Origin of the sequence: Flavobacterium sp. CG_9.1, from assembly GCF_015751645.1 — a bacterium.
In the GTDB taxonomy this organism is placed as follows: domain Bacteria; phylum Bacteroidota; class Bacteroidia; order Flavobacteriales; family Flavobacteriaceae; genus Flavobacterium; species Flavobacterium xanthum.
Genome location: NZ_JADOVC010000020.1, coordinates 1 through 57,671 on the forward strand (window position 1 = coordinate 1; position 57,671 = coordinate 57,671).

Here is a 57,671-nt window from a genome sequence, read left to right on the forward strand (position 1 = left end):
GACGAGGACTTGTAGCGAATAGCCCGACCCTCTATAAAAAAGAGGCTACTACCCATTTAGATAATAGCCTCTTTTTTATAGAGGGAAACGCCCAAGTTATAATCGAAACTTCTTTTTCAACTATTTCTAGCTACTTTTTAGCACCACAATTTAAATCCAGTATTTAACTACCTTAAAGTTATTTAAAAAAGATTCCGTGTTAAACGCCAAAACAAACCCTATTTTTGCTCCGTGAAAAAATCAGTTTCAATTATTGGAGGAGGTCCCGCAGCACTTATACTCGCTGCATCGCTCGATTGCAAAAAATTTAAGGTCACTTTATATGAGAAAAACAAAACAGTAGGAAGAAAATTTCTGGTGGCTGGAAAAGGAGGTTTTAATCTGACTCATTCAGAATCCATCAAGGAACTTATAGCACGATATACTCCCACGCATTTTTTACGTGAAGCGCTAAATGAATTTGACAATCACGATTTTCGAAATTGGCTCGATTCCATTGGCGTTCCAACATACGTGGGCAGTAGCAAACGCGTGTATCCTGAAATCGGGATTAAACCCATAACGGTATTGAACGCAATAGTAACTGTTCTTGAAAAACAGGCTGTTGACATCCGTTATAATCACATTTGGACAGGCTGGACCTCGAAAGGCGCTCTCGTTTTCAATACTGCTACTGAAATAGAATCTGATTATACTATTTTTGCCCTTGGTGGAGGCAGTTGGAAAATAACCGGCTCTGATGGGTCATGGCTTGATCTATTTAAAAAGCAAAATATTCCTGTAGCACCGTTTCAATCCTCTAATTGCGGTTACCTTGTAAATTGGCCGAAAGATTTTATTACTGAACACGAAGGCAGTCCGCTTAAAAATATTGCCATGAGCTGTTTGAATAAAAGACAAAAAGGCGAAGCGGTCATTACACATTTTGGATTAGAAGGAAATGCCATATATGCGTTGAGTCCACAAATCCGTGAAGAACTTCAAAAATACCAAAAAGCCATTATTTGTATCGATCTAAAGCCTTCTTTAAATTACACTGCTGTACTTCAAAAGATCCAAGAATCAACCTTCAAGAAGACAAGCGAAACACTGCAAAAAGAGGTTAAATTAAGTCCTGTGCAAATTGGACTCTTGAAAAAGTACCTTTCAAAAGAAACCTACCTTAATCCAACATTATTAGCACAAAACATTAAAGAGCTACCTATCGAAATTATAGGTTCAGGACTATTAAATGAGGCAATATCTACTATAGGCGGTATCCAACTTAATGCTGTGGATGAACATTTTGAATTAAAAAAACTGAAACGGTATTATTGTATTGGTGAAATGTTAGACTGGGACGCCCCTACTGGAGGCTACCTTCTTCAAGCAAGCTTTAGCATGGGCAAGTATCTCGCAAAGCATTTAAACAGCCTTCATTAATAAATTTTTTATTTTATTGTTAGCTGTAAAAGTCTTGTGTTAGATCAAAACGGCTTTTAAAAAATTTATTTTCCTTTATTTATAACACCATTTCCTCAAATAAGCGTTGGGTTGTTTGTTCTAAATCAGCGCTCAACCCTGGATGTGGTCTTGAGGTTTGAATAGATGAACTTCGAAGCGCCGTTAACCAACGAAAACGGGATGGAATATCAAATTGCGCGATAGGCCCACCAGTTATAGCTCCATTACCAATTTTTTGAAACGCTTCTAAATTTAATTGCAGTTGTTCCAAGTCTAATTCACTTGCAAAAATTTTGAGTTTTGACTCGTCTAGAGCATAAATCACCTTTATATATTTTGCTTTTTTACAAAAAAGAACAATACCCACATTAAGGAATTCTTCGCGTTCTACCCTTGGTACAACTCGGATTACGGAGTACTCATATAAGTGTTTCTCTTGCATTTTGGGCTTCATTTATAAAAATTTCAGAATGGTTCAATCGAATTAATAAAAACCGTAGATAGATCGCTCGAAGCGCTTCGGGAGCATCCTCGCTATCTTCCCACTTGAGCCATTCCTCAGGAATAAGGTTAACAATAGACTGCAAAACTTCTTTTGTTAAAATATTTTTGAATAAAACATCGGTTTCCTTCAACAAAGAAGCTTGTGGCAGCAATACATGATCTTTGATCAATGCAAAAGGACTTTGAGCCTGTTTTTCCCAATTGGTCCACGAATGATGAAAATACAAACATGCACCATGATCAATTAGCCACAATTCCTTATGCCACATCAGCATATTAGTATTTCTAAACGTACGATCCACATTAGTAATATATGCATCCAACCACACCACCTGAGAGGCTAATTTTGAATCGACAACAGTGACAACGGGATCATAATTTATGGCCCCTGATAAAAAATGTAATGCTAAATTAAGTCCTTGGCTACCTTGTAATAAATCTTGAATTTCTTCATCCGCTTCAGTGCGTCCAAATGCTTCATCCAGATTAGCATACACCAATTCTGGAATTTTTAATTTTAAAACACGAGCAATTTCTCCGCCAATCAATTCGGCAATTAAAGCTTTTACACCATGACCGGCTCCTTTAAATTTTAAAACGTATTTAAAATCATCATCGGCTTCAGCCAATGCAGGCAAAGAACCGCCTTCTCGCAAAGGAGTAATATATCGGGTAACATTTACAGTTCTTAGATGGGGGTTATTTTCCATAATCTAATTTTAATTACGCTTTTTGCGTTGCTACAAACTTACAAATAAGTGGGATAGATTTTATAGCTACTATTGCTATTTCTGAGCATTTTCTAAAGTCAAATAGGCTTTTCCAATATTCTCGATGACATTTGAAGCTATAAAAGACTGATAACCTGTATCTGGCAAAGCAATATCAGCCGTTAATCCGTGAAGGTATACACCTAGAATAGCCGCATTCAGGGGTTCATAGGATTGGGCCAATAAACTGGTAATCATCCCAGTTAAAACATCCCCACTTCCTGCCGTTGCTAGCGCAGCATTTCCAGTTGAATTTTCATAAATTGTTTCGCCATCAATAGTATGCGTTGGTGCTCCTTTCATGACTACAATCAAATTATATTGCTTCGAAAAGAGTTTTGTTTTTTCAAATTTTTCTTCCTCCGACTTCCATGTCCCTATCAATCGCTCCAATTCTTTGGGATGTGGCGTGATAATGGTTTTTGGAGCCAATAAAGAAAGCCATGATTTATTTAGGGATAAAATATTCAATGCATCGGCATCCATGACTAACGGAAATGTATTGATTTTCAGGAAATCATGAAGTGCTTTTTGTGTGTAGAGTTCCTGTCCTATTCCTGGCCCGATTCCAATGGCTTGCGGTACAATTTCAAACGTAATATTTGAGATGAATTTTTCTTGAACATCTGTCAAAACCATCACTTCAGGAATACTGATTTGAACAATTTCATACCCACATTTGGGAACAAAAGCAGTCACCAAACCACAACCTGTTTTTAGTGCAGCTTTGGAAGAAAGACAAACGGAACCTATTTTTCCATAGCTTCCACCAATTAATAGAGCATGACCTTGAATGCCTTTATGCGTCTGTTTATCAATGTATTTATAACGTTTTAGAATTTCTTTTTGGTCGATATAAATGGTATTCATGGTAGGATTTGTTTGTCTAAAATTACACATTTTAAATGAAAATTCTTTATCCTACAATAAAATTTCGGAATTTAGATATTCAAAAATTCACTTGCATACTTTCAAAGATAGATTTTAAATTGTCTTTATTTATCGTAAATATGTTCTGACGGTATTTGCCATTGTTTTAAAAAACAATACATTAGTATTTTTAAACTTTGTTCCTAAAACTAAATCCTATTAACCATCTCATGAAAAAAACACTGTTTTTATTAGTATTCTCTGCATTTATAAATCATTCTTACGCACAACAAACTGGTTCTGAATCAAAAGAAACAAAAGGGCTTGCCAAAGATGAAAAATCTTCTCCCGCAAATCTTGTGTTCAATCCCGATCAAAATGTGGTTACAGAACACACTACAACAATCAAAGGACAAAAAATTTCTTACAAAGCAACCACAGGAACCATGCCCGTTTGGGACGAAGAAGGAAAAGCAATTGCAGGATTGTTTTACACCTATTATGAACGCTCCGATGTTAAAGATCGTGCTTCCCGCCCACTAGTGATTTCCTTTAACGGTGGTCCAGGTTCAGCTTCCGTTTGGATGCAAATCGCTTACACCGGCCCTAGTTTATTAAATATTGATGAGGAAGGTTATCCTTTGCAGCCTTATGGAATCAAAGAAAATCCCTATTCTATTTTGGATGTTGCCGATATTGTTTTTGTAAATCCGGTCAATACCGCGTATTCAAGAGCAACGAGTAAAGAAATACCAACTACAAAATTCTTTGGTGTAAATGCCGACATTAAATACCTTGCCGACTGGATTAATGGATTTGTATCCCGAACCAATCGCTGGGCTTCGCCAAAATACCTAATTGGCGAAAGCTATGGTACTACACGCGTTTCAGGATTGGCGCTAGAATTACAAAACAGCGAATGGATGTATTTAAACGGTGTGATATTGGTTTCGCCAACAGAATTAGGAATTGCGCGCGGAGTCGCTTCTGAAGCGGCACTGAAACTACCCTATTTTGCAGCGACAGCTTGGTATCACAAAATGCTGCCACCCGATTTACAGAATAAAGATTTGACTGATATGCTTCCAGAAGTAGAAGATTTTACCATTAATGAACTGCTTCCTTCTTTAAGCAAAGGTGGCTCACTTGACGAGCAAAAAAGAAAAGAAATTGCCGCTAAAATAGCGCGTTATTCCGGTATTTCGGAAAAAGTGGTTATGCAAAATAATCTGGATGTTCCTTATGATTACTTTTGGAAAGAATTGTTACGTGATAAAGGATTTACTGTGGGAAGACTGGACTCTCGATATAAAGGAATTGATCGCAAAGATTCTGGAGACAGTCCAGATTTTAATGCAGAACTTACTTCTTGGCTCCACTCTTTTACACCTGCCATCAACATGTATTTGCGCAATAATTTGAATTACAAAACGGATTTCAAGTACAATATGTTTGGATCTGTGAGACCTTGGGATGATTCCAATGATAAAACCGGAGAAAATCTGCGTCAAGCCATGGCACAAAATCCGTATTTGCATGTAATGGTTCAGTCCGGATATTATGACGGCGCCTGTGATTATTTCAACTCGAAATACAATTTATGGCAAATGGATCCAAGCGGAAGACTAAAAGACAGAATGAGTTGGAAAGGCTACCGAAGCGGACACATGATGTATTTAAGAAAAAAAGATTTGGAAACGGCAAATGAAGACATTAGAGAATTCATTAAACAATCATTACCAAAAACTGGAGTATCGGCTAAGTACTAAGATGGTTTGGTTTTAGAAAAAAAAGACACTTCAAACCCATTTTGATTTGTCTTTTTTGGTTTAGTCAACGGGAATAAGTTTTTAAAGAAGAATGGAATTAAATAGACAAATACCCTAGCCCAGATAGAAATGGAAAGCCCACAGTCGAGCCTTTTTTGGCGAGACGAGGACTTGCAATGGATAGCTGGAAAAAGCTCCTAAAACCAATTATCTAATAAAGTGATTTGTGATTTTCGAAATCGTTTGAATCAATTTCTCTTTGACTTTGCCACTCCATAAAAAATCAATAAATTAGCGACTTCAAATTTTATACAAAAACACAATGAAAAATACTGCGCTTACGCACATACATGAGAGTTTGGGAGCAAAAATGCTTCCGTTTGCGGGATACAATATGCCAATTTTATATGAAGGAGTGAATGCGGAACATGAAACGGTTAGAAATGCTGTAGGTGTTTTTGACGTTTCACACATGGGTGAATTTTTACTTACAGGTCCAAATGCATTGGCTTTGATTCAAAAAGTAACTTCGAATGATGCTTCAACACTAACGGTTGGAAAAGCGCAATATTCTTGTTTACCTAACAATGACGGTGGAATTGTAGATGATTTGATTGTCTATAAAATGAAAGAAGAGCAGTATTTATTGGTAGTAAATGCATCGAATATTGACAAGGATTGGAATTGGATTTCAAGTAATAATGATTTGGGTGTGGAGATGAAAAATCTTTCGGATGATTATTCTTTATTGGCAATTCAAGGACCAAAAGCCGTTGAAGCAATGCAATCATTGACATCCAAAGATTTATCAGCGATTCCTTATTATCATTTTGAAGTGGGTGATTTTGCTGGAATTGAAAACGTAATTATTTCGGCTACAGGTTACACCGGTTCTGGAGGATTTGAGATTTATTGCAAAAACTCAGAAGTGGAACAAGTTTGGAATAAAGTTTTTGAAGCGGGTGCTGCTTTTGGTATTAAACCAATTGGATTGGCTGCTCGTGATACGTTGCGTTTAGAAATGGGTTTCTGTTTGTACGGAAATGATATTAATGATACTACATCTCCTCTTGAAGCTGGATTGGGTTGGATCACGAAATTCAACAAAGAATTCACGAATTCAGAAAATCTGAAAAAACAAAAAGAAGCAGGTGTCACTAAAAAACTGGTTGCTTTTGAAATGCAAGAACGCGCTGTGCCAAGACATGACTATGAAATTGTGAATGCTGCAGGAAATGTAATTGGAATTGTAACATCAGGAACGATGTCTCCTTCAATGAATAAAGGAATTGGTTTAGGTTACGTGACAGTTGAAAATAGCGCTTTAGATAGTGATATCTTTATCAGAATTCGTAAAAATGATGTTCCTGCCAAAGTGGTGAAATTGCCTTTTTACAAGAAATAAAAGTAAATGAAAAAGATTTCACTCGCATTTTTATTGACTACATTTTCATTATTTGGTCAAAATGATGCAAAAACCTGTGAAATAGTTTCTAAAATAAACACGCTACTTCAGCGGGAACATTACCAACCAAAACCGGTAGACGACAGTTTATCGGTTTTTGTTTTTGATAGTTTTATGGATGCTTTGGACTCCAATAGAAATTTATTTACCCAAATTGAATATCAAAAACTACGTCAACATAGGCTACAATTAGACAATTATATTTTACAGAATAATTGTTCTTTTATGAATGAATTTGTTTCTGTTTATAAATTGGCTTTAATCCGAAAAAAGAAAGTACTTGAAAAAATACAACAAGACCCTTTTGATTATACGACTAAAGACTCTGTTAGATTCTCCAAGAAAAACTTTCCGTTTGACCTAGTTGCGACTGACCTAGAACGTATTTGGAAAAAGAGAATTAAATATGATATTCTGGAAGATATTTCGAAATTGAGCACCAATTTAGATTCGCTGACTCAAAACTTTGTTACACTTGAAAGAACAACTAAAGCAAGATTATTCGATGCTAATTTATGCCAAGTCAATAGCATTTTAGAAACTAAAAACCGAATTGATGATGATCTTCAAAATACTTTTTTAAATCTTTTTTGCACTTATTTTGACCCTCACTCCAATTATTTTTCACTAGCTGCTAAATCCAGTTTCATGTCGGGATTATCAACAAGTACCCTTTCTTTAGGTTTGAATGTTAGCTTTAATGAGAAGGAAGAAATCATCATAGCTGAAATTGTACCTGGTGGACCCGCCGCAAAGACCAATAAGTTTGACAAAGAAGATGTCATTCTGAAAGTTTCAAATACTAAAGGAATCGAATATACTGTTTCCTGTTCTTCGATTGAAAGGATTGGAGAATTGATCTTTTCTGATTCCCAAACTGAAATTGAATTGACGATACAGAAAAAAAACGGGGCATTCCTGAAGGTTTTTCTCCAAAAACAATTAATGAAAGCGGATGATAATGCCGTTTATAGCTTTATTGCCGAAAAGGAAACTAAAATTGGCTATATAAACATCCCAAGTTTTTACTCCAATTTTGAAGGCAATACCGTTCAAGGTTGTGCCGATGATGTTGCCAAAGAAATTGTGAAACTTCAAAAAGACAACATTAAGGGACTCGTAATTGATCTTCAAAACAACGGCGGTGGTTCGATAGAAGAAGCGATAAAATTAGCTGGAATGTTCATAGATATAGGGCCTGTGTCTGTTTTAGTAGACAGCAAAGCCAATCAAACTATTCTTAAAGATTACAATCGTGGAAGTGTTTACACGGGTCCAATAGTGCTGTTAATCAATGGAAACTCTGCATCAGCGAGTGAATTTTTTGCAGCAGCAATCCAAGATTACAATAGAGGAATTATTATTGGAAGCACGTCATTAGGGAAAGCTACGATGCAGTCAATTTTACCTTTAGACGAGCAAAATCAGCAGGATTTCGTTAAAATAACCATTGAAAAATTCTATAGAATTACAGGTGAAAGCCATCAAATAAAAGGCATTATTCCTGACATTTCGCTTCCAGTATTATTTGATAGCATTATTCCTCGCGAAATCAATTACAAAACAGCTTTCAAAAATGATGTAATTATAACCAAAGCCCGCTTTAATCCATTGCCAAAAACCCATTTTTCAGAATTAATTCAACTAAGTAATTCAAGAATAAAAACTGCAACTCTTTTTAATGAAATAAGTGTCGCCAATGACCAAATAAATGCACTTTACAACAATCCTAAAAAACCAACACGATTGGTTTTTAAAGATGTATTTAATGATGTTCACCAGATTGATTCACTCTGGAAAAAGGTTAAAAAAATAGTCGATAGTCAGCGTAACTTCACTATTTCAAACACTTCTTATGATTTAGAAAAATTAAAATTCGATGCTTTTCAGCAAGATATTAATACGTACAAAATTCAAAATCTTAAAAACAGTCCCTATTTAGAGGAAGCTGTCGCTATACTGAACGATTACATTACAATAACCAAATAAACTAAACCATACACTATGAAATCAACCTTTACCTCACTTCTATTTTTGTTTACAGTAACTTTAGCTACTGCTCAAGAGTTTAAAACACCTGTGGACTATCTAAATTATATTGGTAAAGAAACGGATGTTATTGCAAGAACTACTTGGAAATATACATCCGCAGTGGCGCACAGTAAAAATGCAAGAAAAATTGATGTTACTAGAAAAACGTTAGTTAGAAGTATACAAACTGCCGCCAAAAAAATTGAAGCACTAAAAGAGGGTTACAAAGGAGATGTGGAATATAAAAACCAATTGTTAGCCTTTTTATCCATTTCCGAAAAACAAATTAATCAGGAATATGAAAAAATCATAGACATGCAAGAAGTGGCGGAACAGTCGTATGATTTTATGGAAGCTTTTATTTTAGCGAGAGATTTAGTTAATGCAAAAATTAATGAAGAAGTTGATAAATTGAATGCCAACCAAAAAATATTTGCAACCAAATATGGTATCCAAATTGGCGAGGATAACAGTGAACTGGGGAAAAAGATGAAAATCTCTAACGAAGTTTTTGAAAATCATACGCAATTGTACTTAATCTTTTTTAAAGTGAATTTTACAGAATCTGTCTTAATGAAAGCAATAGCCGAAAACAATTTGAACGCCATACAACAAAACAGCAATGCGCTAGAACAATATTCAAACGAAGGGTTAGATAAACTGAAAACATTCAAACCGTATAAAAACGATTTACTTTTAGTTAATGCAACGAAAAAAGTATTGGAATTCAGTAAAAAAGAAGCTGTAGAATTCGCTCCAGGAGTTATTGGTTTTATGATGTTGAACCAAAAATTTCAGGAAAGTAAGAAAACAATGGATGATAAAGCTACGAAGAGCCGAACAAAAGCAGAGGTAGATAATTTCAATTTGCTAGTAAATGAGTTGAATAAAGAAGTAGGGACTTATAACAAACTCAACACGAAGTTCAATACAGAGCGGTCAAACGCAATCAATTCTTGGAATACAGCGGGAACTACTTTTATTTCAAAACACGTACCAATTGATTAATAAAAACATTTGAAAAAATAACTAATAGCTGTATTTTTGCAGTTCAAAATAATAAATTAGTAATGGGAAGAGCATTTGAATTTAGAAAAGGAAGAAAAATGAAACGTTGGTCAGCAATGGCCAAAGCATTTACCAGAATTGGAAAAGATATTGTAATGGCTGTAAAGGAAGGCGGACCAAATCCTGATGCCAACTCTAGATTAAGAGCCGTTATCCAGAACTCTAAGGCAGTAAATATGCCGAAAGAAAATGTGGAACGCGCCATAAAAAAAGCAACTGATAAAGACACAGCCAATTATAAAGAAGTTTTATTTGAAGGATATGCACCGCATGGAATTGCAATCCTAGTGGAAACTGCAACGGATAATAACAACAGAACGGTAGCTAATGTTAGAAGTTATTTCAACAAATGCAACGGAACTATGGGAACGCAAGGTTCTGTAGAATTTATGTTTGATCATACCTGCAACTTCAGAATTCCAGCAAACGGAATGGATCCTGAAGAACTAGAGTTAGAATTAATCGATTTTGGTGCTGAAGAAGTTTTCGAAGATGAAGACGGTATCTTGATTTATGCTCCTTTTGGTAGTTTTGGAACCATCCAGAAAGAATTAGAAAACAGAGGCCTAGAAATACTTTCTTCTGGATTTGAAAGGATTCCGCAAATCACAAAAAAATTGACAGAAGCTGAAATGGCCGATGTGGAGAAACTTATTGAAAAATTAGAGGAAGATGATGACGTTATGAACGTGTATCATACTATGGAAGAGGCATAGACTTCATTACCATTAAACTTAAAACTCTAGCTTAGGCTGGAGTTTTTTTTTCGTAGTTTATGCACAAAGATGATCGCCTCTGTAATTCCTTTTTTAAAGAGTTCTCTACGTTCGTTTGTAAATCGGTTGAAAACATTATTTGAACACAAACCAAATAATGGCTAAAAATGAGGTAATCGCCCGTTTACTTTTTACTTTTATGAAAGTTCTAGTACTAATTATTAATGCGCCATACTTTTTTTAATAAGTGTTTACATTAAAATCATGTCGTCAATATCTTTTAAATAACAGACCTTAATTAAAAACAGAAAATTTAGCAAATGAGTATTTGTTAATATTTTTTACTGCTACCAAGTTTCTTATATTTGCTGACTTTTGCGAAATGCAACGCCCTCATAAAAGCGAAACATAAAACTAGTGAGAGCACCATCATTTTTTGTGAGGATATTTTACAAAAGATAATCCCCGATTGAAAGACTTTAGTTAATAAGCTAAATTTCCAAATACAGAATATCGTTCTAAGGAACGCTTAAATAATAACATATATGACAAACAATATTCTAATTGAAAATCAATATAAAAGAAGCAGTTTATTTGAAAAAGAAAATGTAAACTATTTAGTTCGCATATTGAAAAGATTTAATACCGTTCCAAAGATAAATAACATCAATATTATCACATCCAATAGTGAGCCCTCCATTTTCAAAATTGTACCCAACAAATCAATTATAATTGGTTCCTCCTTTTTGGACAAACCCATTTTAGCTTTAGTCTATTTAAGATATGGAATCGAATGGCAGCTATGGTATAAAGCATTGAACGCCGAGAAAAAAGATGTTGGTTTATGTGATATTGCAGCGCTTGAAGTAATCAGAATATTTTATAATTTATTACCAAAAGATGATAAAGAAAAATTAGAAAATCTTGATTATGTTCTCATTAATTTAATTAAAAATGACATCGATCTAAATGCTGAATCCTCCATAATAAATGAAGAAATTCAATCGTTTCATGGTTTAAAAAATGCTAACACTGAAATCAAAGAATCTTGGAAACCAATTATCGAAAATCTAGCAAAACCCACAGAATACATGTTGATGTCTGGTGGAGATCTTAGATTGAATATCGACGAGATTCATTTACTTAACAAATACGGATGTCGCCCATTTCCAAGACCTGATGCTTTTACTTTTGCTTCTTCTACGGCTTCGAGCGTTTCTAATTTTGCTTTTGGTAAAACAGATAAAGTGAGAAGTATATTGATTAGAAATAGCTTGAAAAAAGGTTTTCAAGATACTACGATCGAATTTTCAGAATTGCTAAAAAATAACCTGCGACATATCTTTAAATTAAATGAGGAATGTGAAATAATTTTTTCTCCATCAGGCACTGATTCTTCACTTCAAATAGCAGCCATCACGCAAATTATTTCCGATAAAGAGATCACACATATCCTGGTTGCCTCTGATGAAACTGGCAGCGGTGTAGCGGCGGCCTTAAAGGGATGTCATTTTGAAAACACTACTGCTTTAAATTATCCAATTAAAAAAGACACTAAAATTGAAGGTTTTAGAGAGGTTGATTTAATACAGATTCCTTTTAGAGATCAAAATGGTACTTTAAAAACTGCTGCTCAATTAGATCAGGAGGTATTAAATGCCGTTATTAAGACCAAAAATCAAGGCAGGCACATTGTATTACATACCATGGACCAATCAAAATTAGGATATCAATCTCCGAGCGACGAATTTATTAAAAAACTAAATTCTCTTGAAAATTTATCTATTCAAATAATTGTCGATGGATCACAGCTAAGATTAGATCCAAAAGACATACAAAATTATTTAAATAAAGGATATATTGTCACCATTACGGGAAGTAAATTCTTCACTGGTCCACCTTACTGTGGTGCATTAATTTTACCTAAAAGTGTCAATAAATTAATTCATTCTGTAAAAAACACTTTACCCAGAGGCTTAACCCAATATTATAATCGTTCTGATTGGCCGACTTCCTGGTTTTGTTCCAATGAATTATCTGACGGCTATAACTATGGTTCTTACATGCGCTGGAATGCCGCTGTAGTTGAAATGGACAGGTATTACAAAACACCTATTCTATATCGAAATATGGGTATTGAGATGTTTTGCAATTTTGTGGATGACTCCATAAAAGAGGCTACTTTTTTGCAGCCTATTTATGGTGATGAAACAAAAACCAAGAGTTACAGCAGTAAAGAATTTGGAATAAGAAATATCCGTACCATTTTTCCTTTCTTTATTTTTAAAGACAATGAAGTCTTATCTGTTGATAAAGTAAAAAAATTATATACTTTATTAAATTCTGATTTATCGGATCAGTTTGAAGGTTCTTCTTTAGAAATCATTCGTCTTGCGGCTCAAAAATGTCATATTGGTCAAGCAGTTAATGTAAAATATACTACTGAAATTGAAAGTGCTATTTTAAGAATTAGTTTGGGCGCTAGAGTAATTTCTGAAAGCTGGGTCAATAGAGATATTAGTCTCTTTTTTAGAAATATAGAATCACAAATGAGTCAGATCACAATTACTATTAAAAAAATTGAATTGATACTGAATAATCCTGAACTTTTAGATTAAATAAAAAAGAGTTCTTACTTAAAGTTCAAAAAAAAGTCCCATTTGCAAAAAATGGGACTTTTTCATTTATAATTTTCAACTTATTTTATCATTTCAATTTTTTGAACTTCTTCTTCGTTGATGCTGTCAAAGAAACCTTGTTCATTCATCCAATCATCGCTAAATACTTTACTCATATACCGAGAACCGTGATCCGGGAAAATTGCGATTACATTACTGTTTTCGTCAAATTCACCTTCTTCTGCATATTGTCTTATCGCTTGCATCACTGCTCCTGAAGTATATCCAACAAATAAACCTTCTTTTCTGGTGATTTCCCGGGCTGCATGAGCGCTTTCCTCATCCGTTACTTTCATGAACTTATCAATAATATCAAAATCCGTTGCAGATGGAATTAAATTTTTCCCCAGACCTTCTATTCTGTATGGATAAATTTCATCATTATCGAATTCTCTGGTTTCATGGTATTTTTTCAATACAGAACCAAAAGCATCCACGCCAAGAATTCTAATATTTGGATTTTGTTCTTTTAGGTATTTTGCCGTACCTGAAATAGTTCCGCCTGTACCACTACAAGCAATCAAGTGTGTAATCGCACCATTAGTTTGTTTCCAAATTTCCGGTCCGGTAGACTTATAATGCGCATCAACATTTAACTCATTGAAATACTGATTGATATAAACCGAGCCTTTCGTTTCTTCGTGCAGACGTTTGGCTACGTTATAATACGAACGTTCATCATCAGCAGAAACATGTGCCGGACAAACATATACTTTAGCACCTAAGCTTCGAAGCATATCTATTTTATCTTTAGATGATTTAGAACTAACAGCAAGAATGCAGTTGTAGCCTTTTATGATACTGACCATTGCTAAACTAAAACCCGTATTTCCTGAGGTCGTTTCAATTATCGTATCGCCCGGAGATAAAATACCTTTCTTTTCAGCTTCTTCAATGATGTATAATGCTATTCTATCCTTTGAGGAATGTCCTGGATTAAAAGCCTCTACTTTAGCATAAAAATTTCCTACTAAATTTTCAGTAACTTTATTTAGCTTAATAAGTGGAGTATTCCCTATTAATTCTAAGACATTATTATAAGCAGTTATTTCTTTTTTCATAAAAAAATAGTTAGTCGTGGCAATTTTTCATCAAACACGAATGTTGCAAATTTAACAAAAAAAATCTAATTAGTTTTTAATTCCCTCTAAATCTAACAAAAAGCTAAATTCTTTAGCTAATTCCTTGAGCGCTTCAAATCGACCAGAAGCACCACCGTGACCGGCATCCATATTTGTATTAAGATATAAAACGGTATCATTTGTTTTTTGAGTTCGTAGCTTTGCAACCCACTTTGCAGGCTCCCAATACTGCACCTGAGAATCATGAAGTCCAGTAGAAACAAACATATTAGGGTAGTTTTGAGCTTTTACATTATCATAAGGTGAATACGATAACATATAATCATACGATTTTTTCTCGTTTGGATTTCCCCACTCGTCATATTCTCCAGTCGTAAGCGGAATCGTATCATCAAGCATCGTAGTGATTACATCTACAAAAGGAACTTGAGCAATTACTCCATTGTATAATTCAGGCGCCATATTCACTACTGCTCCCATCAATAAACCTCCAGCTGAACCGCCTTCGGCATATAAGTGTTTAGGTGAAGTATATTTCTCCTTGATTAAAAACTTAGAACAGTCGATAAAATCAGTAAATGTATTTTTCTTTTTCAATAATTTGCCGTCCTCATACCACTCTCTTCCTAAATCCTCGCCACCACGTATGTGCGCTATTGCAAATACAAAACCGCGGTCTAATATGGACAATCTTGTAGATGAAAAGTAAGCATCCATAGTCACACCATACGAGCCATAACCATAGAGTAATGTTGGATTATTGCCGTCTTTTTTTAATCCTTTGTGGTAAACCATTGAAATTGGCACTTTGGTTCCATCCGTTGCAGTAACCCAAACCCGTTCTTCTACGTAATTATTTTTATCAAATGTACCGCCAAGAACCTGTTGTTCTTTCTTGATTTCTTTCTCCTTAGTTTTCATATTAAAATCAATAACCGACGATGGCGTTGCCAAAGATTGATAACTGTAACGCAAAATATCAGTGTCAAAATCTACGTTAGTTGTAGTATTTGCGCTGTACGTTTCGCTGCCAAAAGGCAAGTAGTACTCCCCTTCTCCGTTCCAAGGCATGATGCGAATGTGATTCAAGCCATTAGAACGTTCTTCAACCACCAAATAATTTCTAAAAATTTCAATATCTTCTAGTAAAACATCTTTACGATGTGAGATAACGTCTTTCCAATTTTCTTTTGCAGTAGCATTTTCAGGAGTTTTCATCAACTTAAAATTAGTCGCTTTGTCCTTATTTGTAATGATGTAAAAAGAATCTCCAAAATGAGATATACTATATTCTAATCCACGTACTCTAGGCTGAAAAACTTTAAACTCTCCATCTGGCATATCTGAATTTAATGTTCTATACTCCGTCGTTAAGGTGCTTCCTGATGCAATTACAATGTATTTTTTTGATTTTTCTTTCCCAACGGAAACGTTGAACGTATCGTCTTTTTCATTAAAAACCAATACATCATCGGCAGCATCTGTAGCTAATTTATGTTTGAAAACTTTATCAGATCGCAAGGTAACTTCGTCTTGCCTAGTGTAAAAAATAGTTTTATTGTCATTGGCCCATACAGAACTTCCGGTAGCATTTTCAATCTTTTCAGTAAGTAGTTCACCTGTTTCGAGATTTTTTATTTGTATAGTATAGATCCGTCTTCCCATTATGTCCGTGCCAAAACTTACAAATTTATTATCTGGACTTATGCTTAAACCTCCCAATTGAAAATACGAATGCCCTTCAGCCAGCTCATTGCAATTGAACAAAATTTCCTCTGCAGCAGAAAGACTCGCTTTTTTTCGCGAATAAATAGGATAGCCTTTTCCTGTTTCAAAACGCGTGATGTAATAATACCCATTGTACAAATAAGGAACCGATTGATCGTCTTCCTTAATTCGCGATTTCATTTCTTCGTATAATTCTTTCTGAAAACCTTTAGTATCCGAAGTCATGGCGTCATAATACGTGTTCTCTTGATTCAAATAATCAATGACTTCCGGGTCCTCTCTATCGTTTAACCAAAAGTAATTATCTAGCCTTTTTTCACCATGTTTTTCTAATGTTTTGGGAATTATTTTAGCTATTGGAGTTGTATTGCTTTTTGACATTTTTTGTGCTTTAATTTTAGTATTTGATGCTGCAAAAATAACACAAAGACAACTGAGGATGAGTTTATTTTTCATGAATATTTTATTGATTATGACTATGCAATATAGTAATTTTGTAAATCAAATTAATTTAAAAAAATTAAAACATGGATTTAATGGGAATGATGGGCAAACTTAAAGAGACCCAACAAAAGATAGAAGACACAAAAAAACGTTTAGATACTGTTCTAATTGACGAGCAAAGTACCGATAGTTTATTAAAAGTTACGTTGACAGCTAACAGAACTATCAAATCAATTACCATTGACGACACTTTGTTAGAAGACAAAGATCAACTGGAAGATTATTTGATTTTAGTATTGAATAAAGCGATTGAAAAAGCGACAAATGTGAATCAAAGTGAACTGGATGCCGTTACTAAAATGGATATGCCAATGATTCCTGGAATGGAAGATTTGTTTAAATAAAAAAGTTTAACGTTTAAGGTTTAACGTTTTTTGATCGTGATAAAAACTTTAAACCTTAAACGTTAAACAAATTCCCCAAAAAGAATTACACTAACTTTTGCAACGTTTCTAATACATACGTGTGCATTACTTCTTTGTAATCTAGATGTGTGACAATTCGCAGTTTTCCGTGGCCCATTGAACTGATTAAAATATTTTTTTGTTTCAACAATTCGATTAAGTTCTTCTCGATACAATTTGGAACCAGTGAAAAAATCAAAATATTAGTTTCAACCGGTTCTACAGAGGCTACCCAACTCAACTTTTTTAATACTTCGGCAATTTCTTTAGCTCTACGGTGATCTTCAGCAAGGCGTTCTATATTATTATCCAAAGCATAAATTCCGGCTGCCGCCAAATAGCCTACTTGACGCATTCCGCCTCCTAATATTTTACGAATTCGCAAAGCTCTATGAATCGTAGCTTTATCAGCCAATAGCACAGAGCCAATAGGAGCTCCCAAACCCTTAGACAAACAAACTGAAATGGTATCAAAGAGTTTTCCAAACGCTTTCGGATCTTGATTTTTAGCAACCAAAGCATTCCAAATTCGGGCACCATCCATGTGAAATTTCAAATTATTGGCATCACAAACCATCTTTATTTTTTGCAAATCTTCCAGTTCATAACAAGCACCTCCACCTTTATTAGTGGTATTTTCTACGCAAACCAAACTCGTTAATGGACTGTGGTAAAATTCCGGATCATTAATCGCTCCTGCTACTTGCTCCGCAGTAATCATTCCGCGATTTCCATCCAATAAACAACAGGAAACCCCGCTGTTAAAAGAAGCACCACCGCCTTCATAATGGTATACATGTGCATATTTATCCGCTATTAATTGTTCTCCAGGCTGTGTGTGCAATTTTATTGCCGTTTGATTCGCCATCGTTCCTGATGGAAAAAAAAGACCTGCTTCCATACCAAACATTTCAGCAACTTTGGCTTCAAGTTCAATCACGGTGGGATCTTGTTTGTAAACATCATCCCCTACCACAGCGTTTAACATGTATACCAGCATTTCGCGCGAAGGCTTTGTAATTGTATCGCTAACTAAATTTATTTCCATATTATTTTTTTATTTTTGATAAGGAGAAGCCACGACTTGTCCCTGCGTAAAATTTTTCTATTTTTGTGCCACAAATTTACACAATACCGTTTGTTAATTCCAACTAGTTCCGTTAAAACTAAACTAATTGTAGTACACAAAGGGATTTTTGATGAATATTGAAAATAGACCTATTAAATTAATACAATTTTATGACAACTACCGAACAGATTAAAGGTATTGTAGAGCGCCTTGGTGCGTTGAGGAGGTATCTTTGACGTTGATGCCAAATTAATAGAAATTTCAAACGAAGAAGAGAAGACTTTTGCACCCGACTTTTGGAATAACGCAAAAGATGCCGAAATCATTGTAAAGAATCTTCGAAATAAAAAAAAGTGGATTGAAGATTACAATAAAGCCATCGAAATGACGGACGAATTGCAACTCGCCTATGATTTTTACAAAGAAGGAGAACTTACAAGTGAGGAATTAGACGAACATTACAGCGCTACACAGGCGCATATTGAAGCCATCGAATTCAAGAACATGCTTTCTGACGAAGGTGATACTTTGAGTGCAGTGGTTCAAATAACCGCAGGTGCCGGTGGAACTGAAAGTTGTGATTGGGCCGAAATGCTCATGCGCATGTACATGATGTGGGGCGAAAAGTACGGTTATAAAATAAAAGAACTGAATTTCCAGAAAGGAGAAGCTGCGGGAATAAAAACCGTAACACTCGAATTTGAAGGCGATTATTCTTTTGGCTATTTAAAAGGAGAAAACGGAGTGCATCGGTTAGTTCGAATCTCCCCTTTTGACAGTAATGCCAAGCGTCATACATCGTTTGCTTCTGTTTACGTGTATCCGCTTGTGGATGACAGCATCGAAATTGATATAAATCCTGCCGACATTGAAATTACAACTTCGCGATCTAGTGGCGCAGGAGGACAAAATGTAAATAAGGTGGAAACCAAAGTACAATTGTTTCATAAACCAACTGGAATCCAAATACAATGTTCCGAAACGCGCTCGCAACAAGATAACAGACAGCGTGCTATGCAAATGTTACGGTCGCAATTATACGAAATTGAGCTAAAAAAGAAACAGGCTCAACGAGCGGATATCGAAGCGGGAAAAATGAAAATAGAATGGGGATCACAAATCAGAAATTATGTGATGCAACCTTACAAATTAGTCAAAGACGTTAGAACTGGTCATGAAACCAGTAATGTTGATGGTGTCATGAATGGTGAAATTGATGAATTCTTGAAAGCCTATCTAATGATGATGGGACAAAAAGAAGAGTAATCAGCTGGAATAGCTCAAAATACAATCATTACGCTTTAATAAGACCTAAATTATTTAAAAAGGCTCCACTATCTTTTATCAAAATAGTGAAGCCTTTTTTAATTATAGGATAATCTATACATAAATTGTAGCTGCAGTTAAAGATCTAAAGCCATTCAATTAATGAAACACCAAGACCGACGGTAGTTTGCAAATGATTATAATCAATCAATGTTTCCCCGTATCCGTGAGAGATTAATAAATACCCTTTTAAATTATTTTTAATAGGATAAGACCAAGAAAATGTCGAATTACCCCTAGCTTTGGAATTAAAATTAAGATTGTGACTACCAACGAAAGAAAGTATATTTCCGTTTTTAGTATACATTACATTCACATCACCTCGTCCTACAAACTCGGCAATATCTGGATTATCATCTTTCCCTCCTGGCACTCGCAGCCATGGTCGTATATAGATCGTCCAGTTCCTAAGTTCTAGTCCAGCATGAAAAATCACTCTATTCCAACTTCTTGAAAAGGGCTCGCTTTTCCCATTTGACTGGTGATTGAATGCGACTCCTACCATTCGGGTTTTAAAACCCAAGAAATTAAATTTAACAGGCACATTTAAAATTAGTTCTGGCTCATAATTAACTTCTCTAAAGGGTCTAGAAAGCGCATTATTGTAAATTTGCCAGTGCGATATTTGCGTGTAAGCAACCCATAAGTCACCATGTCCCCAAAAGATACCCTGCATTACTTTAGTCTTAAAACTCAATTGAAATTTAGATTCAATATTATTATAATTAACGCCTGGAGGAGCTACATAATCTGGATCTAAGTTCCCAGAAATTGGTTTTTCGTTAGGATTACTTGTCCATCGAACGGGAAGTACATACATTGGTTTATAAGGAGTAACTAAAAAAGTTCCTCTCGTTGAAGTAGTATCCAATTCCCAACGTTCCGTCAAGTCCCTCAATTGTGTCTTACTATTGAAAAGCGCTTGAATTTGTGCATTTGCACTAGTGGAAAAACATAACACCAAAAACAATGCTATTTTAAATTGAAAGAATTTCATAAGGATGACAGAATTTATAATTTGCAAATATACTCTTTGATTTTTAATTTTCATCAGAGAATTGCGTTGATAATTGCTTCTGCTAAAACGGTGTCTTTTCTTAAAGAAAAGGTTAGAATTAGGAATATTAACCCTAAATTCTTTTATTTGAAAATTATTAAATACCAAAACCAAATTTACATCTAATGAAATCCTTCACAGTACAAGAAATAAATGAGATTCTACAGGGAATTATTGTCGGGAATACCTCTGAAAATATTACTGCTCCAGAACAATTAGAAATGGCCAGCGCAACTGAAATTTCATTTATAGGAAATAAAAAATACGAAAAATTTTGGGCAACTTCTAAAGCTTGTGTTGCAGTTGTCAATGAGGATATTGCAATCGAACCAGGAGAAAATAGGGCTTTTATAAAAGTTAAAAATGCTGATTTAGCAATGTCGCAAGTCTTAGCGCTTTTTGCACCTCCGGCACCTTTATTTACTGTTGACATCCATCCAACCGCAGTGATAGATCTCACTGCAACTATTTGCAATGGAGCAAGAATTGGAGCGGGCTGTTATATAGGACCTAATGTGGTTTTGGGCGATAATACAACGATTTATCCCAATGTGACCATTCTTGATGATTCTACAGTGGGAAAAAACACTGTAATTTGGTCCGGAACTGTCATTCGGGAACGATGTCATATTGGGAATGATTGTATCATACATCCTAATGCTACTATCGGTGCCGATGGTTTTGGATTTCGACCGGATCCGCAACGAGGCTTGGTAAAAATTCCACAAATTGGTAATGTTATTATTGGCAACAATGTAGAAATTGGAGCCAATACTTGCGTTGATAGAGGGAAATTTAGTTCTACCATTTTAGGAGATGGTTGCAAAATTGATAATTTAGTCCAAATAGGCCATAACAGTAAATTAGGTAAATTTTGTATTATGGCTGGAAATAGCGGACTTGCTGGTTCAGTAACACTAGGAAACGGTGTAATTATAGGTGGAAGCGCTTCCATAAAAGACCACACTACTATTGGCGATGGAGCCATTGTAGGTGCTGGTTCTGGCGTTACAGGAGATATTCCTGCTGGAAAAACAATGTTAGGTTATCCAGCGGTAGAGGCTCGTGATGCATTAAAACAATGGGCGATTCTCAAAAGACTTGTAAATGAATCCAAGGGCAAATAGTTTGGTTTTTATTAAATTCATAAAAAAACAGGAGGTAACTTCTGTTTTTTTGTTTTAATAGTACATAAATAATCGATTTCATTTCTAAAACCGCAAAATAGTAAAATTTATTTCATTGGATTTTGTATTTTAGCCCAAACTATTTTAACATTATTGCATCATGGATTTGAACTTCAACAAAAACGAAGACCACAATAAACTTTTACTTTCGGCCTTGCGACAAAAACTAAGTGTGGTGAAATTGGGTGGAGGTGAAAAACGCATTCAAAAATTACATAGCGAAGGCAAGATGACCGCACGAGAACGCATCGATTACTTATTAGATCCCAAAGCAAAATGTATTGAAATCGGAGCCTTTGTTGGAGAAGGAATGTATGCTGAACACGGAGGATGTCCTTCAGGCGGAGTTGTAGTCAAAATAGGATACATTAGAGGAAAACAATGTATTGTGGTGGCCAATGATGCTACTGTAAAAGCAGGTGCATGGTTTCCAATCACCGCCAAAAAAAATCTACGTGCGCAAGAAATTGCAATGGAAAATCGTTTACCAATTATCTATCTAGTAGATAGTGCAGGCGTTTATTTGCCTTTGCAAGATGAAATTTTTCCAGATAAAGAACATTTTGGTCGCATCTTCAGAAACAATGCTCAAATGAGTAGCATGGGAATCACCCAAATTGCTGCCGTGATGGGAAGCTGCGTTGCCGGTGGTGCCTATTTACCCATCATGAGTGACGAAGCTTTGATTGTTGAAAAAACAGGAAGTATTTTTCTAGCAGGAAGCTATTTAGTGAAAGCTGCCATTGGTGAAAGCATCGACAATGAAACATTAGGAGGCGCAACTACACACTGTGAAATTTCGGGCGTGACGGACTATAAAGCCAAAGATGATAAAGATGCCTTAGATAAAATAAAGAATATTGTAGACAAAATAGGCGATTTTGACAAAGCTGGTTACAGCCGAATCAAAGCAGAAAAGCCCGCATTAGACGAAAAAGAAATCTACGGCGTATTGCCAAAAGCCAGAAATGAACAGTACGATATGATGGAAATAATCAATCGTCTGGTTGATAATTCTGAATTTGAAGCTTATAAAGACGGCTACGGACAAACAATCATCACTGGTTATGCCAGGATTGATGGTTGGGCAGTAGGAATTGTGGCTAATCAACGAAAAGTGGTAAAAACCAAAAATGGAGAAATGCAGTTTGGTGGTGTAATTTATTCCGATTCAGCGGATAAAGCCACACGTTTTATTGCCAATTGCAACCAAAAGAAAATTCCTTTGGTCTTTGTTCAAGATGTTACCGGTTTCATGGTAGGATCTAAATCCGAACATGGCGGAATTATCAAAGATGGCGCAAAGATGGTCAACGCCGTTAGTAATTCAGTTGTTCCAAAATTTACTGTGATTGTTGGAAATTCTTATGGTGCTGGAAATTATGCCATGTGCGGCAAAGCGTATGACCCAAGATTAATTTTTGCTTGGCCAAGTGCAGAACTTGCGGTTATGGGTGGAACTCAAGCGGCAAAAGTATTGGCACAAATTGAAGCTTCTTCACTTAAAGCAAAAGGAGAATTAGTAGATGAAGCCAAAGAAAAAGCACTTTTTGACAAAATCAAGGCCAGATATGACGAACAAGTTTCCCCTTATTATGCCGCTTCCAGATTGTGGACGGACGCCATAATCGATCCTATAGATACTCGCACATGGATTTCAATGGGTATTGAAGCGGCAAACCACGCTCCTATCGAAAAGAAATTTAATTTGGGCGTTATTCAAGTTTAACACTGATTTTCAAGTACTTATGTGATTATTTTGTACATTTATGGCTGTTCTGCAATTTACCTATAGTACTTGCAGAACAGCTTTTCTTATTATATTAAGCCCAAAAAATCTTAACCTAATTCATTTTAATAATTTAAAATTAGAGACAAATGAAAAAGATTTCGGTTTTACTACTTGCTACTGCACTACTCCTTGGTCAGTCTATCATTGCCCAAACTAGTGGAGAGCCATCTAATGCCACAAATGAAAGGAAATCCGTTTATTTTGAATCTGGAATCAACGCTTCCTTACCAGTACATATAGAAATGTATAGAACCCACAGGTTGGGAATTGGCATAAACGCTAGAGTTGGAAAAATAGTTTCCCGAAAAGTAGAACTAGGCATTCGTTTTGACTATGATTATCGATTCATTAAAAAAAACACGCGAATACTAACCGCCGAAAGTACGCTCGCAGAAAGAGCCAGTCACAATAATTTCAGTCTGTTTTGCCTTAAACCCAACATTCAATTTAATATGAATTCGCATTGGTTTTGGGGTATAGAAACGGGTATTGGTTATGCACTTTCAGATGAAGACCCAAAGATTGGACTAGGTTTTGTGTCAGAATATGCTAGTGATCAGCAATTCGGGCTGTGTTCCGGTTTGTATGTAGGAAGGTATTTTGTTGTCAATCCTAAAATAAATAAAATAGGTATATCCATGAATTTAACGCAATTCTTAGCTCAAGGCCATGCTGAAAATAGTCTTGGATTCAAACTAAATTACCGCTTTTTAAACTAGTCTTCTAAAGCTAATAACGGTCCTAATAAAAAAAGCATTTTGTGTGAAAAAGATGCTTTTTTAATACGGATAATGAAATATGCAGTTTCTTTAAATACCTTCTACAATTTCTTTACGTTTAATTTTTCCGTTTTCAGTCTCTTTAAATTTTGCCACATAAAAAATTTCTTTCGGCTTTTCATATTTATCTAAGCCTTCAAAAATAGTATCTTCTAGAACTTGCTCTTCACCCTCTATTATTAAAGCTAATTTCTCGCCTAAATCAGTATCTTGAATTCCCGTGACAAAAAATCTAGCATGAATCTTATGAGATAATTTTGCTTCAATTTTCTCTGGTATCAATTTGATTCCGCCGCTGTTGATTATATTATCCATTCTTCCCAAAAACATAAATTGGTTCTCGCCAACTAATGCCACAAGATCATTGGTTACAATTGACCCTTTTGAAATTTCAGGAGCATCAATTACGAGACAATTTCGCTCATCCTTGGCAATTTTTACATTTGGTAAAACTGAAAAAGCTTCGGCTCCTATTTGCTTTGCAGCGATATGAGTGATTGTTTCAGTCATACCATAGGTTTCATACACTTTTGTTTTCAGTTTTGCTAGTGCTTTTTCAAGTACATTATTCACTTTTGCACCACCAATGATTACTTTTTTTACGTTTTCTAATTCCGATAAAGAATTTTGAGCTTGCAAAGGCACCATAGCAACAAAATCATATTTACAATTATTATCTAGCAAAGGATGTGCACTTGGTGCTACAAAATCAATATCGAGACCTAAAATAAAGCTTCTTACAAACATCATTTTTCCAGCGATGTATTTAGTAGGTAAACAGTGCAATGCTTTATCTCCTGGTTTTAAACCGAAAAAATCTCCTGTTGCTATCGCTGAATTGACCATTGCCTGCTTTTCAATTCGGATTAGTTTAGGAGTTCCTGTAGTTCCAGAGGTATTCATTTCCAGATAGGACTTAGCATCAAACCAATCAAGAATAAAATCACCAACTGCTTTTTCGAACTCCTCCCCTTCTTTGATAAAGCTATAAGCTACTCTGCACAAATCATTGCGGTTCAAATGAAATCCATTCAATTTAAATAAATTATGGACATTATTATAGGTTATAGTATTGATCATGGTTATGTGATTTATTAAGATATTGAAAAAATAAACATATTAAATTTTTCCTGTTAATTTTTCTTTCCAGTTGGTCCAGTTGTATTTTTTACTAAAGATAAATAAAAGTATCGGGTAAATAATAATTACCGGAAGAATAACATCAAAACCTGCTGAAGGGTCTGAAACATCTTTGAAAATAGAATGTGTCTGGAAGGCAGACCAATCCGAAGTGACGAGTAAAGCGCCAACCAAATTATTAGCAGCGTGAAACCCTAAGGCGAGCTCCAATCCCTCATCCATAAGCGTAATAATCCCTAGAAACAAGCCTGTTCCGATATAATAAACCAAAATAATGTAGCCAATTTTATCCACTTCAGGATTAAAGATATGCATCCCACCAAAAATAAGGGAGGTCATTAGAAGAGGAAACCATTTGTTTTTAGACAAATTAGCAAAACCCTGCATCAAATATCCTCTAAAAATATATTCTTCAGAACTGGTTTGTACTGGAATAAGTAGCGTTCCAATAATAACAAGAATTACAAAAGGAATTGGTTTAAAATTGATTACAAAGTCGTTGGGTTCATAAAAATAAAAAGACAACGTAGAGACTATTGTAATTGCGGACCAAAGTGAAAAAGAAAAAAAGATTCGATTCCAGTCCACTTTACTTCTAGCAGTAGTTACAGATAGTAGGGTTTGATTGTGTAAATAGCGTACTACTAAAACAACACCAAGCATAATAAAAACAAATGAAATCAATATTAAAAATAAGGTTACATTAGGCTCAAAAAACCTCATTAATGCCTCATTATTTGTTGGGTATGATGTGCCATTGGTGAATGTTTCATAAAACAAAGCCGCAACAAATAGCATCTGACCTATTAGTGAAGCTAAAACGAGTAATACCGAACCCCAAATATACTTCCAAAATCTATTTTCTGACTTTACACCTTGTTCTATAAACATGAATTTTACTTTAATTACATACCTGATTAGTTTAACAAACCTTATTTTTGTTACAGGATAAAGTTCCTTGTTTTAAAAACCGTAACAAACAAAATATAAGTTTACATGCTACAAATATACCATAATTCCCGCTGCGGAAAATCCAGACAATGTTTAGCACTTATGCAAAATTCGAACCTAGAGTTTGAAGTCATCCACTATCTGACCCATCCACCTTCATTTGATGAGCTGGCTACTATTATTGAAAAACTAAATATAAAACCAATTGCGTTAGTAAGGCAAAAAGAAAAAATTTGGATCGAAAATTATAAAGATCAAAAATTAGATGACAAACAAATTATTCTAGCTATGATATCGAATCCGATTCTAATTGAAAGACCTATTGTAGTCAAGGGAAGTAAGGCAATTATAGGACGAGATTTAGTAAAAGTTAGTACGTTCATCTCATAACATTTCAATTATTTAAATTTAACATTTTTTTATGACAGTAGGCATTAAACAAAAACCAACTTTTAACGTCTAACGTTGTTTAACCAATGTTTATAGTAATGAAAAAAATAAAATCCATTTTAATTCTTGTTCTCTCATTTAACACCCTTTTTAGTTTTGCCCAACAAGCACCCGCAGTTCCAAAAATTAAAATTACAGGAAGAGTGGTAGAAAAAATCAGCAAGCAACCTCTAGAATATGCAACCATTACATTTTTGGTTCCTAACAATCCCAAACCAGTTGCAGGAGGTATCACAAATCCAAAAGGAGAATTTGATATCGAGGTTACACCAGGTGTTTATGACATAAAAATTGAGTTCATCTCTTTCAAGGTAAAAGAAATCAAACAAAAAAACCTAAAATCCAATACAAGTTTAGGCTTAATTAGTTTAGAGGAAGATGTAAATCAATTGAACGAGGTTATTATTCGTTCTGAAAAAACTACCGTTGAAATCAAATTAGATAAAAAAGTATATAATGTAGGTAGTGACCTTATGGTAAAAGGCGGAACGGTAAGTGATGTTTTGGATAATATTCCTTCGGTTGCAGTTGATGTTGAGGGGAACATAAGCCTGCGTGGAAATGAAAATGTTAGAGTATTGATAGATGGAAAACCATCAAATGCGATAAACATAGCTGAAGCATTACGTTTAATACCGGCTGATGCCATTGAAAAAGTAGAAGTAATTACCAACCCATCCGCTCGATATGATGCTGAAGGTGGTGGGGGTCTTTTAAATATTATCTTAAAAAAAGGTAGAAATTTAGGTTTAAATGGAACCTTTATTGCCTCAACGGGGTATCCTGAAAATTACGGTTTAAGCGGTACTTTAAATTATAAATCAGACAATTTTAATATTTTTACCACTCAAGCTTACAATGATCGTAATAATCCTGGAAATGCTTTTACCAACTCTAGATATTTAAATGCTGACAATACAACTCGAGATTACATCTACGAAACCAGAGAAAACGAAAGAAACAATAAAGGCTACAATGGGAATTTTGGTGTAGAATGGTATTTGAACAAATCAACATCATGGACAAACTCTATTAATTACCGTAAAAGTAATGGAAAGAATAGAGATGACGTTTTTCAAGATTATTATGATTCAGGTTTTAATTTTGATTACACTCGCAATCGAGTAAATGATGAAAATAGCGACAGTGAAAATGTAGAATTTGCTACCAACTTCATAAAAAAATTCAAAAAAGACGGACACAAATTGTCAATTGACGGATCCTTTTCTACTAATGATGATATCAATAATGCTATAATTACAGATAAAGACTCTAGAACAAATTTATTTACATTTGATAATACTCGAAATGATCAAACTCAGAGTAGAAATTTACTTCAAATGGATTATGTTTTACCTTTTGGAAAAGGAAGCCAGTTTGAAGCAGGATATCGCGGTGATTTTTCAAAATTACTAACGGATTATCAAGTGGATAATGACGGAGTAATTAACAACAACTTTACGAACACATTAGAATATAAAGAAAAAGTAAATGCTCTTTATACTCAATATGGTGTGAAAATCAATAAATTCTCAGCCCTTTTTGGCTTGCGTTTTGAAGATTCAAATATTGAAATTAACCAATTAGCTACGAATGATTTCAATACTAAAAAATACAATAATTTCTTCCCTAGCGCTTTCTTCACTTATGAAATTTCAGATAAAAGTAGCACTTCAGTAAGTTACAGTCGCAGAATTCAAAGACCTAGAGGCCGATTCTTAAATCCATTCAGTAACTTATCCAGTAATATCAATATTTTTGTTGGAAATCCTGATTTAGATCCAGCATTTACTGATGCTATTGATTTTGGTTATATCAAAAGATGGGATAAATTAACATTCAACACTTCCTTATATTTAAACAAAACAAATGATTCGTTTCAATTTGCTAGAAGAGAATCGGGTGACTTTGTCAATGGCACGCCTATACTTATTAGCTCGCCTATCAATTTAGCTACTGAATTCAGAACAGGATTTGAGTTTACTTTGAACTATTCTCCTTACAAATGGTGGAAATTAAATGGAAATTTCAATTTCTTTAGAAACGAAACAAAAGGTGATTTCACGTATACCGACTTTAACAATAACGAAATCTCACAAAATTTTGACAATACAGCTACATCGTGGTCTACTAGACTAACCTCTAAAATCACGTTGCCATACAAAATCGATTGGCAAACAAATGCTAGTTATAACGGTCCACAAAATAATGCTCAAGGAAGAAGTTTAGGCATTTTTGCAGCAAACTTGGCTTTTAGTAAAGATGTCATGAAGGAAAAAGGAACACTTGCATTCAATATTAGTGATGTATTCAATTCGAGAAAAAGAATCATGGAAAACAATCTTCCAGGTATCGTAAATTCATATAGTGAAATGCAATGGAGAGAAAGACAGTTTAGTTTATCGTTTACGTATCGTTTTAACAAACCAAAAAACGAAAGAGAACGACCTAGACAAAATCAAAATGAAGGTGAAGGTGACTATCAAGGATAAAAAAATAAGGACTCCCGAAAAGGAGTCCTTGTTTTTTTGTATCCATTAAAAAAGCAATTTCAAAAACTAAGAAGCATAAAAAAAGGACTCGTAAAAACGGGTCCTTTTCATTTAACAAAACAGATTATACTGCTTGTTGCTCTTGCTTCTTTTTATCTCTTTTCTCTTTGTATGCTTCCCAAGTTGCTCCACCTACCCAATAGGATACGAAACCAACTAAAAAGAACATCAACCAAAATCCTATAGTAAGAATGGTTAAGAAAAGTAAAAAGCCTAAATACTGTGAAAATTCAAACATGTTTTCCGGAATTTTTGAATGTAGCCACAAATGTAAGTTTAATTCCTTTTCATACCAATAAAAAAGGATAAAAACTACCCATGAATTTTTATAAAAAAGGAATTTTCCGTATTTTTGAACTCAGAATTTGGAGCTGTTCCCGCTGTACACTCCAATCTTTTCTTTTTTAAAGAAAAAAAGAAAAGGATTTCCATTTCCATCGCGGCTAAAAATCGAATAAACTACATATTTATAAATAACATCAACATGAAATTCAGAATAGAAAAAGACACCATGGGTGAAGTGCAGGTTCCCGCTGACAAGTATTGGGGCGCACAAACAGAACGTTCTCGTAACAATTTTAAGATTGGCCCATCTGCTTCGATGCCGAAAGAAATTATAGAAGGTTTCGCTTATCTAAAAAAAGCAGCTGCTTACGCTAATTGTGATTTAGGAGTTTTACCAATCGAAAAACGAGATGCTATTGCGGCCGTTTGTGATGAAATCCTAGCCGGTAAACTTGACAATGAATTTCCATTGGTTATCTGGCAAACCGGTTCAGGAACGCAAAGTAACATGAACGTAAATGAAGTAGTTGCAAATCGCGCTCAGGTATTAAAAGGATTGAACATTGGCGAAGGCGAACAATTCATTAAAGCAAACGATGATGTGAACAAATCACAATCTTCAAATGATACGTTCCCAACTGGAATGCATATTGCCGCATACAAAGCAGTGGTGGAGATTACAATTCCTGCTGTTGAAAAATTAAGAGACACTTTGCACGCCAAGGCTACTGATTTTAAAACAGTGGTAAAAATTGGCCGTACGCATTTAATGGATGCTACTCCGCTTACATTGGGGCAAGAAATTTCAGGATATGTAGCACAATTAAACTATGGTTTAAAAGCAGTTAAAAATACGTTAGCTCACTTATCAGAAGTAGCTTTAGGAGGTACAGCAGTAGGAACTGGATTGAATACTCCAGAAGGATATGACGTAAAAGTAGCGGAATACATAGCGGAGTTTACAGGACATCCCTTTGTAACAGCCGAAAATAAGTTTGAAGCTTTGGCTGCACATGATGCAATTGTAGAAACACACGGTGCTTTAAAACAATTAGCCGTTTCATTGAATAAAATTGCTAATGATGTACGTATGTTAGCTTCAGGACCACGCTCCGGAATTGGAGAAATCCTTATTCCAGAAAACGAACCAGGTTCTTCTATCATGCCAGGAAAAGTAAATCCAACGCAGTGCGAAGCTTTGACAATGGTTTGCGCACAAGTTATGGGGAATGATGTCGCTATTTCTGTGGGAGGAATGCAAGGTCATTATGAATTGAATGTTTTTAAACCTCTGATGGCAGCAAACTTTTTACAATCTGCTCGTTTATTAGGTGATGCGTGTCTTTCTTTTGACGAACATTGCGCTCAAGGTATTGAACCAAACTACAAACGAATCAAAGAATTAGTCGATAACTCGTTGATGTTGGTTACTGCTTTGAACACTAAAATCGGATATTACAAATCGGCTGAAATTGCTCAGACGGCACATAAAAACGGAACAACATTAAAAGAAGAAGCGGTGCGTTTGGGTTATGTAACACCAGAAGATTTTGATGCTTGGGTTAAACCTGAAGATATGGTGGGAAGTTTGAAATAAAACCTTCTAAATACCAAAAAAAAAAAATCCCAAATTCCAATTATTTTAAGGAATTTGGGATTTTCTATTTTAGAACTGTATTTTCTATACGTGCAAGGCTCTATTATCTGTAGCTGCAAGTGCAGCTTCTTTAATCGCTTCCGCAAAAGTAGGATGCGCATGAGAGATTCTAGAAATATCTTCGGCGGATGCTTTAAATTCCATTGCAGTTACTGCTTCGGCAATTAAATCAGCACAACGCGCTCCAATCATGTGAACACCTAAAACTTCATCCGTTTTTGCATCAGCAAGAATTTTTACAAATCCGTCTAAATCTCCTCCTGCTCTCGCACGACCTAATGCTTTAAATGGAAAACTTCCTGCTTTGTATTCAATTCCAGACGCTTTTAATTGCTCTTCTGTTTGTCCTACAGCAGCTACTTCTGGCCAAGTGTACACCACTCCTGGAATTAAATTATAATTTATATGTGGTTTTTGACCTGCTAAAAGTTCCGCAACCATGGTTCCCTCCTCTTCTGCTTTGTGAGCAAGCATCGCTCCACGAACGACATCACCAATTGCATAAATATTTGGAACATTCGTTTGCAAATGATCGTTTACCTCAACCATTCCTCGATCTGAAATTTTCACGCCTGCTTTGTCAGCATTTAATCCATCAGTATAAGGACGGCGACCAACAGAAACTAATGCATAATCGCCTTCCAGCGTTATGGTTTCTCCCTTACTATTTTCGGCTTGCACTACAACTCCTTCTCCATTTCTTTCTACTGATTTCACTTTGTGTGAAACGTAAAATTTCATGCCTTGTTTTTTAAATACTTTAGTCAATTCTTTAGATAAAGAGGCATCCATTCCAGGAATGATTCTGTCTAAATATTCCACTACAGATACTTGCGCTCCTAAACGCAAATACACTTGTCCAAGTTCAATTCCTATAACTCCACCACCAATAATCACCAAATGTTTAGGAACTTCGGGAAGTTTCAACGCTTCAGTAGAAGTGATTATTCTTTCTTTATCTAATTTAATAAAAGGTAAGTTCGATGGTTTAGATCCTGTAGCGATAATTATGTTTTTTGCTTCCACAGTTTCCGAAGTTCCATCTGCTTTTGCAATCGCGACGTGTGTGGCATCAACAAATGAACCTAAACCTTCAAAAACAGTAATTTTATTTTTATCCATCAAAAATTTCACCCCACCTACAGTTTGGTCAACTACAGCTTGTTTTCGTGCAATCATTTTTTCTAGATTCACTTTTATTTCTCCAGAAACTTCAATTCCGTGCTCAGCAAAATGCGCTACGTCACTGTAATGATGCGAAGAAGCAAGTAATGCTTTAGAAGGAATACAACCTACATTTAGGCAAGTTCCGCCAAGAGCGGCATATTTTTCTATAATTGCTGTTTTAAAACCTAATTGCGCACAGCGAATTGCTGCAACATATCCTCCAGGGCCAGAACCTATAATGACTACGTCAAATGAACTCATAGTATATTTTTTTTATTGTGTTTTTATAAAATGTTGTACAAAATTAAGGAATTAAGTTTTGTTTAAAGTTTAATTCAGAAGGTTTTTTGTTATGAAAATGGGCTTTCATTAAGAAATGAACATCGAGTGAATGCTATGCAAACACAAATGAAGGTATGCGAATTCCATATTCCAATAAAAAACAAAAAGAATCTACATATAAATTAAGTATTTTGGATGCGCTTTGTCAATGGTAGGAAGGAGGAGTCACAAAAAACTACCTTTTATAATTATCAAACGTCGACCACTGTAGTATTTTTTACTTCACTAATCATAAAAGTGCTGTGTGTGCTTCCAATATGTTGCAAAGTAGTCAGCTTTGTAACCAAAAACTCCCGATACGCTTCCATATCTTTTACCACTATTTTCAGAATATAATCGTATTCGCCACTCACGTGATGGCATTCTAAAACCTCTTTTAGCTTCACGACTTCACTTTCAAATTTGGTAAGAAACTCTTTGGTATGCTGTATCAATTTAAGGTGACAAAAAACGACAAATCCCTTTTCGACTTTAGAACGATTGACTAGCACTACGTATTTATCGATGATTCCTTCTCTTTCGAGCTTTTTAATGCGCTCATATACCGCAGTAACGGAGAGATTAAGTTTTAAGGAAAGTTCTTTCGTTGTTTTTTTACTGTCGGATTGCAATAAGAAAAGTAATTTTTTATCGATGGCGTCTAATGTCATTTTTATTGAAATTTAAATTGAAATAAAATCTATATAAATCTTGTTTAAGGAGCTAATTTAGAAAATTAAATTACATTATTTTTATTTTATAGTTTTAAAATCTAATATTAAACAACATGATTGATTATTAATCTAGAACTACGTTATTTTGAATAGATTTTGTTACTAACGAAATACCCTAGCCCTGATAGCAGTGTAAATCCTTTTCTTTTTTTTAAAAGAAAAGATTGAAACGAATAGCAGGATTAGCTTCAAATAATAATAGATACAACTATGAAAAATTTCAATCCCGCAGACAACATTCAGGATTTACAGTGCTTTGGCGAATTTGGTGGTGTAAATCCATCCATTTCTGATTCTTCCACGTATACGTTTTTATCGGCAAAAACCATGTTCGATACTTTTGAAGGAAATATGGAAGGCTGTTATTTGTATTCTCGCCATTCTTCTCCAAGTAATTTGTATTTAGACAAAGCTTTGGCAGCGATGGAAGGAACAGAAACCGCTAATGTTTCGGCCTCCGGAATGGGCGCGATTACCCCTACTCTTTTGCAGTTGTGCGGCACGGGCGATCACATTGTTTCGAGCAGAACAATTTATGGAGGAACGTATGCTTTCTTAAAGAATTTTACCCCGCGATTAGGCATCAAAACTACCTTTGTAGATATTACAAAACTTGCTGTTGTAGAAGCTGCAATAACGGCTGAAACCAAAGTTTTATACTGTGAAACAGTTAGTAATCCATTGCTGGAAGTAGCTGATATTGAAGGTTTATCTAAAATTGCAAAACGCCATAATTTAACGCTTGTGGTTGATAATACATTTTCACCATTGTCCGTTTCTCCTGCACGATTGGGTGCTGATATTGTGATTCACAGTTTGACTAAATATATCAACGGAAGCAGTGATACTGTGGGCGGAGTAACGTGTGCCTCGAGAGAATTTATTGATAGTTTAAAAAACGTCAATAGCGGAGCCAGCATGTTACTGGGACCTACAATGGATAGTTTACGTTCAGCGAGTGTGATGAAAAACTTGCGCACTTTGCATATCCGAATGAAACAGCACAGTCATAATGCGATGTATCTGGCGCAACGCTTCGAAAAAGACGGTCTAAAAACAGTATATCCCGGTTTAGAAAGTCATCCAAGTCACGAAATATATAAAACGATGATTAATCCAGAATATGGTTTTGGAGGAATGATAACTTTGGACGTAGGAACTTTGGCAAAAGCCAATGAATTAATGGAATTGATGCAATCAAAAAATCTAGGGTATCTGGCCGTGAGTTTAGGATTTTACAAAACGTTGTTTAGTGCCCCTGGAACTTCGACATCAAGTGAAATTCCCCTAGAGGAGCAAATAGAAATGGGATTGACTGATGGTTTAATCCGATTTTCTATAGGTTTAGACAATGACATTGAAAGAACCTATCAAATGATGAAAGCGTGTATGATGGATTTGAATATTTTGCTATCTTAAAACAATTCCGCTTGTAGTAAGCCAGTTAAAAGCCTGTATACTCAATCATACAGGCTTTTGCACTCTCAAAAAAATAGTGAACACGTTTTTTTAACCTTGCTTTTAAATCATTTATTGAAGGTAAAAGTAAATCGAAGTACCTCATTTATTTTGATGTGGAGCTTATCGTTGAGCAGCTTTCGCTTATCTTCATCAAATCGTACCTAATTATTTTTTTTCTTACAACCGGCTTAAATTGCAGTTCCCTGGCCTAAAAGAATGAAAAAAAAGGAGCGAAAATAATTTTATTTTCATTCCTTTTTTTCATTCTTTTTCAGTTTTTTACCTAATTTTTTACTTGGCATCAATAGTTAAAAGCTCTTTTTAGACTTTGTTGATAGAGAATCAATTCTTATTCAACCATTTTTGCAACATTTTTTCTAAATCCAATTGAATAATAGGTTTAGGTAAGTAATCGTTCATGCCTGCTTGAAGGCATTTTTCTTTATCGCCTACCATTATGCCCGCCGTGATTGCAATTATAGGAATATCTTTAGCTTCCTTTAGTTGTCTAATTTCATCTGTTGCTTCATATCCATTTTTATTTGGCATCTGAATGTCCATTAAAATCACGTCAGGTTTTTCTTTTTTATAAATATCAACAGCCTCATTACCATCCTTAGCTTCAAGAATAGTGCAATTAGAGATGATTCTTTTGACTAATGTTTTAGCTAGTAACATATTAATTTTATTGTCTTCCACTATTAAAACTGTAAGGTCACTTAACGTATGCAAAGGTTTAATAAGGTCGTCTTTTATGCTTTTGGTAAATAACGCCGTTGTATTTTTCTTATGTTTCGCCTTTTTGAATGTAATCACAAAAAAGAAATCGCTTCCGTCGCCATATTTACTGATCAATTGTAACTTGCTATCCATCAAGGCCAGTAATTGATTTGAAATGGCCAACCCTAATCCTGTTCCACCAAATTTTCTACTGGTGGAATTATCCTCTTGTACAAACGAATTGAATATTTTCTCATTGTTTTGGGTTTTAATTCCCACTCCAGTATCTTTTACAGAAAACTGAATCGTTGATCCTTTTGCATTTGAGAAGTCAATCTGATTTATATCCAATCTTATTTCACCAAAATTGGTAAATTTAATCGCGTTACTCAAGAGGTTTACAAGTATTTGTTTCAATCGCACAGAATCAGCCAAAATGTATTGCGGAACGTTATTATTAATGTCAAGTATTAAATCTATCTTCTTTTGATTTGCTTGGAATTTAAATAAATCTATGACTTGATTTGTCAATTTAAAAAGATTCACCTCTTCAATATTAAGTTCTAATTTTCCAGATTCAATTTTAGAGAAATCCAACACATCATTGACAATTTCCATTAATGATGTTGCAGATTCATTGACAGTCGTCATGTATTCTGCTTGATTTTTTTTCAAATTTGACTTCATTAATAAATGAGTAAATCCAATTATACCGTTTAATGGCGTTCTAATTTCATGACTCATATTAGCTAGAAAATCAGTCTTTGCTTTGTTGGCAGATTCAGCTAATTCTTTAGCTTTTAGCAATTCCATTTCCATTACTTTTTGTTCCGTAATATCAATAAAACTGATTACTATTTCAAAGATTTCACCCTTCTCGTTACGATCTGGATAACCGTTTACTAACAACCATACAATATCTTTTTTTGTAGAGCGGTGTACACCTAACACAAAATTTTTCAAAGATTTCTTTGTAGCAATAATTTGGTTTACGGGATAGTTGTTAATAGACAACGGTGCATTTTCCTCATCTAAAAAATTCCAAGGAAGATCAGAAGCTTTCATCCCTTTCATTTCATTATTAGTCAATCCCAATAATTCAGCTGCTTTTTGATTATTGACAATGATGGAAGTATCAGCAGCATGAACTAGAATCCCTGCATCAAGATTGTTTAGTAAACCACGGTATCGCTCCTCGCTTTTTAAAAGTGCAAAATCGGAATTTTTTGCCGCAGTAATATCACGTGACAGACAAATAAAGTGAATTTCTTGTGCATCACTTTCCACCATAGGCGCAATTGAAAGTTCAAACCAATGCAATTCCTCATTTAGCTTTAAGGAATATTGTTTTCCGGTAGAATATCCTTCTAGCGAAGCTTCTTTTATAGCAGACAAAATTAAATTAGCTACATCTTTATTTAAAACGTCAGAAAATGTTTTTCCTAAAAAAACTTCTTGAGGCAGCGCTAATAAATCATCGCGGCGCGAATGATAATTAAAAATTTTACCGTTTATGTCTACTTCAAATAACAGGTCAGGAATGGCGCCAAGAATAGCTTCAATTTTTTTATGCATTTTCCTAAATTCGTCGTCCTTTTTTTTACGCTCGCTTATATCCCTCACAATGGCAACAATTCGACCATCAAGAATCATCTTTGCCGTGATTTCTACTGCAATAAAAGATCCTGTTTTGTGAAGCATAGTTCGTTCTATTAAGGTTTGCTCCCCATTTAATAATTCTTTGAACATAATTGGCCTTCTTACAAGTTCGGCATCAGTGTATAAATCTACTATGTTTTTTGTACAAAGTTCCTCTTTACTATACCCTAACATAACACAGGCACTTTCATTTACCTCTAGTAGGTGTCCATCGGCATCATTAATAAAAATAGAGTCTGAAGCTTGTTCGATAAGACTTCTATATTTCTCTTCACTTCGTAATAACTGCTCCTTAATATTTTTTAATTCGGTGATTTCGATCATGGCTCCATTTAAACGAATGGCTTTTCCAGATTCATCTCTGGAAATAATTCCTCTATCATAAAAAATTCCATAACTACCATCTGCTTTTTGAAAACGGAATTCGTCTGACCATAAAGTGGTTGACCCTACATAGGAATCTTCTAATTTTTTAATCACTCTTTCTCGATCCTCTGGATGAACCTTAGAACGCCATATAACACTATTGTTCTGGCCATTTGGTAAACTACTGCCAAATCCGAAAAGAGTAATGAAAGTTTGATTGTTCCAACTTTCTCCTGTTAGTACATTATATTCAAATACTGCATCATTAGTTGCTGCAGAAATCATTTCAAATCGTTCGTTAGCAATTTTTATTTTCTCCTCTGCTTTTTTAATATCAGAAAGATCCAATCCCATTCCTAAGAGACACCTCTTTCCTTTGTACTCAAAAGCATGAGAATTAATGTAATATGGAATTTTATCTTTATTTTTTGTAAATAATTTGACTTCTAATCCAGGTGCTTTAATTTCAAAGACCGTCTTTAATCTTGTTCGTATTATTTCCTTATAATCTTCATCATAAAAATCTACCGCTTCCATTTGACCAATTTCAGCTGCACTATAACCACTAACTGTCTCAAAATTTTTATTCCACCTGACAAATTTTCCTGATTCATCATACATATAAAAAACGCCAGGAAGGTTATTGATTATCAGTTCCGAAAGTTGTTTTTCCTTCAAAATGGCATCCTCAGCAATCTTGCGCTCTGAAATATCAGTAATAGTACCAATATATCCTACGATCTCATTTCTGACATTTTTTTCCGGAATCGCCTGGCCCATAACCCAAGCTATTGATCCATCCGGACGCACAAAACGATACTCTGACAATGACTTTTCAAGATCATTTGTTGCTTCCTCCCATCCTTGCGCTACTATTTTTTTATCCTCCTGATGAACAGCCGTTAACCAGCCATTACCCATAGCTTCTTCAAAAGACAATCCAGAAATTTGACACCAATAGGGATTAACATAAGTAGTATCTCCTTTTGTATCTGTGCGGAAAATTCCAACTGTAGAAACTTCCGTTAAGGTGTGATATCTTTGCTCACTATCAAATATATCTTCTTCCGCTTTTTTGCGTAGTGCTTCTTTTTCAAAAATTTCTAATGCAAAAGCCACATCGCCTGTCGCTTCCTCTAGTAATGCGATTTCCTCTTTATCAAAAAAGTTTTTCTCTACTGCATAGAAAGAAAAAGCACCAATTGCTTTTCCAAATTTTTTTATTGGAACTGACATAACAGATAAATATCCACTCTCCAATGCTTCTTTTTTCCAAGGCAGCATCATTAAATCGTTTTCAATATCATTACAAACAATCGATTTGCCCTGTCCAATGGCACGACCTGCTGGACCTCTTTCTAATGGTTCATCATCTATTGTTATGGTTTTAATTTTGGCGAAATAACCATTGTCATCCCCTACAATTTTCGCCGGTATCACTTTTTTAGTTACTTCATCTACAATGCCAATCCAGGCCATTTTAAACTTTCCTAAATTAACTGCAATAGTACATGCTTCCGTGAATAAGGTTTCTTGATCCGTAGTTCTTACAATCATCTGGTTAATTTGACTGATAAACAAATACAGCCTATTGGCTTTAATAATTTTTTGTTCCGCCAAAATTCTTTCAGTAACATCCGTGACAATTCCGTGGCAAATCACCGTTCCTTCCGGCTCAACTACAGGTAAAGAATTTACACTATGCCAAACCATTCCTTTTGTAGGATGAAAATAGCGGTATTCTCCTTTGAGAGAAACTAACTTGGATTTAGTTTCATGTATGCTGCACATCAAGCTCTCTAAATCATCCGGATGAATTAATCCGAAAATTTTATTTACATCAAACTCAATTTCTTCATAGGTAAACCCATATATTTCCTCAATGGCATGACTGGCATACGGATAACTCAATGAACCGTCTTTGTTTTGCCGCATGGAATAAATCAATCCAGGCGAGGTAGCCGCAATTTTAGCAAATTTATCTTTTTCTTTTGATAAGGTTTCATTGGCCATGATGCTTTCAGTGACATCTCTTAAATTGACAACAATACCTTTCACGCCATTGTGCTCCATCATATTATTTAGAACTCCCTGCAGCCAGATATAATTTCCATTCTTATGCTTTACTTGAAATAAAACGGGATGCGGTTTTTCTGGATTGTTAAAAGTGTTCTGCACCATTTCATGAACATATTCCAAATAATCAGGATGGAAATATTCTTGTTCCGTTAAATTTTCATATTCTTCGTGTGAGTATCCGTTAACACGAGATGACGACGGGCTGCGAAATAGAGTATTTAAATTTTCATCGATGACCGTTATAATACTGTCATTGTTTTCCACCAATGCTCGAAAGCGTTTTTCGCTTTCTTTTATTTTTTCTTCGGCTTTTTTATTTTCAGTAACGTCTTTAACAAAACCTAGAAATCGGTCATCCGAAAGCTTTACGGCATCAATGAAGCAAAACAGTTCAGTTCCATTTTTACAAATAATTTTAATCTCCCCTTTTATCGCTCCTGTTTCTTGTAAAAATTGAAATTTTTGCAAGGTAGCATCAGCTTGGTCCTCTGAAGATAGATCGCCAAATTTCATCAGTAAAAGTTCTTGCTCAGAATATCCCGTTAATGTAGAAGCAGCTTGGTTTACTTCAATATAGTTTCTATTTTGATCGATGACAAAAATTCCATCAGGAGCATTTTCAATGTAATACTTAAACTTAGCATCGCTTTCTTGCTCAATTAGTTTAAGTTTATAGTCTATCACTGCAACTTCTCGCTCTTTAATTGACTGCTCGATTAGTTTTTTCTCTGTGATGTCCTGAGTATTGCCTCTAAGTTTAACAACATTTCCCTTGTTATCTAGTACCGGTATTACAATAATCGTGAGCCATTTTATTCTTTTTTTCGAAAAAATCGCGCACTGCTCTGATTTAAACGATTTTTTATCAAGCCTAGATTGTTCGATTTTATTCTGAAAAATAACAAGATCCTCCTTCGCAAAACGACTTAAGTATCCCTTGAATAAATTTTGCTCTAATTTTTCATCAATTTCGTAAATAGAATACAATTCCTTAGACCAAACCATTTTGTTATCAATTAAATCTAATTCCCATGTTCCTATCTTGGCAATTTTTTGGGCAATGTTTAGTAGATTTTCACTGAAAATTAAATTTTCTTGAGCTTTTCTCTTTTCTGTAATATCTCTTCCAATTCCATAAATAATTTGCATCGGCAGATTTACGCTGAAAATCCAATGAATAACAACAGTTTCTCCATTTTTTTTAATACACCTGTTTTCGAAATTTAATGAAGTTAAATCTTTGGATAATCTTTCGACTTCCGCAGCTGTATTTTTTTGATCTTCGGGATGAACGAATGTAGCAAATGGATTGTTAACAAACTCCTGCTCTGAATACCCAAATTTATGTACAAAAGCTGGATTTATTTCTTTAAAGTAGCCACCATAACCTAATAAACAGAGCAAATCTTCTGATTCTTTTGTAAAGAATTCAAGATTTGATTTTTTATGTTCTCCATTCACTAACCGAATTATCTCTAATTCTTGTTCCTGTATTTTTTTGAGTAATTCATCGTACGTTGGTTTGGCCTCATTCATACCCACAAAATTGAAATAATTAGCAATAAAGTTATTGTAAAGGCTAAATGTAATAAAATAAAAACAACATATAAAATTAGGTTCGCTTTTATAAAAAAAATTTAAAACTTACGCTTCACTTCTGCTGAAGCAATAAGCAATGAAAAATGCAATGACTTCTCTACTTACTTAATTACGTTATAAAGCATAACTTACAATTTCTTTTTTATAGAATCCATTTAGTTACGAGTATTCTAATTCTTTATAAAATACAAAAACCGAAATTTTCATTTCGGTTTTTTCTTGACTGTATGCTTCGGTTGTAAATTAAAAAAATTCCACTATAGCTCTTCTTCACGATCCCAAAAACGATGTTTGCCCATGGCATCTATAAAAGAAGTTGTAAAGGTTTTATCTGGATTTTTTGAATTAATAATTATTCCATTTTCACCCTCTGTAGAATCCAATTTGTCTGTACGTTTTGTGTTGCTAAATATATCAGATTCGTCAGCACCAATAACTTTACAATGTTTATAGGCCTCATTTAAAAATTCGATTACTGCGTCATTGGAATTCATGAATTTAGCATTTTTCCCCCCTGGAATATATACTGCATCAAATAAAACTGAGGAAGCAATTAGAAAACTTTGATCTACTTTGACTTCACTTCCATCGTCCGTTTTTATGCTGCCTAAATGTGGTGCTATAATTTTAATACTCGCTCCTTCTTTTTCTAATGCGGTTTTCATAGCATTAATTGAAGCCCTATCAGCGCCCTCTGAGCATAAAAATGCAACTTGTCTGGTCGCAATTGTTTTGGACAGGGTTTTGCTTTTAAGCATACTTAATGCAGCGGAGGATTTCACGCTTTGAGGAACTTTTTTAGGTTCGTATTTTTGTTCGTCTGCATTCGCCCCAACACCATGATTTATCGGTTTTTCAGGACTCTTTGGCACCTTAAGCCCTAGACCTTTGGCTACTTTGTCTGTCAGAGTGGTATCTATTTGAGATAATAGTCCAAGCATGCGGGTTTGAATTGCCGTAGTCTCTAATTTACCTAGTTCAAAGCGCAATGCATTTATGATATGATTTTTTTCTATTTGAGTCTGACTGTTATAGAATAATGTTGCTTGACTGAAATGATCCGAAAAACTTTCGCTGCGGTCACGCACTTTTTGGGCATCAATTCTTTCATTAAAACTGGCAAAGCCTCCCTCTTCAATTTTTGCCTGAAAAGGACAGCCACCACCTAAAGAATTCGGGTGATAACTCACTCTGCCTACATTGATTTCCTGACGCATGTGTCCGTCACGCTGGTTATTGTGCATCGGGGCAATGGTTCTATTAATTGGAATTTCATGAAAATTTGGACTCCCTAAACGCGATAATTGCGTATCTGTATAAGAAAATAAACGTCCTTGCAGTAAAGGATCGTTTGTAAAATCGATTCCTGGAACAATATGACCAGGGTGAAAAGCCACTTGCTCTGTCTCAGCAAAGAAATTATCTGGATTTCGGTTGAGAACCATTTTCCCAATTATGGTAACTGGAACCAACTCTTCGGGTACTAACTTAGTAGGATCTAATAAATCAAAATCAAATTTGTGTTCATCGGCATCTGGTATAATTTGAACTCCTAATTCCCATTCAGGAAACTGTCCGTTCTCGATAGCCTCCCATAAATCCTGACGATGAAAGTCTGAATTTTTCCCTGATATTTTTTGGGCTTCATCCCAAGCGACTGCATGTGTTCCCAATTTTGGTTTCCAATGAAACTTAACAAAATGAGATTCGTTTTCTTTATTTATAAAGCGGAAGGTGTGAACACCAAAACCCTCCATCATCCTTAAGCTTCTGGGTATTGCTCTATCAGACATCACCCACATAATGGTATGCATCGTCTCTGGCATTAAGGAAATAAAATCCCAAAAAGTATCATGTGCTGAGGCAGCTTGAGGCATTTCGTTATTCGGTTCCGGCTTGACGGCATGAATTAAATCAGGAAACTTTATAGCATCTTGAATAAAAAACACGGGGACATTATTTCCAACTAGATCATAGTTGCCTTGTTCCGTGTAAAATTTTACCGAAAATCCTCTAATATCGCGTGCTAAATCTGTAGAACCTCTAGATCCTGCTACTGTTGAAAACCGAGTAAAAACAGGAGTTTTAATGCTTGGATCTTGAAGAAATCCTGCCTTGGTGTATTTCTCCATAGATTCATAAACCTGAAAATAACCGTGTGCTGCTGAACCTCGGGCGTGTACAATTCTTTCAGGGATTCTTTCATGGTCAAAATGGGTGATTTTTTCTCTTAAAATAAAATCTTCCAACAGTGAAGGGCCCCGTTCACCAGCTTTTAAGGAATTCGTGTCATCATTGATTTTTAAACCCTGATCCGTAGTCATAAAATGTTCAGTACCATCGGATTTATTTAAATTTAAATCCTGTTGCTTCCTGTTTTCAGCATCGTCTAGGTCTTTTTTGGTGTTTTTCATTTTGCCAATTTTTTAGCGTTTGTAATTCTTATAAATTTACACTTTTAAAAAATTATCTGTTTATATAATTCTAATAAAATTTTACAATATTATTTTATCAAAAATTATAAATAATTGACTTACAATTTTTTATAATTAAAAAAACACTTTGAGAAAATAAATCATCATCAAAATAAAACTAGTTAAATTAAAGTTTATTGCAAATGGAAGGAGTTAAAATTATACTGAAATGGGAACAAAAATTACTTTTTATCTCCTTGCAAGATATTTCATTTTAAGCCTAGAATAATTCTGGTACGCGTTTTGAATCTAAAACTGGAGTAGTAATCATAATTTTTTTATATACAGTAGGATTATAGAAATCGAAATGCATTTATGTGGATTCAAAAAATAATACAACAAGAGTACAATGCAAATGACTATAGATAAGCAAAAACCTTACAAAACAGCGCTTTTGGGTAAGCAAAAATGATTTTTAAGAAAAATAACCAACATTTGTATATACAATTATAAAATACGTTATATTTGTACCAACAAACGACATATATACAATTATGAAAATTGAAGACGTTTTAAAATCTACTGTACCCATGGATAATTCGAAAAAAATTATTCTAAATGTTTTGTATACACAAAATGTGATAATAGAGAATTTTAATGAAATATTAAAACCTCATGACATATCAGGAGAACAATATAATGTCCTTCGCATCTTAAGAGGGCAAAAAGGAAATCCGGCAAATATGTGGACCATTCAAGAGCGAATGTTAGCTAAAACCAGTAACACTACTCGTTTAGTAGATAAATTGTTGTTGAAAGAATTAGTGACTCGTAAAGTATGTCCTGAAAACAGACGAAAAATAGAAGTCCTAATAACACCAAAAGGATTAGGAGTTTTAGAAGAATTAGATCCGAAAGTGATTGCTCACGAGCAGTATTTTTCAAAAAATCTAAATTTAGAAGAAATAGACCAATTAAATCACTTATTAGAAAAATACAGAAACCAATAAATAAATAATTAATAATAACAATATGAATACTTTCTTAGAAAATCAAAATTGGAGATACGCAACGAAAAAATTCGATGCTACAAAAAAAATAACTACTGAAGATTTAAATACTTTAAAAGAAGCCATTCGTTTGACTTCTTCGTCTTATGGATTGCAACCTTACAAGGTTATTATCGTAGAAAATCCAGAATTAAGAGCTAAAATCCAACCTTCGGCTTGGGGACAATCACAAATTGTTGAAGCATCACATTTAATTGTTTTTGCAAATGAATTAAATTTTGGAGCAGAAGGGATAGACAATTTAATTCAGAACATGAGTCAAACTAGAGAAATTCCTTTAGAAAACTTGAAACCTTATGGTGATTTAATGAAAAACAATCTTACATCACTTCCAGAAGATGATCGTAATCATTGGACTGCAAAGCAAACGTATTTAGCACTAGGAAATTTACTTAACGCTGCTGCTGAACTTAAAATAGACGTAACGCCAATGGAAGGTTTTGTTCCTGCCGATGTAAATGAAATTTTAGGTTTAGAAAAACTTGGACTTAATGCTTCATTAATGGCTACTTTAGGATACAGACATGAAGATGATGCTACCCAATATTACAAAAAAGTAAGAAAATCAAACGAAGACTTATTCATTACTTTATAAATTACTAATCCAAAATCAAATATTAATTCAAATCAAATTCTAACAAATGAAAAATTTAAAATCAATCGCATTAGCATTAGTAGTAGTTTTATCTACTATATCAGTAACTGCACAAACTAAAAAAGTGAACACCTCAGCAAGTACAATCAACTGGGTTGGAAAAAAAGTAACTGGAGCTCATGAAGGCACAATCAACCTTAAAGATGGTACATTAGTTTTCAAAGGAAAAAAATTAGTAGGTGGTACATTTGTAGTAGACATGACGTCTATGATTGTTACTGACTTAAAAGCTGGTCAAGGGAAAGAAAAATTAGAAGGTCACTTGAAAGCGAATGACTTTTTTGGATCAGATAAATTTGCAACAGCAACTTTGGTTTTCAAAAAATTAGTTACAAAAGCACCAAATGTATACACAGTAACTGGAGATTTAACGATTAAAGGAATTACTAAACCTGTAACTTTTGATCTTGCTACCACTACCACTTCAGCTACGGCAAATGTAAAAATTGACAGAACAAAATACGATATTAAATACGGTTCTGGAAGTTTCTTTGACAGCTTAGGAGACAAAGCAATCAATGATGATTTCGATTTAGCTATAGCTTTGAAATTCTAATTTCATTTCAAAACAATATCATTAAACCCTAACAAGCAATTGTTGGGGTTTTGTTCTTTTATAAATTTCTGCTAGAAATTTTATTTAACAAATAATCTTCATTTTTACTGATTTTTAACGCATTTTATGTTTGAATAATCGAATTTAATTTCTACATTTGCCTCAATAAACAAAACATGAAAACAATTTTAAGCAATACTTGGTGGTGGAACAATTTACGTCAGTCGTCGTGAACTAAGCTCCTATAGTATTATTAAAACTATAAATATAAAAAGGCTTGTCATCACGACAGGCCTTTTTTTTGTGCCAATTTTACCAGTTAAACACAACATTAAAAACATAACAATTGAAATCATTTAACTTAAATACAAATTACAAGCAAATCTTGGCTGATACAATTACTCCTGTGAGTGTGTATCTCAAAATTCGGGATAAATTCCCAAATAGTCTGTTACTGGAAAGTAGTGATTATCATGGGAATGACAACAGTTTCTCCTACATCTGTTGTAATCCGATTGCTTCCATCAAAATAGAAAACGAAACTATTTACAAGACTTTCCCTGATGGCAGTTCTGAGAAAATAAATATTGACAAAACAACTGACATTCCTGCACTTATTCAAGAATTTTCAGGTCAGTTTAAATCAAAAAAGAATGATTTCAAATTCATCTATAATGGACTTTTTGGATATATTTCATACGATGCTGTTCGGTATTTCGAAAAAGTATCTATTGCTAAAAAAGAAAATAGCAACACGATCCCCGATGTTTATTATGCCGTGTACCAAAACATCATTGCTATCAACCATTTTAAAAATGAAGCCTATATTTTCTGTCACAGTTTAGACGATAGAAATAATATATCCGAAATCGAACAATTGTTGCAATCCCGAAACATTTCATCTTATAAATTTTATAAAGAAGGCGAAGGCTTTTCAAATTTAACCGATGAAGAATTCAAGCATAATGTGGCTTTGGCCAAAAAGCATTGTTTCCGCGGAGATGTGTTCCAGTTAGTTTTATCTCGCAGGTTTACCCAAGGATTTAAAGGCGATGAATTCAATGTCTACAGAGCGTTGAGAAGCATCAATCCATCTCCTTATTTATTCTTTTTTGATTACGGAGACTTTAAAATATTTGGTTCTTCACCCGAAGCACAAATCATTGTAAAAGATCGCAAAGCTGAAATTCACCCTATTGCAGGTACTTTCAAACGAACGGGAGATGATGAAAAAGATGCCGTTCTAGCCAAAGAATTATCCATAGATAAAAAAGAAAATAGCGAGCATGTAATGTTAGTGGATTTGGCCAGAAATGATTTAAGCCGAAACGGTCATAATGTCAACGTTGAAAAATATAGAGAAGTACAATTCTTCTCGCACGTAATTCACTTGGTTTCAAAAGTAACGGGACACTTGCATGAAAATGCGACGACAATGCAAGTCGTAGCGGATACTTTTCCGGCAGGTACATTGAGTGGTGCTCCTAAACACCGGGCAATGCAGCTGATTGAAGAGTATGAAAAAACCAATAGAAATTTTTATGGTGGCGCTATCGGATTTATGGATTTTGAAGGTAATTTTAATCATGCGATTATGATTCGGACTTTTTTGAGTAAAAACCATCAATTACACTCCCAAGCTGGAGCGGGAATTGTAGCGGGATCTGATGAAGAAAGCGAAATGCAAGAGGTTTACAATAAATTATTAGCGCTGAATAAAGCTTTAGATTTAGCGGAAACGATATAAATCCCCTCCCCGACCCTCCCCAAAGGGAAGGGAGCCAAATCTAAAAAAATCAGCAACTTATGTAGTTGTAAATAAAAATAATAATTAAAAAACCTATTTACCCCAATAGGTACTCCCCTCCTTCGGAGGGGCTGGGGGAGGAAAATGAAAAAAATACTAGTCATAGACAATTACGATAGTTTCACCTACAATTTAGTACACTATCTGGAAGATTTAGATTGCGAAGTAACCGTTTACAGAAACGACGAATTTGACATCGATGAAATTGCTGTTTTCGATAAAATTTTGCTATCTCCAGGACCTGGAATCCCGGATGAAGCCGGTTTATTGAAAGAGGTGATTAGGAAATATGCACCTACCAAAAGCATTTTTGGAGTGTGTCTTGGACAGCAGGCCATAGGAGAAGTTTTTGGAGGAACACTTTCCAACTTAGACAAAGTGTATCATGGCGTTGCCACCAATGTAAAAACAGCAGTAAATGATGAACTTTTATTCGAAGGATTAGGAAATGAATTTGAAGTAGGACGTTACCATTCTTGGGTTGTAGATGCCACTTTACCCGATGTTCTTGAAGCTACTTCATTCGACGAAAATGGTCAAGTAATGTCCTTAAGACATAAAACCTACGATGTACGCGGCGTTCAGTTTCATCCAGAAAGCGTATTGACGCCTAATGGTAAAAAGATATTAGAAAATTGGGTGAAATCATAGTATTCAGTGTTCAGCCGCAGTAATCAGTTGACTGAATTTAATAACAATATTCAATACTAAACTTTGCGTCTTTGAGCCTTAGCGGCAAAAAATAAAATAATATGAAAAATATATTAAATAGACTGATTAATCACGAAATACTTTCTTCAGCAGAAGCAAAAGATGTATTGGTTAATATTTCCAACGGAAGTTATAATCCGAGTCAAATTACAGCATTCCTTACCGTTTACATGATGCGTAGCGTTAGTATTGAGGAGCTTTCAGGTTTCCGAGAAGCGTTGTTGGATTTATGTATTAAAGTGGATTTATCAGCCTACAACACCATCGATTTGTGTGGAACAGGTGGTGATGGAAAAGATACTTTTAATATTTCCACTTTGGCTTCCTTTGTAGCAGCAGGTGCAGGAGTAAAAGTCGCAAAACATGGAAATTACGGGGTTTCCTCTATTTCAGGTTCTAGTAATGTGATGGAAAAATTAGGAATCAAATTTAGCAATGACGCTGGTTATATAGAAAAAAGTATCGACAAAGCAGGAATTGCCATTTTACATGCACCATTATTTCACCCCGCGATGAAAAATGTAGGTCCAATCCGAAAAGAATTAGCAGTAAAAACATTTTTTAATATGCTAGGACCAATGGTAAATCCGTCACTTCCAAAAAACCAATTGGTTGGTGTTTTCAATTTAGAATTAGCCAGAATGTATGCATACTTGTATCAGAATACGGATGTGAATTTTACGATTTTACATTCGCTTGACGGTTATGATGAAGTTTCTTTAACTGGAGCAACAAAAACAATCACAAGCACGATGGAAGGAATGCTGCATCCCGAAGATTTTGGTGTTCGCCTTTTGTTGCAAAGCGAGATTGAAGGAGGAACAACCATCGAAGATTCAGCACAAATATTTATGAATATTATTTCTGGAAAAGGAACCGAAGCGCAAAACAACGTAGTCTGTGCAAATGCAGCTATGGCCATTGCCACGGTGACAAAATGTTCTCCTTTAGAAGGATTTCAAATAGCGAAAGAAAGTTTATTATCCGGAAAAGGACTTTTATCTTTGAACAAATTGAAAGATTTAAGCAAATAAAAAATAGTTTAAAGTTTAAGGTTTAAAGTTGTTGATTTGGAAAAACTTTAAACCTTAAACAAAGAAAACTTTAAACAAATAATTAAATGAACATCCTAGATAAAATTATAGTTGACAAAAAACGAGAAGTAATTCTCAAGAAATCAATCATTCCAGTTTCACAACTAGAAGCGTCTGTTTTCTTTGAAAAAAAGACTATTTCTTTGAGTACTAATTTACGACACAGCACATCCGGAATTATTGCAGAACACAAACGTCGTTCGCCTTCTAAAGCAGAAATCAATTATAGTTTTACGGTGGAAGAAGTAACAAAAGGATACGAAAATGCTGGTGCGTGTGGCATATCGGTATTGACGGATGGAAAATATTTTGGAGGTTCGTTAGATGATTTACTTTTGGCACGAGCCACAGTAAATATTCCGTTATTGCGAAAAGAATTTATTGTAGATGAATACCAAATCCTAGAAGCCAAAGCGTATGGAGCTGATTTAATTCTGCTAATCGCAGCAGTTTTAACAAGAGAGGAAATTAAAGCCTTATCCGAATTTGCAAAAAGACTAGGACTCGAAGTGTTGCTTGAAGTACACAATCAGGAAGAATTAGAAAAATCGATTATGCCCTCATTAGACCTGATTGGGGTAAACAATAGAAACCTGAAAACATTTGAAGTAAGTTTAGATTTCAGCAAGCAATTAGCCAACCAAATTCCAGATGATTTTGTGAAAATTTCAGAAAGTGGAATTTCATCCATTGAAGCCATTAATGAATTGAAACCTTTTGGATATAAGGGATTTTTAATTGGTGAAAACTTCATGAAAACGGATAATGCGGGTCAAGCAGCAACGGAATTTATTAAGCAAATAGCCCACTAATCCCCAAAAGGGAATTAGCAACAAATAAATATTTTTGTCAATAATGGATTCATTTTTAGAAAATAAAAATAGTGGTAATCTTCAAACAAATTCCACTCCAATATTCCCCCTCCGGGGATCAGGGGGCTTTGGGACTAAAATCTGCGGAATGAAATACCCTAACAATATTCTCGAAGTAGCCTCACTCCTACCCGATTATATGGGATTTATATTCTGGGATAAATCTACTAGGTATTTTGATGGAGTGATTCCACCTTTACCTAAATCGATTAAAAAAGTGGGTGTTTTTGTTAATGAAAGTATCGCAGTTATTTTGGCGAAAGCGCAAACCCACGATTTACAAGCCATTCAGTTGCACGGCCATGAATCAGTGGCATTTTGTACTGAATTAAGGAGCGCAATAGGAAATGATATTGAAATTATAAAAGTATTTTCGGTTGCTGCTGATTTTGATTTTGAAGTCCTGCAACCCTTTGAAGCGGTTTGTGATTATTTCCTTTTTGATACTAAAGGAAAATTACCTGGTGGCAACGGCTCGACATTCGATTGGACAGTATTAAAAAAATACCCATCGACCAAACCTTTTTTTCTAAGCGGTGGCATCGGTTTAGAAGAAATCGATTTGACAACATCAATTTTAGCAACACAATTACCCATTCATGCTTTGGATTTAAATAGTAAATTTGAAACAGAGCCTGGATTAAAAGACAAAAATTTATTGAGCAAGTTTCAGCATAATTTGAAACTTTAAACTTTTAAACTTAAAACAAAATGAGTTACAACGTCAACGAAAAAGGCTATTATGGAGAATTTGGAGGTGCTTTCATTCCTGAAATGTTATATCCAAATGTAGAAGAATTACGCCAAAATTATTTAAAAATCACAGCTGAACCAGCATTTCAAGCTGAATTTGATGACCTACTTAAGGAGTATGTAGGTCGCCCTACGCCACTGTATTTTGCAAAGCGTTTATCCGAACAATACAACACCAAAATCTATCTGAAAAGAGAAGATCTATGCCATACGGGCGCACATAAAATCAATAACACGATTGGACAAATTATTCTTGCAAAACGATTGGGCAAGACCAGAATCATTGCCGAAACTGGTGCAGGTCAGCATGGAGTGGCTACCGCAACCGTTTGTGCCTTGATGGGCTTGGAATGCATCGTGTACATGGGCGAAGTCGACATTAAGCGTCAGGCACCAAATGTGGCTCGTATGAAAATGTTAGGTGCCGAAGTTCGTCCTGCCAAATCAGGTTCAAAAACCTTGAAAGATGCTACAAATGAAGCCATCAGAGATTGGATCAATAATCCTGTTGACACCTATTATATTATAGGATCTGTCGTAGGACCACATCCCTATCCAGATATGGTAGCGCGTTTTCAAAGTGTTATCTCGAAAGAAATTAAAGAACAATTACTAGAAAAAGAAGGACGTGAAAATCCCGATTACGTAATCGCCTGTGTTGGTGGTGGAAGCAATGCCGCAGGAACGTATTATCATTTTCTAGACAATGAAGACGTGACCATTATTGCTGTGGAAGCAGCTGGTTTAGGAGTTGATTCTGGAGAAAGTGCCGCTACCTCCGCTTTAGGAAAAGTGGGAGTTATTCATGGAAGTAAAACCTTATTGATGCAAACTACGGATGGCCAAATCACAGAGCCATATTCCATTTCTGCAGGGCTCGATTACCCAGGAGTAGGACCTATGCATGCTAATTTATTCGCTACTGGTAGAGCAAAATTTATCTCGATCACCGATGCGCAAGCTATGGATTGGGGTATCAAATTATCTCAAATGGAAGGATTGATTCCTGCCATCGAAAGTGCCCATGCTTTTGCAGTTCTGGATGAAATGAAGTTCAAACCAGAAGATATTGTGGTCATCAACCTTTCCGGTCGTGGCGACAAAGATTTAAATACCTATATTGATTATTTTAAATTATAATTGTATTTATCCTGAATTTATTTCGGGGTTTATCCTGAATTTATTTCAGGGTTTATCCCGAATTTATTTCAGGGTTTATCCTGAATTTATTTCAGGGCGTTCCCTTGCTTTCACTAGCGTTACTGCAAGGTCAGGCTTTCCGTTACAATCTTTTTCACCTTGCTAAAAAGCAAGCTAAAAAAGGATTTTCACTACACTCCTTAACGCAAAAAAAGTATACGAAGCAGTTCAATTCAGATTTTGAAAATAGAAACTATGGAAAAATTATTCGCTTATGGCAGCCTTCAAAATGAGGACATACAAACAGATCTATTTGGACGGATTCTTGAGGGAACTCCTGAAACACTAATTGGTTATATTGTAAAAAACATTCAAATTGAAGAAGAATTTGGGTTAGTCTACTATCCCATTATTACGGAAACTCACAAGCCTGAAGATACAATCAACGGAATGGTTTATGCCATAACCACAAAGGAACTGCATCAATCGGATCTTTATGAAGGATTGCATTACAAGCGTGTTGAAGTACAATTGCAATCCAACCAAAAAGCTTGGGCATACAGTGCGGCAATTTGATTTAAGATTTACGATACCGCTCCGCAAAGTCTCCGACTTTGAGAAGGTTTTAAACGGTCTCCGACCGCATTAATAAAAAAAGTTTGAAACCTCTGCTCCGCAAAGTCTCTGACTTTGAGGAAGTTTTTAACGGTCTCCGACCGCATTAATAAAAAAAGTCTGAAAACTGCAAAAAGCATCCTCAAAGCCAAACGCTTTGCGGATCTAAAAAGATAAAAAAATTATACAGAATATAAAATGAACAGAATAAATCAGAAATTACAAGAAGACAAAAAAATACTTTCCATCTACTTTTCGGCAGGATATCCCAACTTAAATGACACCGTACAAATCATTCAAGACCTAGAAAAAAATGGTGTTGACATGATAGAAATTGGATTGCCGTTCAGCGATCCATTGGCCGATGGACCAACAATTCAGGAAAGTTCTACGCAAGCATTGCATAATGGAATGACCACTCAAGTATTGTTTGACCAACTAAAAGACATTCGGAAAACGGTGGCTATTCCGCTAATTATTATGGGCTATTTCAACCCAATGTTACAATACGGAATTGATAATTTTTGCAAAGAATGCGCTGCTATTGGCATTGACGGATTAATCATACCCGACCTTCCCGTTAATGTGTATGCGGACGAATACAGAGCTACTTTTGAAAAATACGGCTTGAAAAATATATTCTTAATTACGCCACAAACTTCTGTAGAACGCATCCACTTTATTGACAGTGTTTCTGATGGATTCATTTATATGGTGAGTTCAGCGAGTGTGACAGGATCACAAACGGGTTTTGGCAGCGCACAGGAAGACTATTTCAAGCGCATTGCCGATATGAATCTGAAAAATCCTCAAGTAATTGGTTTTGGAATCAACAACAAAGAAACCTTCGAGCAAGCCACGCAATTTGCCAAAGGAGCGATTATAGGCAGTGCTTTTATTCAGGATTTAACCAAAAACGGAACAGGAAAAATTGAAGAGTTCGTAAAAGCGATTCGATAAAATTTTTTTTATTATAAAAGTAAACCGGCGTTTAAAGTACCTTTAAACGCCGGTTTTTTGTTTTAAATTTATATTTTTTATAACTGCCTACTTATTTCAAAAAAAGCTATCTGCTTATTTATAAGAAAGTTGTGAAATATTTAAGGAATATAAAGCGAAACAAGCCTTCCACAATCTAACTAGAATTAGGTGTAGGCGAAGGTTTATTTCGCTTACATATAAATGGTGCGACATTTTAAAAAAGCATCAAAAAACTAAGTAAGTTATTTCATAAATAAATATCTGGTCAAAATAAATAATTACTACTGGTGAATCAGCACTACTTAATCTTTCCTTTTAGCAATGCATATTGATTATTCTAAAATCTTAGAGCTAACAGAATTTACTTTATATTTAACGATAACTAAATTCCATTAAAAAACAAACCAATTCATTGAAATGTTTTGTTTTTGACTTTACCGAATAACAACAAAATAAAACATCAATACTATGAGAAAATTGTCAATTACATTATTGTTTTTATTACAGTTGCATGTTGCAATCGCTCAAAATAAAACTGAGGGTGTTATCCTTACTGATATGTTAAAAATTAAAACTGTTGGAAACATCAGCTTAACTAAGGACGGAAAACGAGCTGCTTTTACGGTAAATACAATTGAAAATGATGAAAATAACAAGCTGGATTATAAGTACCGCTCTCAGATTTTCACAGTGGCTATCTCAGGAAAAACCACGCCTGTTCAACTGACCACACATAAAGATGGAGCTACAAAACCTACCTGGAGCCCTGACGGCAAGCAAATGGCTTTTACTCGTTCTGTAGAAGACAAAAATCAAATATTTATCATTTCTATGGAAGGCGGTGAACCCATGCAATTAACAAAAGATAAATATGGCGCAAGCAATCCAAAATGGTCACCAGATGGCAAAAAGATACTATATTCATCTAGTGTCCCGTTGCGCGATTTACTGCAAGATTCTATTTTAAACCCAGCAAAATCGATTCCTACATGGAAAATGGAAAAGCCTGGTTTTGATAAAAACGAGCATTTAGTAACCAATAAAGAAAAGCCAGACCCAAACGGAAGTTTATCTCAAATTAGAGCCTATCTTGATAAAAATGCAACCGATAAAAAAGCAATTGTTCTTAATAAATTGAATTTTCAAAGTGAATCAAACGTATCATCGGATATGAATTTCAATCACTTTTTTGAAATAAATGTATCTAAAGATGCAACTCCCCGACTACTAACAAATGGTTTTTATAATTTTAACAACGCTGATTATACGCCAAACGGAAAACAAATAATTCTATCAGGAGATGTAGATTCTACAGAAAACCAAGACCGATCCTTAGAAAGTGAGCTTTTTATAATGGATGCCAATGGAGAAAATTTCAAAATGCTATTAGGAGAAGACGGAAAAAGATACAATAGCGCGTCACTATCGCCCTCTGGGAAATGGTTGGCTTTTCTTTCCAGCACCACCTCATTTGTATCAGTACCTTCACTATCGATAATGCCACTAAATGGAACTGAAAAAGATATTGTTACTATTCCTTTTGATCGTAACAAGTCAAATCTTACCTGGAGCAAAAATGATAAATATTTGTATTTTACCGCTCAAATGAATGGTGGCAACGTATTGCACAGAGTCAACCCATTAACGCAAAAAATAGAAACACTTTCTAGCACTGATGCAGGAATATCTAGTTTTGATATAGCAAACAATACGATTATTTACTCAAAAACTCAGGTGTCAAATCCATCTGAATTGTATTTGGCTGATGCCAACTTCAAAAACGAGAAAAAAATCAGCACTTTTAATGATTGGGTTGCTACTAAAAAATTATCTTACCCGGAAAAGAAAACATTCCAAAACGAATTAGGAATGACCGTGGAATATTGGATTATGAAACCATCTAACTATAAACAAGGAGAAAAATACCCACTATTGCTAGAAATTCACGGAGGACCATCCGCCATGTGGGGTCCTGGTGAGGAAAGTATGTGGCACGAATACCAATATTTTTGTAGCAAAGGATATGGAGTAGTCTACAGTAATCCGAGAGGTTCTGGTGGATATGGATTGGATTTTTTGAGAGGAAATATCAATGATTGGGGCACCGGACCGGCTAGTGACGTACTAACAGCATTAGATAAAACGGTTCAAGAAGGATGGGCAGACCAGTCTAAGTTACTCATTACGGGTGGTTCTTATGCGGGCTATTTGACCGCATGGATTATAAGTCATGACAATCGCTTTAAAGCAGCATGTGCGCAACGAGGTGTTTATGATCTGAATACCTTTTTTGGAGAAGGAAACGCGTGGCGATTGGTGCCCAATTATTTTGGTGGCTATCCGTGGGAACCAAAAGTTAAGGAGATTCTAGCCGGTGAATCACCAATAAATTATGTACAAAATATTACAACACCGTTTATTATTTTTCATGGAGGTAACGATCGAAGAACTGGGTTTGTTCAAGCTGAAATGCTTTTTCGAAGTCTAAAAGTATTGGGTCGTCCTGTAGAATTTGTTGTGCATCCCGGCGCCACTCATGAAATTACTCGTGCTGGTGATAATCGTCAACGTATGGATCAAATGCTACGAACGTATGAGTTTTTTGAAAGAACAATCGACAAGAAATAAACTATAAAATCAACTACCTATAACTCAGTTTAAAATTCATACCATTTATTCCTAAAAAAAGTCCCTATCAAAATAAATTTGATAGGGATTTTTCGTTGAATAAAGATAACTAATAATATAGCCAAATCAATAACAAATATTACAGAGTTAGTAAAAGCTATTCGATAAAATTATTTTTATCATAAAAGTAAACCGGCGTTTAATCTCTATTTAAAATAGATTAAAAGCTTTTTTTATGTTTTAAAATGAATAGTGTTTTGTAATGATTTTTTTATATTTTAGCTTAACAAATAACTCTGACGTTTGTCAAACTTGTACACCCAAATTAAGATAGATAAGTCTGGTTTTGTAAGACCTAAATACAAGTTGGCAAATATTATAAAATTAAACGTGGAAAAATTAAAAATTAATTAATGAAAAAAATTATTATAGTAATTCTTATGCCTTTATTACTAGTTTCTTGTAAAATGACAAAAGAAACTTATGACAGTGGCGAATTAAAAAAAATAGGGAGAACATCAAGTGATTTAAAAAATGGGAAATGGAAATTTTACCATAAAAACGGAACGATATTTCAAAAAGGGAAATATCTTAATGGAGCAGAAATAGGTGTTTGGGAAATTTTTCACGAAAATGGCAAATTGCATCAGATCGGTAAATTTAATAATGGAAAACAAGACGGAGAGTGGAAATTTTTCTACGAAAACGGAAATAAAGAAGGAATTGGAAAATTAGATAATGGAAAATTGATTGGGCAATGGAATTGGTACCACACTAATGGAAGAATTTATACTGAAAGATTATACACCGATGGAAAACTAATGAATATAATTAATTGTTTTGATGGTAATGGAAAGAAATTAGATAAAGGAACTCTAAAAGATGGAAATGGAACACTAAATGTATATGATTTAGAAGGGAATTTATTAGAAGTTCAAAACTTTAAAGATGGCAAATATATAAAATAACGATTTGCCAACAGCCATTTTGAG

General features: G+C 34.8%; 43 protein-coding genes. 29 read left to right on the plus strand and 14 right to left on the minus strand.

Translation table 11 applies throughout. The features are described from left to right. Window positions 1-231 precede the first annotated feature (231 nt). On the plus strand, window positions 232-1,422 hold the full coding sequence (locus IWX83_RS11445) for an NAD(P)-dependent oxidoreductase (protein ID WP_196829789.1): 1,191 nt from the start codon (window positions 232-234) through the stop codon (window positions 1,420-1,422). 79 nt (window positions 1,423-1,501) lie between these two features. Here the strand turns inward: IWX83_RS11445 and IWX83_RS11450 are convergent, their stop codons facing one another. The 3 genes from IWX83_RS11450 to IWX83_RS11460 form a co-directional block, all read right to left on the minus strand. After that, window positions 1,502-1,885 (minus strand): DUF3037 domain-containing protein, encoded by a 384-nt coding sequence (locus IWX83_RS11450; RefSeq protein ID WP_073354019.1) that lies wholly within the window; start codon window positions 1,883-1,885, stop codon window positions 1,502-1,504. Further along, window positions 1,863-2,657, minus strand: coding sequence for a HipA family kinase (locus IWX83_RS11455; RefSeq protein WP_132067346.1), 795 nt, complete (start codon window positions 2,655-2,657; stop codon window positions 1,863-1,865). The genes IWX83_RS11450 and IWX83_RS11455 overlap by 23 nt, the downstream gene beginning before the upstream one ends. A 75-nt stretch (window positions 2,658-2,732) precedes the next feature. Further along, window positions 2,733-3,587 carry an NAD(P)H-hydrate dehydratase gene (locus IWX83_RS11460; protein WP_196829791.1) on the minus strand — a complete coding sequence of 285 codons (855 nt, stop codon included), beginning with the start codon at window positions 3,585-3,587 and terminating at the stop codon, window positions 2,733-2,735. A 230-nt stretch (window positions 3,588-3,817) separates the two neighbouring features. On the opposite strand from IWX83_RS11460, the gene IWX83_RS11465 reads away from it, so the two are divergent. The 6 genes from IWX83_RS11465 (at window position 3,818) to IWX83_RS11490 (ending at window position 13,254) form a co-directional block, all read left to right on the plus strand. Further along, window positions 3,818-5,356, plus strand: a complete 1,539-nt coding sequence (locus IWX83_RS11465) for a S10 family peptidase (RefSeq protein WP_196829793.1) — start codon at window positions 3,818-3,820, stop codon at window positions 5,354-5,356. A 322-nt stretch (window positions 5,357-5,678) separates the two neighbouring features. Next, window positions 5,679-6,761 carry a glycine cleavage system aminomethyltransferase GcvT gene (gene gcvT, locus IWX83_RS11470; protein WP_196829795.1) on the plus strand — a complete coding sequence of 361 codons (1,083 nt, stop codon included), beginning with the start codon at window positions 5,679-5,681 and terminating at the stop codon, window positions 6,759-6,761. A gap of 6 nt (window positions 6,762-6,767) precedes the next feature. Further along, window positions 6,768-8,810 (plus strand): S41 family peptidase, encoded by a 2,043-nt coding sequence (locus IWX83_RS11475; protein ID WP_196829797.1) that lies wholly within the window; start codon window positions 6,768-6,770, stop codon window positions 8,808-8,810. A 15-nt stretch (window positions 8,811-8,825) separates the two neighbouring features. After that, window positions 8,826-9,860, plus strand: a complete 1,035-nt coding sequence (locus tag IWX83_RS11480; RefSeq protein ID WP_073354011.1) for a hypothetical protein — start codon at window positions 8,826-8,828, stop codon at window positions 9,858-9,860. A 62-nt stretch (window positions 9,861-9,922) separates the two neighbouring features. Further along, entirely contained in the window at window positions 9,923-10,636 is a 714-nt protein-coding gene (locus tag IWX83_RS11485; protein WP_196829799.1) for a YebC/PmpR family DNA-binding transcriptional regulator, read from the plus strand. 545 nt (window positions 10,637-11,181) lie between these two features. After that, complete coding sequence (locus IWX83_RS11490; RefSeq protein WP_196829801.1) at window positions 11,182-13,254, plus strand: hypothetical protein; 2,073 nt, start codon at window positions 11,182-11,184, stop codon at window positions 13,252-13,254. 80 nt (window positions 13,255-13,334) lie between these two features. Here the strand turns inward: IWX83_RS11490 and IWX83_RS11495 are convergent, their stop codons facing one another. After that, window positions 13,335-14,375, minus strand: a complete 1,041-nt coding sequence (locus IWX83_RS11495; RefSeq protein WP_132067338.1) for a PLP-dependent cysteine synthase family protein — start codon at window positions 14,373-14,375, stop codon at window positions 13,335-13,337. Between the two features lie 69 nt (window positions 14,376-14,444). After that, on the minus strand, window positions 14,445-16,580 hold the full coding sequence (locus IWX83_RS11500) for a S9 family peptidase (protein ID WP_196829803.1): 2,136 nt from the start codon (window positions 16,578-16,580) through the stop codon (window positions 14,445-14,447). Window positions 16,581-16,651: 71 nt separating this feature from the next. On the opposite strand from IWX83_RS11500, the gene IWX83_RS11505 reads away from it, so the two are divergent. Next, complete coding sequence (locus IWX83_RS11505; protein WP_073354003.1) at window positions 16,652-16,972, plus strand: YbaB/EbfC family nucleoid-associated protein; 321 nt, start codon at window positions 16,652-16,654, stop codon at window positions 16,970-16,972. 85 nt (window positions 16,973-17,057) lie between these two features. Here the strand turns inward: IWX83_RS11505 and IWX83_RS11510 are convergent, their stop codons facing one another. Continuing rightward, complete coding sequence (locus tag IWX83_RS11510) at window positions 17,058-18,080, minus strand: low specificity L-threonine aldolase (RefSeq protein ID WP_073354002.1); 1,023 nt, start codon at window positions 18,078-18,080, stop codon at window positions 17,058-17,060. A gap of 191 nt (window positions 18,081-18,271) precedes the next feature. On the opposite strand from IWX83_RS11510, the gene prfB reads away from it, so the two are divergent. Then, window positions 18,272-19,367 (plus strand): peptide chain release factor 2 gene (prfB, locus tag IWX83_RS11515; RefSeq protein ID WP_132067334.1). Its coding sequence is split into 2 segments (ribosomal slippage): window positions 18,272-18,334 and window positions 18,336-19,367, totalling 1,095 coding nucleotides; the frame shifts between segments, so codons are not numbered across the junction. A gap of 145 nt (window positions 19,368-19,512) precedes the next feature. Here prfB and IWX83_RS11520 read toward each other — a convergent pair. After that, window positions 19,513-20,424, minus strand: coding sequence for a phospholipase A (locus IWX83_RS11520; protein WP_196829805.1), 912 nt, complete (start codon window positions 20,422-20,424; stop codon window positions 19,513-19,515). 185 nt (window positions 20,425-20,609) lie between these two features. On the opposite strand from IWX83_RS11520, the gene lpxD reads away from it, so the two are divergent. The 3 genes from lpxD (at window position 20,610) to IWX83_RS11535 (ending at window position 24,182) form a co-directional block, all read left to right on the plus strand. Beyond that, on the plus strand, window positions 20,610-21,611 hold the full coding sequence (gene lpxD / locus IWX83_RS11525; protein WP_073353997.1) for a UDP-3-O-(3-hydroxymyristoyl)glucosamine N-acyltransferase: 1,002 nt from the start codon (window positions 20,610-20,612) through the stop codon (window positions 21,609-21,611). A gap of 160 nt (window positions 21,612-21,771) precedes the next feature. Then, on the plus strand, window positions 21,772-23,400 hold the full coding sequence (locus IWX83_RS11530) for an acyl-CoA carboxylase subunit beta (protein ID WP_196829807.1): 1,629 nt from the start codon (window positions 21,772-21,774) through the stop codon (window positions 23,398-23,400). A 149-nt stretch (window positions 23,401-23,549) separates the two neighbouring features. Then, window positions 23,550-24,182, plus strand: coding sequence for a hypothetical protein (locus IWX83_RS11535; protein WP_196829809.1), 633 nt, complete (start codon window positions 23,550-23,552; stop codon window positions 24,180-24,182). A gap of 90 nt (window positions 24,183-24,272) precedes the next feature. Here IWX83_RS11535 and IWX83_RS11540 read toward each other — a convergent pair whose 3' ends face one another. Both IWX83_RS11540 and IWX83_RS11545 read right to left on the minus strand, forming a co-directional pair. Then, a complete protein-coding gene (locus IWX83_RS11540; RefSeq protein WP_073353993.1) occupies window positions 24,273-25,322 on the minus strand; it encodes an AMP-binding protein in 1,050 nt (349 codons plus the stop codon). 39 nt (window positions 25,323-25,361) lie between these two features. Further along, a complete protein-coding gene (locus IWX83_RS11545; RefSeq protein ID WP_196829811.1) occupies window positions 25,362-26,273 on the minus strand; it encodes a CPBP family intramembrane glutamic endopeptidase in 912 nt (303 codons plus the stop codon). A gap of 105 nt (window positions 26,274-26,378) precedes the next feature. Here IWX83_RS11545 and IWX83_RS11550 point away from each other — a divergent pair, with 105 nt between their 5' ends. Further along, entirely contained in the window at window positions 26,379-26,723 is a 345-nt protein-coding gene (locus tag IWX83_RS11550; RefSeq protein ID WP_196829813.1) for an arsenate reductase family protein, read from the plus strand. 98 nt (window positions 26,724-26,821) lie between these two features. Next, window positions 26,822-29,275, plus strand: coding sequence for an outer membrane beta-barrel family protein (locus IWX83_RS11555; RefSeq protein ID WP_196829815.1), 2,454 nt, complete (start codon window positions 26,822-26,824; stop codon window positions 29,273-29,275). A gap of 124 nt (window positions 29,276-29,399) precedes the next feature. Here the strand turns inward: IWX83_RS11555 and IWX83_RS11560 are convergent, their stop codons facing one another. Next, window positions 29,400-29,573 carry a hypothetical protein gene (locus IWX83_RS11560; protein ID WP_091256901.1) on the minus strand — a complete coding sequence of 58 codons (174 nt, stop codon included), beginning with the start codon at window positions 29,571-29,573 and terminating at the stop codon, window positions 29,400-29,402. A gap of 246 nt (window positions 29,574-29,819) precedes the next feature. On the opposite strand from IWX83_RS11560, the gene fumC reads away from it, so the two are divergent. Then, window positions 29,820-31,217 (plus strand): class II fumarate hydratase, encoded by a 1,398-nt coding sequence (fumC, locus tag IWX83_RS11565; protein WP_196829817.1) that lies wholly within the window; start codon window positions 29,820-29,822, stop codon window positions 31,215-31,217. An 84-nt stretch (window positions 31,218-31,301) separates the two neighbouring features. Here the strand turns inward: fumC and lpdA are convergent, their stop codons facing one another. Both lpdA and IWX83_RS11575 read right to left on the minus strand, forming a co-directional pair. Then, on the minus strand, window positions 31,302-32,705 hold the full coding sequence (gene lpdA, locus IWX83_RS11570) for a dihydrolipoyl dehydrogenase (RefSeq protein WP_196829819.1): 1,404 nt from the start codon (window positions 32,703-32,705) through the stop codon (window positions 31,302-31,304). A gap of 272 nt (window positions 32,706-32,977) precedes the next feature. Continuing rightward, the gene (locus IWX83_RS11575; RefSeq protein WP_073353983.1) at window positions 32,978-33,436 is read right to left on the minus strand and encodes an Lrp/AsnC family transcriptional regulator; all 459 of its coding nucleotides are present in this window, start codon (window positions 33,434-33,436) and stop codon (window positions 32,978-32,980) included. A 273-nt stretch (window positions 33,437-33,709) separates the two neighbouring features. Between IWX83_RS11575 and IWX83_RS11580 the strand changes: the two genes are divergently transcribed. Next, complete coding sequence (locus IWX83_RS11580) at window positions 33,710-34,918, plus strand: aminotransferase class I/II-fold pyridoxal phosphate-dependent enzyme (protein ID WP_073353982.1); 1,209 nt, start codon at window positions 33,710-33,712, stop codon at window positions 34,916-34,918. A 384-nt stretch (window positions 34,919-35,302) separates the two neighbouring features. Here IWX83_RS11580 and IWX83_RS11585 read toward each other — a convergent pair whose 3' ends face one another. Beyond that, a complete protein-coding gene (locus IWX83_RS11585; RefSeq protein WP_196829821.1) occupies window positions 35,303-41,320 on the minus strand; it encodes a PAS domain S-box protein in 6,018 nt (2,005 codons plus the stop codon). A gap of 320 nt (window positions 41,321-41,640) precedes the next feature. After that, the gene (locus IWX83_RS11590; protein WP_196829823.1) at window positions 41,641-43,797 is read right to left on the minus strand and encodes a catalase; all 2,157 of its coding nucleotides are present in this window, start codon (window positions 43,795-43,797) and stop codon (window positions 41,641-41,643) included. Between the two features lie 554 nt (window positions 43,798-44,351). On the opposite strand from IWX83_RS11590, the gene IWX83_RS11595 reads away from it, so the two are divergent. From IWX83_RS11595 to IWX83_RS11655, 13 genes are all read left to right on the plus strand, one after another. Continuing rightward, complete coding sequence (locus IWX83_RS11595; protein ID WP_196829825.1) at window positions 44,352-44,807, plus strand: MarR family winged helix-turn-helix transcriptional regulator; 456 nt, start codon at window positions 44,352-44,354, stop codon at window positions 44,805-44,807. Window positions 44,808-44,829: 22 nt separating this feature from the next. Then, the gene (locus tag IWX83_RS11600) at window positions 44,830-45,462 is read left to right on the plus strand and encodes an NAD(P)H-dependent oxidoreductase (protein ID WP_073353977.1); all 633 of its coding nucleotides are present in this window, start codon (window positions 44,830-44,832) and stop codon (window positions 45,460-45,462) included. 46 nt (window positions 45,463-45,508) lie between these two features. After that, on the plus strand, window positions 45,509-46,078 hold the full coding sequence (locus IWX83_RS11605) for a YceI family protein (RefSeq protein WP_196829827.1): 570 nt from the start codon (window positions 45,509-45,511) through the stop codon (window positions 46,076-46,078). 346 nt (window positions 46,079-46,424) lie between these two features. Then, the gene (locus IWX83_RS11610) at window positions 46,425-47,825 is read left to right on the plus strand and encodes an anthranilate synthase component I family protein (protein WP_196829829.1); all 1,401 of its coding nucleotides are present in this window, start codon (window positions 46,425-46,427) and stop codon (window positions 47,823-47,825) included. A 144-nt stretch (window positions 47,826-47,969) separates the two neighbouring features. Next, entirely contained in the window at window positions 47,970-48,536 is a 567-nt protein-coding gene (locus tag IWX83_RS11615; RefSeq protein WP_073353973.1) for an aminodeoxychorismate/anthranilate synthase component II, read from the plus strand. Window positions 48,537-48,637: 101 nt separating this feature from the next. Continuing rightward, on the plus strand, window positions 48,638-49,630 hold the full coding sequence (trpD, locus tag IWX83_RS11620; RefSeq protein ID WP_196829831.1) for an anthranilate phosphoribosyltransferase: 993 nt from the start codon (window positions 48,638-48,640) through the stop codon (window positions 49,628-49,630). An 86-nt stretch (window positions 49,631-49,716) separates the two neighbouring features. After that, on the plus strand, window positions 49,717-50,502 hold the full coding sequence (trpC, locus tag IWX83_RS11625; protein ID WP_196829832.1) for an indole-3-glycerol phosphate synthase TrpC: 786 nt from the start codon (window positions 49,717-49,719) through the stop codon (window positions 50,500-50,502). Window positions 50,503-50,650: 148 nt separating this feature from the next. Continuing rightward, entirely contained in the window at window positions 50,651-51,253 is a 603-nt protein-coding gene (locus IWX83_RS11630) for a phosphoribosylanthranilate isomerase (protein WP_196829833.1), read from the plus strand. A 20-nt stretch (window positions 51,254-51,273) separates the two neighbouring features. Continuing rightward, window positions 51,274-52,455: a tryptophan synthase subunit beta gene (trpB, locus tag IWX83_RS11635; protein ID WP_073353967.1), complete on the plus strand. Its 1,182-nt coding sequence runs from the start codon at window positions 51,274-51,276 to the stop codon at window positions 52,453-52,455. A gap of 255 nt (window positions 52,456-52,710) precedes the next feature. Next, complete coding sequence (locus tag IWX83_RS11640) at window positions 52,711-53,031, plus strand: gamma-glutamylcyclotransferase family protein (protein ID WP_073353965.1); 321 nt, start codon at window positions 52,711-52,713, stop codon at window positions 53,029-53,031. 237 nt (window positions 53,032-53,268) lie between these two features. Further along, on the plus strand, window positions 53,269-54,030 hold the full coding sequence (trpA, locus tag IWX83_RS11645; protein ID WP_073353964.1) for a tryptophan synthase subunit alpha: 762 nt from the start codon (window positions 53,269-53,271) through the stop codon (window positions 54,028-54,030). 489 nt (window positions 54,031-54,519) lie between these two features. Next, window positions 54,520-56,679 carry a S9 family peptidase gene (locus IWX83_RS11650; protein WP_196829834.1) on the plus strand — a complete coding sequence of 720 codons (2,160 nt, stop codon included), beginning with the start codon at window positions 54,520-54,522 and terminating at the stop codon, window positions 56,677-56,679. 413 nt (window positions 56,680-57,092) lie between these two features. Next, window positions 57,093-57,647, plus strand: a complete 555-nt coding sequence (locus IWX83_RS11655) for a toxin-antitoxin system YwqK family antitoxin (RefSeq protein ID WP_196829835.1) — start codon at window positions 57,093-57,095, stop codon at window positions 57,645-57,647. Window positions 57,648-57,671 lie beyond the last annotated feature (24 nt).

Bases quoted from the DNA above. Each gene is read 5' to 3' on its own strand.
- IWX83_RS11495 (WP_132067338.1), bottom strand. From the start codon at position 14,375: ATGAAAAAAGAAATAACTGCTTATAATAATGTCTTAGAATTAATAGGG.
- IWX83_RS11485 (WP_196829799.1), top strand. From the start codon at position 9,923: ATGGGAAGAGCATTTGAATTTAGAAAAGGAAGAAAAATGAAACGTTGG.
- IWX83_RS11605 (WP_196829827.1), top strand. From the start codon at position 45,509: ATGAAAAATTTAAAATCAATCGCATTAGCATTAGTAGTAGTTTTATCT.
- IWX83_RS11540 (WP_073353993.1), bottom strand. From the start codon at position 25,322: ATGATCAATACTATAACCTATAATAATGTCCATAATTTATTTAAATTG.
- IWX83_RS11580 (WP_073353982.1), top strand. From the start codon at position 33,710: ATGAAAAATTTCAATCCCGCAGACAACATTCAGGATTTACAGTGCTTT.
- gcvT (WP_196829795.1), top strand. From the start codon at position 5,679: ATGAAAAATACTGCGCTTACGCACATACATGAGAGTTTGGGAGCAAAA.
- IWX83_RS11500 (WP_196829803.1), bottom strand. From the start codon at position 16,580: ATGAAAAATAAACTCATCCTCAGTTGTCTTTGTGTTATTTTTGCAGCA.
- IWX83_RS11510 (WP_073354002.1), bottom strand. From the start codon at position 18,080: ATGGAAATAAATTTAGTTAGCGATACAATTACAAAGCCTTCGCGCGAA.
- IWX83_RS11575 (WP_073353983.1), bottom strand. From the start codon at position 33,436: ATGACATTAGACGCCATCGATAAAAAATTACTTTTCTTATTGCAATCC.
- IWX83_RS11450 (WP_073354019.1), bottom strand. From the start codon at position 1,885: ATGCAAGAGAAACACTTATATGAGTACTCCGTAATCCGAGTTGTACCA.
- IWX83_RS11655 (WP_196829835.1), top strand. From the start codon at position 57,093: ATGAAAAAAATTATTATAGTAATTCTTATGCCTTTATTACTAGTTTCT.
- IWX83_RS11555 (WP_196829815.1), top strand. From the start codon at position 26,822: ATGAAAAAAATAAAATCCATTTTAATTCTTGTTCTCTCATTTAACACC.
- trpA (WP_073353964.1), top strand. From the start codon at position 53,269: ATGAACAGAATAAATCAGAAATTACAAGAAGACAAAAAAATACTTTCC.
- IWX83_RS11600 (WP_073353977.1), top strand. From the start codon at position 44,830: ATGAATACTTTCTTAGAAAATCAAAATTGGAGATACGCAACGAAAAAA.
- IWX83_RS11530 (WP_196829807.1), top strand. From the start codon at position 21,772: ATGGATTTGAACTTCAACAAAAACGAAGACCACAATAAACTTTTACTT.
- IWX83_RS11475 (WP_196829797.1), top strand. From the start codon at position 6,768: ATGAAAAAGATTTCACTCGCATTTTTATTGACTACATTTTCATTATTT.
- IWX83_RS11560 (WP_091256901.1), bottom strand. From the start codon at position 29,573: ATGTTTGAATTTTCACAGTATTTAGGCTTTTTACTTTTCTTAACCATT.
- IWX83_RS11550 (WP_196829813.1), top strand. From the start codon at position 26,379: ATGCTACAAATATACCATAATTCCCGCTGCGGAAAATCCAGACAATGT.
- IWX83_RS11545 (WP_196829811.1), bottom strand. From the start codon at position 26,273: ATGTTTATAGAACAAGGTGTAAAGTCAGAAAATAGATTTTGGAAGTAT.
- trpD (WP_196829831.1), top strand. From the start codon at position 48,638: ATGAAAAATATATTAAATAGACTGATTAATCACGAAATACTTTCTTCA.
- IWX83_RS11595 (WP_196829825.1), top strand. From the start codon at position 44,352: ATGAAAATTGAAGACGTTTTAAAATCTACTGTACCCATGGATAATTCG.
- IWX83_RS11630 (WP_196829833.1), top strand. From the start codon at position 50,651: ATGAAATACCCTAACAATATTCTCGAAGTAGCCTCACTCCTACCCGAT.
- IWX83_RS11535 (WP_196829809.1), top strand. From the start codon at position 23,550: ATGAAAAAGATTTCGGTTTTACTACTTGCTACTGCACTACTCCTTGGT.
- lpxD (WP_073353997.1), top strand. From the start codon at position 20,610: ATGAAATCCTTCACAGTACAAGAAATAAATGAGATTCTACAGGGAATT.
- IWX83_RS11505 (WP_073354003.1), top strand. From the start codon at position 16,652: ATGGATTTAATGGGAATGATGGGCAAACTTAAAGAGACCCAACAAAAG.
- IWX83_RS11480 (WP_073354011.1), top strand. From the start codon at position 8,826: ATGAAATCAACCTTTACCTCACTTCTATTTTTGTTTACAGTAACTTTA.
- IWX83_RS11640 (WP_073353965.1), top strand. From the start codon at position 52,711: ATGGAAAAATTATTCGCTTATGGCAGCCTTCAAAATGAGGACATACAA.
- trpC (WP_196829832.1), top strand. From the start codon at position 49,717: ATGAACATCCTAGATAAAATTATAGTTGACAAAAAACGAGAAGTAATT.
- IWX83_RS11650 (WP_196829834.1), top strand. From the start codon at position 54,520: ATGAGAAAATTGTCAATTACATTATTGTTTTTATTACAGTTGCATGTT.
- lpdA (WP_196829819.1), bottom strand. From the start codon at position 32,705: ATGAGTTCATTTGACGTAGTCATTATAGGTTCTGGCCCTGGAGGATAT.
- IWX83_RS11460 (WP_196829791.1), bottom strand. From the start codon at position 3,587: ATGAATACCATTTATATCGACCAAAAAGAAATTCTAAAACGTTATAAA.
- IWX83_RS11455 (WP_132067346.1), bottom strand. From the start codon at position 2,657: ATGGAAAATAACCCCCATCTAAGAACTGTAAATGTTACCCGATATATT.
- IWX83_RS11520 (WP_196829805.1), bottom strand. From the start codon at position 20,424: ATGAAATTCTTTCAATTTAAAATAGCATTGTTTTTGGTGTTATGTTTT.
- IWX83_RS11585 (WP_196829821.1), bottom strand. From the start codon at position 41,320: ATGAATGAGGCCAAACCAACGTACGATGAATTACTCAAAAAAATACAG.
- trpB (WP_073353967.1), top strand. From the start codon at position 51,274: ATGAGTTACAACGTCAACGAAAAAGGCTATTATGGAGAATTTGGAGGT.
- fumC (WP_196829817.1), top strand. From the start codon at position 29,820: ATGAAATTCAGAATAGAAAAAGACACCATGGGTGAAGTGCAGGTTCCC.
- IWX83_RS11615 (WP_073353973.1), top strand. From the start codon at position 47,970: ATGAAAAAAATACTAGTCATAGACAATTACGATAGTTTCACCTACAAT.
- IWX83_RS11590 (WP_196829823.1), bottom strand. From the start codon at position 43,797: ATGAAAAACACCAAAAAAGACCTAGACGATGCTGAAAACAGGAAGCAA.
- IWX83_RS11465 (WP_196829793.1), top strand. From the start codon at position 3,818: ATGAAAAAAACACTGTTTTTATTAGTATTCTCTGCATTTATAAATCAT.
- IWX83_RS11490 (WP_196829801.1), top strand. From the start codon at position 11,182: ATGACAAACAATATTCTAATTGAAAATCAATATAAAAGAAGCAGTTTA.